The sequence below is a fragment of the Scytonema sp. HK-05 genome, from assembly GCF_963872035.1.
Taxonomy (GTDB): domain Bacteria; phylum Cyanobacteriota; class Cyanobacteriia; order Cyanobacteriales; family Nostocaceae; genus Kalymmatonema.
Genome location: NZ_CAWMYC010000142.1, coordinates 1 through 56,036, shown reverse-complemented (window position 1 = coordinate 56,036; position 56,036 = coordinate 1). Strand labels below are relative to the sequence as shown.

Genomic DNA, 56,036 nt, shown 5'->3' with positions numbered 1-56,036 from the left:
AAGTGGTCTTAGCAATCCCCACCGCGAGGGCTTGCCAGCCTGGGGTAGTTGAATAAATAGACAGTAGCCAATACGGTTGGTGATAACATAGTTTGCACTGTCTTCTGACCTATGTGGAGAATGTAGAGACGTAGCATGCTACGTCTCTACAAGCATGGAATTGTCACAAATAACCCTTAACTTAACGGTATTGAGACAGTACGCACCGTATCGTTATAGTAATGGTTAACGTCCCGAGCCAGGAACTGTTGTGCCAGAAGTACCGGAACCGGAAGTGCCAGAAGTGCCAGAAGTACCAGAAGTACCGGAAGTGCCAGAAGTGCCAGAAGTACCAGAAGTACCGGAAGTGCCAGAAGTGCCAGAAGTACCAGAAGTACCGGAAGTGCCAGAAGTGCCAGAAGTGCCAGAACCAGAATGTCCAGAGCCAGAATGTCCACCGCTTGAACCGGTAGTTCCCGAGCCTTTTGCCATGTTCTGTGCCATTTGTAGGTGATCGGCGACGATTGGAGCAAACTGAGTTGCAAACGCTCTCAGATCAGGATCTTGTCCCTGTTTGAGGTAATTTTGGTAATTAGCCAGAGTTTTGGCATGAGCTTGAGCCTGCCCTTGCATATATGCTCGGTCAAACTCTGTACCTTTTAGGTTGCTCAGTTTCGTCAATAAAGCTCTGTTTTCCTTGCCGATGTCTTTTGGTGGTGTAAAACCCTTTTGCTGGGCTATGGGCGTCAGTTGTTGGCTCGAAGTTGTATGTTCTTGAATCATGCGCTCTGCAAAGCTTCTCACTTCTTCGTTTTGAGACCGTTTAAGTGCCAGTTGACTTGTTTGGATCTCTGTCTGGTCACTTTGCGCTGCCTTGGTGATAAATTGTTTATCCACAGCAGTGAGCGAACGATTAGAACTCGTGCCGCCAGGAGAAGACGTAGCACCACCAGAAGGCGTGGTACCACCAGAAGGACTCGTTGTCCCTGGCGTATTCTGGGAAAGGATGGACTGACTAGAACTATTGGAAGAACTAGAGTTGATGTTGGCTTGTACGATTCCTGGGAAAACGATTAAGCTACTTACGCCAGCCACTCCTACCAAGCTGCTAATAAATTTTTTCATCAACTGTGTGTGTGTGTGATTGTCCATATTCATTAATACCTGTGTGTTTAAATCTTTGAAAAATGGTGATGATTTCTACTCCTGAGCACTCCTGGAGGAGATTCAGAGCAAGGTATGTTCCAAAAATCAGTTTTATAGGAACTTTGACGATGCTTTGCTTCTAACGGTATTCCTCGCACAAAAACAGGTATAGAGAGCATTCAGGTCAAGCCTCCTTGCCGTTGAGTCGTTAAGGCAGGCTTGAGCTTAATTTGCTTCTTATGAAAAGGTAACTACTGTAGCTTTTTCAAACTTCTACCTCAGGAATATCCTCCGCTTCCATCTGTAGAGGTACTTTATGGCTATTGCAAAGTGCGGTGATCAGCAATCAAGGTAAATGCTAGCTAAACCAAATTCACAACGCTTGTAACTATCTCCTAGCTCTTTTCGTTTCTTTGCTAACAGACAAGAATTAAAAGCATAAATAATTACTTTCACTTACCGAAGTTATTTTTTTATGAAAGAATATAAAAAATATTAAAATTAATAGTTAAAAATTATAAATATGGTAATATTATAGTTAAGCAAAATTATTGCTGCAAAAAGCAATAATAGATTTGTGTAAGACATACAGGTCTTAATCCTGCCATACCAGAAAATTTGGGATAAAGCAAGATATCTCAACAGCAAGAATGAGTGAAAAGAGCGTAAGTCTTTTCCCAAAAACAAGCCGGATTTCTGTATGTAAGAGTGTATGTAAGAAATAGATTAGACCTCTTACAAAAGTCAATTTTTTTGTATATGAAACCACAGAGAAACCTTGCCCTCGAGCGAAGCGAAGGGACAGATATACACAGATGAATTATCTGCGTCGTGCATCTCTTGTACGTCTGCGGTTCCAAATAGCCCATGACCGGATTTTTGCAAGAAATCTATTCAAGATTGCCTGAAATAAAGGTCTATTTTCCGTAACCGCTTCTTGAAACGGCGAATGCAATTCTGCTCTTTATGGTACTGATTTAAAAGTAGCTATAGAGGCTTGTGATTGCGTAGACGAAATTGAGGCTGAAGTAGTTTTCATCATGCACAAAAACCAGAGAAAACAGCAATAAAGGGTACTCATATAGGTTAACAGGCTAACCAGAAAAGCGAAGCTACAAGATAAAAACCTGATTTCCATAAGAAAACGGGTTTATAAAAGCAAATTTATGGAATCCTTATGAAGGAACATTTAAGTGAGACAACAACCCAATGGCTTATCGCAAAAGCGTACAATATTCAAAATTTAAATTGCCGGGGTGAGAATGGCGATACAGCATTGATGAAAGCCACAAGAGAAGGCGTCTACTCAGTCGTTCAAGAACTGATTGACGTAGGTGTTGATATTAATGCTAGAAACAATGACGGTAATAATGCTTTGTGGTTTGCTTGTTTTGGCAACCACTACGATTTAATTGATTTGTTGATAAGGGCAAACATTAATATTGATAACCAAAATGATAACGGCGCAACTGTTTTAATGTACGCAGCATCAGCTGGGAAACTAGAAGTTGTCAAGCTGCTATTAAAGCATCATCCTAACCTAGAGTTGAAGAACTTAGACGATTTTACAGCTATAGATTTTGCCAGCACCATAGAAGTTTTAAGAATACTTAAAGATGCAACCAAGCCAAAAAGTAGGTAAAACTTACCACGACTCTACAAAGCATTCTTACCTATCAGTGATGCTCGATCCTAATTATGTGGATGCATCTACCCAACCATCACCGTTTAAATTCTATCCAAAGTTTTATAGGAGATTGAAATTAAATGTCAAGAATCCTATTCATTCATTTCTTTGGCTAACCAGTGCTATTACTTTTGAAAAATATTATCAAGATGAACCATATAAGCTGCGAGTCAATCCATCCGCTGGCGCTCTCTATCCTACTGAAGTTTATGTACAAATTCGAGGGATAGAGGGGATAGTAGATGGTATCTATCATCTAGAAGTTGCAAATAATTGTCTAACACTCATTTATGAATTGATTGATGATGGATTAGAGAGTTACATATTAGCTAATAATCGTATCATCGGATTCATTTTTTTAATCAGTTGCGTTTATTATAGGTCTAGTTGGAAATATAAAGAAAGGAGTGTGAGGTATTGCTGTTTAGATAGCGGGCACCATCTAGGCGCTATTGCAGCCTCAACTTATCTACACAATAGAAATCTACAATTATTGTTTGATTTTGATAAACTCGCTCTCAATGCTGATTTAGGCTTTGAGAATAAAGAGTTTATTACTGCTTGTGCCATCTCTGGTGAGTTCCAAGAAAAGAAAGTCAGACGTTTAAGGCTGAAAGTACCTTTCGTTTGCGGAACTGATTATTTTGAAGCTAATCAATTTATTGAAGATGGCTATCAAGCAACTGCTACTTCTGGGAGTTCCCAAAAACAACTAGAGTATCCGCAGTTTGACTTTGACAAGGAAAGATTTTACCAAACTGTTTGGAACAGACGCTCAATCAGGCGTTTTCAGAAAAAGTCTATCTCTGCGAAAGATTTCTGGAATATCTTACAGGAAGTACAAAAACCGATACCAACAGAAAATTTCGAGGACATAGAAATTTACTCTGTTATTCACCGAGTTGAGGGAATATTGCCTGGCTTATATCAAGGAAAGCGTCTGGTTAAAGCAGGAAATTTCAATGACAAGGTGGGTTACTTGTGTGTGAATCAAGCCCTTGCTAGAGATAGTGCTGTAACTTTATTTTTTGTTTCTAACTACAGCAATTATCAAACGGCGATGCAAGTTGCTGGTTTTTTGGGACAGAGAGTGTATTTATTCAGCAACTATTGGGATATTCAGTGTAGCGGTATTGGTGCTTTCTATGATGACGAAACTCAGGAATTTTTAGAAACAAAGAAAGACGTACTCTATGCAATGGTCATTGGAAAATAGTTAGAGTAATCGAGAGACAAGGAGATGAAGAGCAAACATTTTTTTCACGAAGAGGATTCACGCCCTGTTCAAGCTACATCAGCAGATATTATCCTGCGGCAGCAACTCGAGTATTCTATTAGTAGATACTTTTACGAAGGGTGCGATCGCACTATCCAAGATTTATTGTCTAATTGTCGGTGGTACGTAACCACGCACGCCAGTACTTTAACCTTGGTTATTGAATGTCCAGACCAAGTGACAAACTGGCGTATGTTACAGAAACTTGTGACGATGGCTGCATTGCTACATACACTTGTCAGCAGTGCAAAAATTCGTCTCTGTCCTCCCAAAGGTCAAGGAATGCCTTTTGAAATGAGAGTTGATGAGCTCTCAGTTTACCAAGATCTGGCTTAAGTTTGCAATACAGCCTGCGTTCTTAATTTGCGGGATCTACTCAACATATTCTTGGCGTACAATCAACTGCTTAAAACACACTTGTCTTTATTATTAATAACTACATTTGGTTGGATGCTGAGATTTTGACTGACTTCGCCTGAGTCAGGAACTTAGCTCATGCTAACTCAGTCAATAACTTTGACTTACTATGTTACGTATTTCTCCATTTGGTTAAAGGTAGTTCAAAATTGCAGTGAAGACTCATTTACATCAAACAAAGTAAGTTTGAACGCAAGAGCGAGTAAAAAAAGACGAGATAACAGTTTCATTTTTCGTGTCAAGTGTTTCTCCTTGGCTGCATCTACCTCTTTATTCGTCTTGCCTTTTTCTGGACGCGACAAATCGCTTCTGGTAGAATAATGGCTACTTTGTTAGTACTATCTGCAATATCATGACGCAACTTTGCACAAAATTTACTGAATACCAACCAAAAGATGTGAAAACATTAAAGCCATACCTTCTGTAGTTACAGATATTTTTAAGCAGATGAACAGAAAATTTGTCTTCACCTTGCTTTCTAGTCCAGTACTGTTTGCTTCTATGCTGTCTTTGGCAATGATGAGCCAACCAGCTAGAGCAAATCAAACAGTGAATCCAGCCACCAACAATCTCTCCTGCACAAGTTCCCCTCACAAACCAACTCCTCGTCTAACATGTTCGCGGGTTAACAACGCTTCTGGTTCCTCTGTTGTAGAATTTGCAGCACCACAACAAGGCAATCAAAATCTCATCGCCGAAGAACTGCAATTCACTGATGAAGAAAGCGAAGCAGCCATAGCCAAATATGGCTGTGATTGCGTAGCCTGCATCAATGGTATTCGTCAAATGCGAGGTCTTGCTCCTGTAGCAGGATAGTGAACAAGCGAGGAAAATTACTATAGAAAGAGCCAGAAATTATGTTTTCTGGCTCTTTGTTGTGTGCAAAAAAACAATCAAACGAGTTTTAAGTTCAGCAAAAACCTACAGCTTACCAAGGCTATGCAGCCCCAAGATAACGCCGACTCCTAAAATATGACCAAAATTGACAATTTATAGTAAAAGGCAACTAACTGTGATACTCCTGCTGATACGCTCTTAAGAGGTAAAGAAGCAATCATCGTGAAGATAATTTAAACTCAAGGTGATGTAGATTCATAGTTCCTACCTCTGTTATGTCCTCTACTATTGATTCCTTGCCACCAAATCTTGCTAAAATTGTCCAACGCTTCCAACGAGCCTCTGACCCAAAGCGACGTTACGAACAGCTCATTTGGTATGGTCAGCGGCTCAAGGAGTTTCCAGAAGCTGACAAAGTAGCAGAAAACAAAGTTTCTGGCTGCGCTTCCCAAGTTTATGTCACAGCGACTCTAGAAGACGGTAAAGTCATATTCCAGGGGGACTCGGATTCTCAATTAACCAAAGGATTAGTCGGGCTTTTGGTCGAAGGGTTAAATGGACTAACCTCTGATGAAATTGTGCAATTGACTCCAGATTTTATTCAAGAAACAGGTTTAAATGTCAGCCTGACGCCCTCGCGAGCTAATGGATTCTACAACATTTTTAAAACCATGCAAAAAAAAGCGTTGGAATCTCAGTTAATCGCTAATGGCTAACATATAGTTAATAGTCAATAGTCAATAGTCAATAGTAGAAAACTATGGATGATAGACTATGGACTCCGGACTATTGACTCACTAGAAAACTGAAATAGCCAAACCTCATAAGAAAATGTTTTGTCATGTCAACCAATTTATTATCTGCATCTCCCTATAGTGAGATTGGTGGAGTTGTTCAAGAATATTTTTGGAACTGGGAAAACCAGCAATTGCGCGTTGTCTATGAAAGTTTAGGAAAAGGTACGCAGCTTTTGCTACTCCCAGCTTTCAGTACCGTTTCTACGCGCTCAGAAATGGGCGAAATAGGCAAATTGCTTTCTCCCAATTTTGAAGTAGTCGCAGTAGATTGGCCTGGTTTTGGGCAATCTTCACGCCTTGCAGTAAATTACGGACCAGCTTTGTATCATGACTTTCTGGAAGGTTTCGTCGCATCTGTAATAAAGACGCCAGTAGCAGTGGTTGCGGCTGGTCATAGCGCAGCTTATGTTCTGCAACTCGCAAATAAAATACCTTCCGTATTTTCCCGTATAGTATTGGTAGCTCCGACTTGGCGCGGTCCGTTACGGGTTATGGGACTGAATCAGCAAATCACTGGGACAGTTAGAGAGTTGGTGCGATCGCCTTTTGTTGGTCAAATTCTTTACAAGCTCAACACCTTACCCTCTTTCCTCAATTTTATGTATCGTCGCCACGTCTACGTAGATGCGGCAAAACTCACACCCGACTTCATCCAGCATAAATGGCGCAATACACAACAGCCAGGGGGAAGATATGCTCCGGCGGCGTTTGTCACCGGTACCCTCGATGCTGTAGACAACCAAGCTGATTTTCTAGCGCTTGCTCGGGGTTTGTCTGTACCGTTGAAAGTTGTTATTGGAGAATCCTGCCCTGCGAAATCTCGTGCTGAAATGGATGCTTTGGCAACTTTACCGGGAGTACAAACAGCAGTTCTTCCTGGTTCGTTGGGAATGCATGAGGAATACCCACAGGCTGTGGTTGAAGCGGTTCGAGATTTTTTGTTGTCTAGCGAATCATCTTTGTCGTAATGTACTAGCAGCAATTATGATATACACACCTAGAACGTGACGAACAAATTTAGTATTAATCAATACTCTCCAGCCCGGTTTGACATTACCCAAGACATCATTGGTTCTTTACTGCTGAGACTCATTAAACAGTGGTTGGAGAGCGAGCAAACCGGGCGGGCCACCAAGTGAAAAAGCACGCGCTCAATTATTGCGGATGATGGGTGGAGATGCTATTCGTGGAGGAGTTGAGCGTTATTTTGGTATTAAATTGGCATTTCAAAATTGTCACAACGTTGCTGCATTTCATCTAAATGGATTAAATTCGACTGCTTACCAAAACTTTATCTCTATCGAAAGTCAAATTCTTAACCAAACACCGGAATTAGTAGACTTTCTGTAAAACTACCCGAACAATAAAGCCGCGACACCTCCCTTTCATCTTCCCACTAAAAAGTTTTTCCTTGTCTGTCCCTATAACGGGGAGTTGGCGGGGATAGGGAAAAAGGGGGGTTTCTTGGTGAAAATTTTTCTATAATTGCCTAAAGATCCACAATATCGCTGGCGAAAACAACCCGTATAAGCAATATCCGCCATCATTATTGTGTTTATGCTCATAGAAGTTTTTATGTCAAAAAAATTACGATTAACCCTACCATTACGTACTGCTCTCGTCGCTCTTACTATTGGCTTGTTCGGGTGTCAGAATCTGGGTAGTGTAGCCAACACTTCTTCTACTGCGACTGTTTCTGAACTCAACAGTAATCTTCCTAAAGTCGTGGTAACGACAAGCGTATTATGCGACTTAACCAAACAGATTGCACAGGAGACAATTAATCTCACCTGCTTAATTCCCCCTGATACAAATCCCTACCTTTATCAACCAAAACCAGAAGATCGGCAAGCCATTGAGCAAGCTAAATTGATTCTTTTCACTGGGTACAATTTAGAACCTAGTTTGCTCAAGTTAATGAAAGGGAGCAAAAACAGTGTCCCTAAAATCGCAGTTGGTCAACGTGCTGTTCCTCAACCACTAGAGTTTAGAGCAGATGGCAACACAGTACCAGATCCTTACATTTGGCACAATGCTAACAATGGTATCAGGATGGTAGAGATCATTAGCAGTAACCTGGGTAAAGCAATACCAGAAAATGCATCGCTTTACACCAGCAACGCGCAAAAAGTCAAAAATGAACTCACCAAATTGGATGCTTGGATTAAGTCAAGAATTGGTAGCGTTCCCGCCAAACAACGCGAATTAGTCACAACCCTCGATGCAATGGGTTATTATGCCAAAGCTTACGGTCTTTCATATGCAGCTGCTTCGGAAGGTGTTAGTGAACAGTCTAAACCTACTGCGACCCGAGTAAAAGCACTGACAAGATACATCAAACAATCTGGGGTTCCAACACTTTTTTTAGAAACAACAAATAACCCTGATTTCATGAAATCTGTCGCCAAAGACACAAAAGTAAAACTGTCAGAAAGGAAGCTATTTGCTGATAACTTAGGTGCCCCAGGAAGCGAAGCGGACACATATCAAAAAATGATGGTTGCTAATACACGCACAATTGTAGAAGGGTTGGGGGGGACATATCTGATATTTGAGCCAATACTCTCGAAGTAGTCAATACCAATACTAATAACTATTGGAAAATTCGGTAATCGGTAATGGTTGATGGGATATCCCACCATTACCATGTGAATATTACGTAATAATACAAATAGTATCAGTAGTATTAGGTTAACAACATGACTTGCGAGTTGTGTGAAAGAGAAGTGGAACCATTAACTGTTCACCATCTGATTCCTAGGCAGAAAAAGGGTCATCATGGACCGAAAATAAATATCTGTTCTGCCTGCCATAAGCAGATTCACACCCTGTACGATAATACACGCTGATTCACAGGAATTGAACTCGCGGTCGAAGCTAAAAAATGAGCCGCAAATGCACAAATTCCTCTCTTGGGTGAGCAAGCAAGACCCCAATAAACGGGTGAAAGTGCATCGTAGAAGAGCTTAAAGCGGTGGTGCTGGAAGAGGTTTCGCCGGAGCTGACATTGGATCTACCCCACCTTGCCCCACTTCAAACTGACTCATCATATCGTGGTCTTCGTGAACTATGTTGTGGCAATGGAACATATACCTACCCGTATGAGGTCTAAACTTTCCAATCACCCGTACTCTCTCGTTTTCACCAACGTAGAAAACATCCTTCAAGCCACGCTCATAAGGAAAAGGTGGTTGACCATTACGGTCAAGTATTCGACCATCAATGAGGTGAAGGTGCATTGGATGAAACGAGATATTTGCGGTGTCGTTAAATGTCCATATTTCCACGTCTTCGAGTTGAGGATTTGCATCCACTCGATTTCGGTCCCATCCATTGTTGTTAATCACCCACAATTGATCAGCACTTCTCTGCTCGATGGTGAAGTCGCGAGTTCGTACAGCTGAAGATTCTGGTATAAATTCAATATTGCGTAGTGTGCTGGGAACAAAGCTGTCATCGCTCTCGGCGCGCACCACGTCAAAGCGCATAATTTTATCTGTGTGGGTGAAATTATCGTTATTAGGGAGTCCCAGATTTTGCAGTACTATCTGAGTTCCTATAGGATATTTAGAAAAATCGATAATCAACTCATAACGCTCTCCCGTTGCAATACGCATATCTTTAGTATTTACTGGTGCAGACATCAATCCACCATCAGTACCAATTACAATCAAGTCTTCACCAGTACTAAGAGCGAGTCTGTAAGAACGGGAAATGGATGCGTTTAACACCCGGAAGCGGTATTTGCGGTTAGCCACTTCCATGCGGGGCCAAGGCACACCATTGACTGTAATGACATCGCCCATTAGGCGCACATGAGCTTGGTCATCAAAAATGAGTGAATTATCAGACGCGAATTGCTTATCGTGAATGATCAAAGGGACATCATAATCTCCTTTAGGAAGTGGCAAATTAAGTTCATCGTCATCTTGAACTATGTACATTCCAGCCAAGCCCATATAAATATTTTGCGAAGTTCTACCATGAGCATGGTCGTGGTACCACAAAGTAGCGGCGTTAGTGTTGGGATAGACATAATCCTTGTAGTACCCCGTAGAAACAAAATCCCTAGCGTAGCCATCGTACTGGGGTTGCGATGGCATTCCATGTACGTGGACTGAGGTGTTTACACTAAGAGTCTTGGGAAACCACATAGATAGTCGATTGCTACGTTGTTTGATAGCAATATTATTGATAAACCGCACAACTGATTGTCGATTTTTACGCTGTTTAATTGTCGGTCCGGGAAATATACCGTTATAGCCCCAAATCTCCGTCGTTTGCCCTGGTAGAATTCCTACTTGAGCTGTCTGCATGGTGATTTGGTAGTAATCAGTTGTTGCATCGCTGCGTACAGGACTTAACACTGGTGGTGTGCGGAACCCAAGTGTAAATGGCTGAACTGGATCATTGGCTCTTTGAGCGTATCCGCGATACTGAAGTCCTACAGGAAGTACAATAGAACCTCCTGCAAGCGCTGCCATCTTTAGCGCTTGGCGTCTGCTGATTTTTTTCATGATCAAGTTTGTTGGTTAAGAACCTGTATAAATTTGACTAGTTCAAAACTATTCAGGAATTTATGTAAATATTTCAGAATAAATATAGCAAAATATAAATTTTTGTTTTCAGGTAAAACTACTAACTTGGCAAAGATTTTACAAATAACAAGTTTTGATAAAATTTCAATTTTTATCCCTGTTTTAATTTTTGCTTGTGTTTATTGGAAAAGTAGTGGGAAAAAGTATGCTGTGGTTTCAAAGCTATTTATACAACTCTTTTCTACAAATAACGCTTATTTTTTATAGGATGAAAAACGCTACTGATTGAAAAATATCTAAGAAATATAAATAATATTTTGTCAAATGTTGATTGATAATAAATAATCCTACAGCGAAGTAAATAAGTTTAATTTATTTTGATTATTAGTTGTTTAAAAAATAAAAAATCACCTTTTTTGCAACCAATGAAGCATCACCCCGCCCTTACGGGCAACCCTCTCCGAACTTCGGAGAGAGGTTTTGAACGCAACGCGCGTATTACTCGCCTCCGTAATGGCCGTCAGTCACTTTGCCCCGGAAAACAATGTACTGGTAAAGGTTGTAGAACAGCATAACGGGGATGAGGAAGCCAATGAAGATAATCATGATCACCAGCGAACTGGGATCAGCAGATGCTTCATAAATGGTGATCTGCGTGGGAATGATATAGGGGAAAACAATTAACCCTAGTCCCAGGAATGTGAGAACGAAAAGAAGAATTGTCCAGACAAAGGGCGCTCTTTCTTCTTTACGATTTAGGCTTTGGAGAAGTTGCCAAATCAGCAGAACTCCCAGTATGGGAATGACAGCAAAGATATAAACGAGGGGTGGCTGAAACAAGCGAGCCCTGACGCTTTCATAAAATATTGGTGTTGTAATTGTGATGAAAATGGCACCAATGAGCGTTGTCAAAGCCGCAATTTTGGCAGTTCTATAGTGAGTTGTTTGCAGCTCGCCTGTCGTTTTCCAAACAAGATAAGTTGAGCCAATGAGGACATATGCTTGAATTAAAGTTAGAGCCACCAGCACTGTTTGCCAGCTCAGCCAGTCCCAAGATGTCCCAATAAAGTGACCTGTCTCATCAACTGGAATCCCTTTTAACACAGCACCAAGGGCGAAACCTTGACCGAGTGCGGCGACAAAACTCCCAGCACCAAAGGCGAAATTCCAAAAGAATTTTCGGTTGGCTAGCTCTCGGAACTCAAACGCTACAGCACGAAATATGAACCCAAACACCATCGTGAGAATTGGGATGTACAGCGCGTTGAGAATTGTGCCATAAGCTAAGGGAAATGCTCCAAAAAGACCCCCAGCCATGAGAACCAGCCAGGTTTCATTGGCATCCCAAATGTTGCTCAAGCTGGTCATTAAGATGCTGCGGCGTTCTTCATCTTGTGAAGTTAGAGATAAGATGCCCACTCCTAAGTCAAATCCATCAAGCATCACATAGAGGAACAAGAACAGAGCTAAAATGACGAACCATACCTGCGGCAGAAAATACTCTAGCGTCTCCATACAACCTCTTTGGGTGATGTGCCTTTATTTGCACCTAGCACTAGTACTTCATGTCATTAATTTTGCCGGGTTGTAGAGACGTTGCATGCAACGTCTCTACAAAATTTCTGTAATTTACAAATGCATCACAATTAATCACACAGACTACTACGCTAGGATGCTTGCCAAAATGACTGACTCTTGACTTTTGTTTATTGTTGTGCTTCGAGAGGACGCTCGTCTGGAACAAACTCTCCTGGAGTCGTATCTATTGCAGGTCTATCCGGTTCCACTCCTGGTACCGGGAGTTCTAGATTGGGACCCCTACGAATAATGCGGCTGCCAAAGTACAAAACCCCAACAAACAAAATGCTGTAGACGACAGCAAAGCTAGTGAGTGAGACTAAAACATTACTTGCAGGTAGATTAGATGCCCCGTCAACGGTGCGAATTTGTCCGTAGAGAATCCACGGTTGTCGTCCAACACAACGCACAATCCAGCCTGAGTCTACGGCGATGTATCCTAGAGGAGCTGCAAAAACCCAACCACGCATCAGCCAACGCTGCTGACCAATATTTTCCGCTGAAAGTTTACCGCGCAACCACTGCAAAACGCTCAACAGCATCAATCCCGCGAAGAAAAATCCAATCGCAATCATGGTGCGGAAAGCGTAGTAAATTAAACCAATCATGTGAGGACGGTCTTCTGGTTTCCACTCACTCAATCCGCGTACTGGGTAGGTGAGATTTTTCTTGAATTCCAGAATGTATCCTAGGGCATTGGGAACGGTAATTTCCCAGTCATTTTTCTGTGCTTTGTCGTTGGGTATAGCCAGTAAGCTCCAATCTGCAGGCTGTCCTGCGGGTGTTGTCTCCCATTGCGCCTCCATTGCGGCTAGTTTTGAAGGCTGATACTGATAGACTTGTTCTCCACTTAAATGTCCGATATAAATCTGCAATGGAGCAACGGCGATCGCCGCAGCTAAAGCAATCTTCAAAGACTTAGAAAAGAAGGCTTCGTGGCGACGATTGAGAATGTACCAGGCGCTAATCCCACCAATCACAAACAACGAAGTCTCCAATGTGGCAAAGAACATATGGAGAACACTGTTCTTCATGAAGGGGTTGGCGATCGCCGCAAAGTAATCATGGACAACAAACTTGCCATTAACGAGTTCCCCACCTGCTGGGGTTTGCATCCAAGAATTGGCTGTTAAAATCCACAGCGTTGATAAGTTTGCGCCAACTGCAACAAGGATGCTGGAGAGATAGTGAATTATGGGATTGACACGCTCCCAACCAAATAGCATAATGCCAAGGAAAGCGGCTTCTAGCATAAATGCCCAAGAAGCTTCAAACCCAATGACACTACCAAAAAAGTTGCCAACTGCTTCTGAAAAGCGTGACCAATTGGTGCCAAATTGAAACTCCATTGGGATGCCCGTTGCGACACCAATCCCAAAGTTCAGGACGTAGAACTTAGACCAAAAGCGGGCATGAAGGTAGTAATCAGGGTTACGAGTCTTGAGCCACACTCCTTCAACAATAACCAGGTAAATTCCCATACCTGTGGTGAGGACGGGCCAGAGCATATGGAATAATGCAGTTAGAGCAAACTGCATACGTGATAACACAACAGAATCCGACAAAAATTCCACAGCTATCCCCCTATAATTAGGCAAAATCTACGGATAGATTCCCTTGTATAGTATTGCAACAATCCTTGACAGTGCGTTTTTTGAGAAAGTTTTAAGGTTTGACAAGACGTAGTTGACTTGTGCATCAGCGTGATATTTTCTTAAGGCTGGCGATTACCTTACTTGTCGAGATTTACGGCGGTTGGTGGTACATCGTCACACAGATGGCGATCGCTCTTACTGACATTCGGTTTTTAATTTTGACTATCACACCCTACTAGGCTTGCGGTGCGTTACTGGGCTAGGATAAAAAACAACATTGATTGGGAAAATTGGATGGAAAACCGGATACTTTCTGAAGATTTCCGAGTATATGTAGGTGAGGGAGGTGTCATCAATCATCCCGTACCGGGCTACCAAGAGCGCATTTTGCCAACGGTCAATCGCTATCGAGGCAATGATGGAGGTTATATTGCAATTTACTCCCACAATGCTAGTCAGGGCGTTTACAGCGTTGAAGAAGGCATTTATGTCATTGGACAAATTCGTTTACAAGGAAAATACATTGGCAGAATTTTTCACCCTGCGGGCTATGAGGAACAAGATATCAGTGCTGTAGAGGAGTTTAAGCGACTGGCAGACGAAAATTTCTCCGTTTGTCAGGGAGACTGTTGGGCAGGAGGTGATACAGGAGGATGGTTTGGTATTCCCCTAGAGTAATTGCTGTTGAAAAAAGCTCCTTTTACGAGGAACCTTATACCTTAATTCATATTTTGGCAAGATAACCACAAGAAGCACTAAATCCACTTCTGGGAATCGTATTTCAGATTGGGGAAATTTTCTGGAGAGAGAACTTGGCGAGCGTCCTCACTCACATTGGGATTATTCGTCAAGTAGCCTGAAATCCATTCGCATCCATAATCAATTAGTTGATCTAGCCCTAACTCTAGCTTCAAATTCCATAAAATGGCTATCTTGTCATTGCTTGCTGAGGCAAGAGTCTGACCGTCAGGACTAAAATCTAGTGCATTAACCTGGTCATTATGTCCGTGTAAAGTTTTTTTCAAAGTGCCGTCTAGATTCCAGAGTTTGACTGTCTTATCATAACTAGCTGTGGCAATCATATCACCATTTGGGCTAAAACGAACAGCAGTTACTTGGTCTGTATGTGCAAAAATCTTGGTCGGAGTAACAGTTGTGCTGTTCGTATTGTTCAAAATGTTATCTATTTGCCATAGCTTGACGGTTTTATCAGCACTCCCTGTTGCTAAGAAGTTACCATCTGGGCTGAAACAAACTACAAGAACTAAATTATCATGCTGCTTAAAGTTTCTTAGCAATTTGAAGTTGTCTTCTTCCTTTCTCCAGAGTTCAACACTTCCATCTCCTTTACCCAAAGCAAACATCTGACCATCTGGGCTAAAACAAACAGACAATACTTGATAATCATACTCTGCAATAATTCTGCACAATTTACTTTCAGAATCACAAAGTTCTAGATATCCTTTCCGGTCTTGGCTGCCGCTCCCAAGTAAAATGGTTTGGTTGTCAGAACTAAAACTCACTCCAAAAACTGTTGGCAGATAACTTTCGCCTGTATGGTTGCCTAAATTATGCGCGTGAAAATCTTGCTTATCTTTATCATCATCTAATTTCCAAACTTTAACTTCTCTATCTCCAGCAGCCGTTACAAACATTCTGCCATTGGGGCTAAAATCTAATGCGGTAATAGTTCCATTATGTCCTTTTCCCCAATTTCTTAATAACCTCCCGTCTTGACTCCAAAGTATTAATTGCCCCTGCCCACTTGTCGTGGCAATCATCGGTTGCTTAGGGTTAAACCTTACGGCATAAACTGAGCCAGTATGATGGTCGTCTAAGCCTTTGAGCTTACTGCCATTTGGTCTCCAAAGCCTGACACTTCCATCGTTACTGGCTGAAGCAAGTATCTGACCATCAGAATTGAAACAAACTGCACCCACTTTATCCCTATGCCCATTAAGGGTTGTCAATAAGGTGGCATCGTTTGTCTTCCAAATTTTGACTGTTGTATCCGTACTCACTGAAGCTAGTGTTTCTCCATCAGGGCTGAAACTGACCCCCCAAATCGCATCTCTATGGGCTTCTTCTATAGCTGTACGCCACTTACCGTTTTGATCCCAGAATCTAATTTTTCCATCATTACTTCCTGTAGCAAACATATCGCCATTTGGACTAAAATCTATGGCATTCAGTGAATTTCCCGCTGTTTGTGTCTGTTGTATTGTCGTTCCGTCTGTTTCCCAAAGGTATAACTCCCCAAACGAACCTCCAGAGGCAATAAGCTGTCCGTTGGGGCTAAAAGCGAATGTGTTTAAGGTATCACGTTCGTCGTTTTGGAGAATTACCTCTTTACCTTCTAGGTTCATAAGTCTGATAGCGTTTGCTTTTGGTTCTTGTTGAAGTTGCGATGTTCTATATATGAAGTGAGCAATCATATGACCATCAGAACTCGATTTTACTGGGGAAAAACCTGGTGGTATTCTCTGTACCAAAGCACCATCTGACTGCCAAAATCTAATTATCCTTTGGCTATCCCGCATCAGAATGAGTTGTTGGTCGGTAGTAAATTCTAATTTTAAAAGTCGTCCCTGGTTATCCAGCAAAAAAATCGCTCTATTGGAAGTAAAACTCAATTCTGCAACCATGTTTAATGGTATATCCTTGTCCTCCAAACGATTAAATTCTTTGACTTTGGAAAGGATTTGCCGCAAGACTACCTCAGTGCGAAGACGGATGTCTTCTTGTATCCACTGCGATTCGGAATTTCTAAGCTGTTGGAATATTCTGGCTGCTTTCAAAATATGTATCAATGCTCCAAGTTGATCGTCTTGAAAACGGGCTTCAGATAAAGCAGCTAACGCACTGACTTGACCTTGCAGCGCCTCGTCTCGTTGTTTTTCGTTTTCCTCAAGTCTCTTGCGCCTCCCCTCGATGCTCTTGTTGATAAACTCTGTTTCTACCTTGTTTAACCAGTTTCGACCAGACTTAATAACTAGCTTTAACCGAGAAAGGCGACCTTCTTCTTCTGTCCAAAGAAATCCTTTATCTTCTTTCCAATCATTGGCAGTAGATGTTAAACGTCTTTGCAGGTACAAGATTTCTTGGTCTTGACTTTTCCACAGAAGTAACTTGTCCCACCGCAGCACCAAAGCATCATGGGCTGGCTCCACATAAGCCTCACGTTGGGAATTAGAATCTTCAACGATTAAACGGGCTTCAGAAAACCGTTCGATGACTGTATCCACTCGCTCGTTTTCTTTTTGATCTGGATACTTCAGTTCAGATCTTGGTACTTGCCGCCGCGTTAACCCATTGCCCTGCAATGAAATCATTCGTAACATTATATTACGCACCGTGTGACGATAAGCATCATCTTGAACCAACTCTTCATACAATTGGTTAGCACGCTTGGTCAGAGAACCTACTACTCCTCCCCCAAGGCTTTCATAGTCCTCCCAAGTGATTTCTCGTTTTACGGGTTCACCGTTGCGTACACTCTCCAGATACCGCAGGGCGAAGTTTTTATACATACTCTGTAAGGCAACTGAAAGTAGTGGCAATGCTCCTGGCATTCCTGCCACTTCATGGCTTAGTTGTTTCACTAAAGTACGTTCACCATTATCCTTCTTCTCCTCAAAGAAAACTACTCTTGTTGAAGCAGGTTTCTCAATCGCTTCCTCTAGCTCTTCTCGCTCCATCATAGGCACAGTAAATCGTGCATCAACCCAATAGTTAGAAGTTTCCGTTTGGAATTGAGAGTTATCCCTAAAAGCATATTCAAATTGACTACGCAGTGTCGTTTCAAAATCTGATCTTAAAGTCAGAACGACATCAATTTTGTCTGCATTTTCTGTTATTAATTTAATCAGTTCTTTCCAAAATTTATTTTTTTGTTCCTTGTCTTTGCACTGAGTTTCAACTTCCTCGAACTGATCGATTACCAGTAAGCGTTTTTCCCCCTGGGGAATACTGTCGATTTGAATATCTTTCCGAGCCTGCTCCAAGCTGTCTCCAGGCGATAGCCCCGGACGAAACTCCACCCAGCCCTTGTGGATATTCTGAGAGTTTTCTAGCTTCGGGAACATTTTGGGAATCAACCCTGCTTTGACCAGACTTGATTTACCCGAACCGGATGCTCCCAAAACAATAGTAAGCGGAAATTTGTTTTGTTTTACGTCTTGTTTTACATAGTCAAACAACTGGTTTATTAAACGCTTTCGTCCAAAGAATATCTTACTGTCATTTGTAGAGTAGGATAGCAAACCGAGATAGGGATTATCTTTTTCATCAATCTCTGGATCTTTAGGGAGATCACTTTTGATTTCTTCCAGCTTCTTTCCGCCAAGAAGAAACACAAACTCAGCCGTTTGCTCGTGCTTTAAAGGAAAAGGAAATATACAAGGAGTTTGCAGCTTGTTAGATTCAATGGATTTGCTTTCAATTTCTTCCCGCAAATAATCAATTAATCGAATTGTGTGAATAAATCCTCTTTTGGGTTGAGTCAAATCTGCTTCACCATCAATTATTGCCTTTCTTAAGGCGATAACGAATGGAGAATTTTCACCAGATCCACGATGATCGATTTCTAATTGCTCGGATTCTCGGTTTAGAACTTCATTGGTTACTTGGTTCTCGCTAGAGGAGGTTAGGATTTGCCAAGCGTTTTTCGTAATGTATCTATCTAGAATAGAGGGAGTAACTAAATCATCACCTATTTGCCGTGTTATTCCCCGGTAAAGCGACCATTCAATGGCACCTGCAAAACAACAGTCAAGAATAATTAAACCGTGTCGGCATTGAATCTCATGCAGCGATCCAATCAATTCATCCATCTTCATGTATGTATTTCTATCTCCCTTGACTGCATCCTGAAAAAGGAGATATCCTTGGGGCTTGTCATCTAACTTCATTTGTGATGGACTGCTCGTACTATTACGATCATCTTTAGTAACTTGAGAAAAAGTAACTTGAGAAAATGGAAGCGCGATGCCATGACCTGCAAAGTAGAGAATGATGCGATCTTCCTTTCCTACAGTTTCCGTCAAATAACTTAGTAACTCGCAAAAACCCTTTTTAGTAGGGGGGTAGGTATTGCCACCAAGTCTGCTTACTTCCGGTTCCACTTCATTACTAAAATTACCTTTAGGAGCAAGCGAAAAGTAGTACTTGACTTTCTCTGTAGGTTTCAGATTTTCAATTATTCCGGCAATTTTAACAGCATCATTGACTGCTTTGCCAAGGGAACGCACTCCATTGTTGTAATTGTTAATTCCGATCGCAACAACATGGGTAGTGTCAAACCATTGAGTTGTTTGAATCTGAGGTTGCGAATTTAGTGAAACCATTACTTTTTACTCCTGAGTTTTGTTTGTACTGTTATTGCTTCGATTAACCAATTTTCTGGTTTAAAGTTACGTGAGTTCGACGGATTTTAGCGGCGCACCACCTGCGCCGCCAGTTGAACTGCTCCTAAGAAAACACAGTTTTCTTTCGCCCTTCCCGTAGGTGCGCCTTCGTTGGAGACTCACGTTAAAGTTCAGTCGAATGCCTGGCGTACTGCCTGAGTAAGGGCATTCAATCCGTCTTGATCCTTAAAGTAGACAAGATGGTTACAGGCGACTGGATCGATAAAATTGACGGCAGGATTGCGACCCTCAAAAACTTTCCGAGTGAAGATACTCTCAACCGTAACGGCAATATCATTGCTCTGCCCTTTGAACGGAAATTCAAGCCCTTTCCATACCTTATTCTCCAGTGCTTTCAGTAAGTTTTCAGCTTTTTTATTTAACTCCTGATTTAACTGTGTATTCCCCGCAATGATGGTATAAGGACACTGAGGATCTTGAGAGCGCCTGAGTTCGGGCAGAAGCTGAGAATCCTGAATATTCATCTGTTTCAATGTATTACTCATTTTATCAGTGGCTTTATTTGTCAGTAGGGACACGATTGGTCCGGCTACAAATGATTTTGGAATGAAGTTTAAGCCCGCCGACAACAGCAAAGTTGCTAGTTGATACACCGATGACCATTCAGATCCCCCATTGGGAGTACCCAACATAATCAAGTGGTTAACGACTTTGTTACCACCCTGCTGCTCAATAAAGCTGCGTGACACTAGACCACCCATCGAATGAGCAATGATGTGTAGGGTCTTATTGTGTCCATCTCCTAGCCCAACCTCTTTCAATTGCTGTTTGAGTATATTCGCTGTGTTTTGAATCTCTGTGTTCAAGTTCTCATAGTCAAATGCCAGTACCAAATCATATTTTCCTTTTTCCTTGCTTCCATCTGAATTCAATAATCCGGTAGTCTGCATACTCGGAATCATGCTTTCAGTGTCGCCCAAGATCCCATGAATAAAGACAACAATATGCTCGGCAACTGCTACAGCTTTCTTAACGGATTCTAAATCTCCTTTTGGAGTGAAAAAGACTGTACCGTCTGGATTAAATATTGCTTTCCTTAACCAAGCAGTTTGCTTTCTTTGCAACACAACTTTTAGGAAATAGAGGGATATGGCTTCGGAAATCTTGCGTTCGCCACCCTGTGTAACCTCTTTACCGTGCGCGATCAGGCGTTCAACTTTAATTTCAGTCTTGCCATCCTCTTTCGGCATTGCGTATCCTACTGGAAGCCAGAAATCGCCATCGTGGGCAATCGCTAAAATACCTTCGTTAGGTTTAAGAAAGCGATCGCTCGAAATCACAATTGGGGATTCTGGAGTGACTTTATCAATTGCTAAGTCACTTCCCGATAGCTCTAATACACTCAATTGCTGATCGGGGATTTGGCTAATGCCGCGATCGCCTCTTCGACGATCTATTAGATCGAACGCTTCAGCATCCTTCAGCAGAGGCAACTCAATAACTGTGCCATCAAGACTTCGTTCACTAGATACAGTCGATATTGGCTTAAGGCTAGCATTTGCTGAAAACCCATCAGGCACCCGAATAGAGATACCTTCGGAAAGTTTAGTCTGAGTATTTGCACTGATATCTACTGAGGGTTTAGAACGAATGAAGGTGAATCCAAACTGCTTGGTCACCCAGTCTCCAACAGGAGGTTCTTCATCTTCCCCAATATTTCGCTCACCACTAGAAGCAATTGGTAAAGACGGGAGTTTGAACTGTTCAATTGGAAATGAATGCGTACTTGCAATCAGTTTAAGCGTTTCTCCATACTCTGTTAGCTCCTTATACTTCTTGGGAATGCCAATTGGGGTATCTTCTCGTAGTTTATTTTGCCCCGAAGGTTTATACTTAGCTGTGTAAGTAACACCATCCTCAATCTCAAGCCATTGAACTTTGTTCTCACCGTCATATAGAATTTCAGGATCGGCAATTGAGTAATCACTAGAAATATCTAAGAGGGTGAAGAAGAGACGATATCCCGATTGATTTCTAATTTTTAAGTGAATTCTAGGCTTCTCTGATTGCTGATACAGAACTAGGTGTGGCTCTTTGCTGGTGACTCCTTGATAGGTTACTTCGATCTCAATCCCATCTTTTTTAATAGACGAATTGGGATTTTCTAGATCCCGAGTTGTAATCCACTTGGCAATATGCTCTACCCGGTTCGCTGCTAAACTTATCGAGAAATCATTGTCTTCTGCTGTAAATGGTTCTATCAAGAGCCGATTATCAATGCCATCTCTAATTTCAAACTGCTGATTACAGACATAAAGACGGTATTGGTGGGCTTCCTTGGGATCGTCTATCACACCTACAGCAAAGGAACGCCATTCTTCTAGCTTTTGTTTGACTTTTTCTAATAATTCTCGATTTGCGCCTTTCTCACCTTCAAAATCAAAATAAAATAGAACTTTCGGTACAGGTCGCTTGATCACAATAGCAGGAAACTGCTTACTACTATCTGATTTACCACTATCTGATGATAAGGTTTCAGTCCCAGAAACCAACTCGACAACACTTTCATTAGCGCGAACTGTTTTAATTTTGATATGAGCGATCGCTTTCACAGAGCCAGCTTTTATAGGCTTTGGTTCGCTTGCATTTTCTTCTTCTGCTGAAATCTGAAAATCTTCGTACTTACTGCCTTCTGTATAAACCGCAAGTTCCATGTCCTCCTGGATGCCTTGAAAGGCTCCTGCGTTGATAACCCACTCCTCTTGCTGTTCTCGATCACCACTCCTTGTTGCTTGAACATAGGGACGATGTTTGAGTGTAAAGGATGGATCGCGGGGTTTTATGATTGCCGGGTCACCTAAAAATGCTAAAGATTCTATTTTTAGGTTCTCTGAGCGAGTTCTGTTTGGATTTGCCGAATCTATCCCTTTAACAAACTCAAGTTGAGGGTTTTGGTAAAGCCGAACGCCTGTAACACGAGTTCGCACTTCTTGAATTAAGTTTTTATAGGACAACGTTGCATTCGGACTCTCAAGTTCCTTGATAAGGGAGTAGGTGAATAGCCCACGCTTTTGGGAATTTTCTTGTGAAGTCTCTTTTGCGGTCTCAGTGTTGAGGCAAGCAGCAATAAAGGTATGGTCTCCTTGAGGGAAGGTTTCAGAACTGAGCTTATCTTTTGGAATTTGGTCAGCAAAACAAAAGTCACTATATTCTCTAGCAGAAGCTAGGTCATCGATCTGGCGAACGCCATCTTTATCATCTAAATCTCGAGTTCCAGAACTGGAATGGCAACAGTCAAAAGCAACAAGAACGTGATCCGGGCTATTTTCTCCCTTATTAGCGACTTGAGAGATGAGATAGCGCAGTTCTTTGTCAGCAAGATCAGGCACTTTTTTTCCATTAGTCTTCGATCGGCTGTCGTAGCACACTATCGTTTCATGAGCGTCATCTAGCTCCCAATCTTTAAATTCTTCTCCCGCCTTTTCCCTTGCACCATGACCACAGAAATAAAACAGAACCACATCTTTACGAACCGCTTGGCACAGATATTGACGCAAACCATCAATGATTGCCTGTCGGGTAGCATGTTCGTTCAATAATGTGCGTAGATGTAACTGGTATCTATCAGTATGTACCCGCCTTTCTAAGTACTCTTTGATTGCAGTTATATCATTTACACAGCCCTGCAATGGAGAAACACTTACGTATTTATCAATCCCAACTAGTAATGCGTAGATATTCCGTGTCATTGTAGATTTTTCTCCTTCAAATTAAGTGAGTGTATTCTCGATGAAGTTAGAAGACTCTAGCAGGTAGAGGACACCTACAGGTAAAGGTTTTTAGCTAGAACTAACGCGTTAACACAAATAAGGTTATATGTGTAGAAAGTATTAGTTTATTTACTTAACAGAAGCTAAGCATGAATGAGCTTTTCTTCTGTATTCTTAATAGGTGAAGCAGACGTCAACTTATGCAGTCTTGAGATTGAAGCTCACGCCGACTGCGTTAAGTCGGATTAGTTGAAAACTTAGATATGAATCCCGCCTTCATGGTTCTGGCTTCGCTTGCAGGGCAAACGCATCTAAATTAGTCTTGACAAAAACGTGGTTAATGCATAAACGAAAGAATTAGAATTTATTGTTTGAGTGATTTTCTGAAGGTCAAGGCGATCGCCTAAATAATTGTCAATCAGCAGACGTTAATGCGATTAATTTAGAGTTTATTGCAGGGCAAACGCACCTTAAACTGGCACAATTAAGGTGCGTTTGCCCTGTTCTAAACGGTGATTTAGATCGGGAGAATTGTTGATACCAACTAACAAAGCGTATAAGTTACGACTCATAGTTATTTTGTTCTCCTAAAGCTATCATGTCTCTATTAACAAGCTCAGATGACGGCGTTTTTTCACTTCGTCAACAGTCGTCTTGAACTGCCAACCAACTCAGGCATCAAAATCCTTAGTTTTTCTGCCTTCTTTTTAATAGTTGTCAGTTGGTAGGACTTATGCAGTGTATCAGCGGCTTAGATCTGATGATGGGTGACGCCCACCATACAGCAAAAACCCTACCCAAGGTAAACTCAGCGTTAACTTAGCTACGGATATTGCTGTGGAGTTTGCCTATGCTTATTCTCGATGCTCCTCAAGTTCAAGTCATTGTTGGAGAAAATGCGGTTCCTATTTCTCAATTGCCAAAGGTGTGGCAAGACATTGCTGTAGGAGAAGCTGGTGTTGGACTAGCAAATCCGCAGACTTATGTTGAGATGGCGCAGCTGTTTCAATACAAATTGGAACAGGGAGACGTTGATTTATTTAACGAACGCCCGGAACTAGCTCACCTCAAACCTGCGTTTCGTGAGTTGTTCGGATTGTTGGCACGGGAGACACTTGAGTTCTACGGACAAGATTTTAAGGTTGAGAGATACCCTGATTTTGAAGCAGTTCTGCGTGAATTGGAGTCAAAGGGAGCAGATTACTCTAACGAGGTGAAGGTCGCTCGCATTGGTCTAGAATTGTTTAATGAGTTTGATTATGAACTTCCCGCCAGCTTTTACCAAGTGCATCTTGCTCCCATTGACCGAGATAGCGTTTTTGAAGAACGAGCTTTACGGTTTGACCCGCGTGATATAGAACACAAGCGCTCTTGGGATGCAGTCCTGCATGCTGGAAAAGTGTTTGCTGTGCAGATGAAGATACAAAGCATTGCTTCCAAGTACGGTTTTACCTATCAGCACGGCTGCGGTTGCGAATCTCACTTATCTTCTATTGATCAGTCACTGGGAGTATTTGATTATGAGTTAAATACCGAAAAGCGTGGTCGATGGATTCGCAGTTTCATTTGGACAGCGTGGTACGAGTACGCTTTCTTCCCCATCGTACCGAATACTAGATATTTAGTTTGATATCTGCTTGATATTATACTAGCCAGAGACTTAAGTCTCTGGCTGATAGCTTCAGTCCACTGCAGTGGACTAATACGGAGTTGCGTTCATAGGTCAATACCGTTCAGTATCTTTCGGGTGTGCCATGCTCACCAAAACCCAGATATAACCCAGAAATAGTCGGCATGGCACACCCTACGTGTATTTCTTTGAGAGATTGCCTTGTTCTCAGTCTCTTCCTTTTGAATACCATTGGGAGGCTCTGCCTCTCTTACTGGCAGGGCTACCCTTATCGCGCAGTTTCCAACATCTTATCTTGGAACATGGGGGTGCTGAGGTAACGTTCGCCAAAGGAAGGCTGAATCATCACGATTAAACTACCTGCATTTTCTAGGCGTTTCGCTACCTGTATTGCAGCATACAAAGCAGCACCAGAGGATATACCAGATAATAAACCTTCTTCCCTGGCTAGCCGCCGCCCAAAGGCGATCGCCTGCTCATCGCTGACGGTGATCACTTCATCTATGAAATCGCTGCGCAGAACTTCTGGGACAAATCCGGCACCAATACCTTGAATTTTATGCGGTCCTGGTTGCCCTCCAGAAAGCACGGGGCTGTTACTTGGTTCCACAGCGATCGCCTGAAAACTGGGTTTGCGCGCTTTGAGGACTTCTGCAACTCCGGTAATCGTTCCACCAGTACCCACACCTGCAATAAGGATATCTATTTGCCCATCAGTATCAGCCCAAATCTCCTCTGCTGTGGTTTCTCTATGAATTTTGGGATTAGCTGGGTTACGGAATTGTTGCAACAAAAAAGCACCAGGAGTCTTAGCGACGATTTCTTCGGCTTTGCGAATCGCACCCCGCATTCCCTCAAGCCCAGGTGTCAATTCCAAAGCAGCACCATATGCTCGTAGCATAGCGCGCCGTTCCAAGCTCATGGTTTCGGGCATTGTCAAAATCAAATCGTAGCCCCGCGCCGCCGCCACCATCGCCAATCCAATTCCTGTATTCCCGGATGTAGGCTCAACTAAAATGCTTTTTCCAGGCTGAATCAGCCCCTCTTCTTCAGCCGCCTTCACCATACTTGCAGCAATGCGGTCTTTCACCGAAGCTGCTGGGTTCATTCCTTCCAACTTAACGACAATCTTCCCTACACATCCCTCAGCTTGAGGAATTTTGTTTAACTGAACTAAAGGAGTCCGTCCAACCAGTTCTGTAACGTCCCGAGCAATCTGCATGAATTATATCCTAAAAAGATGCCTTTTCATCAACGGAATTATTTATAGACATTAAACTATAGCAAGTGAGTACATAAACAGAGATTTTAAAAGTCAATCAAGTTAATTAAAGTTAATTTTAAACGATTTTGAGAAAATGATTAATATTCTGTTATTTTTGAACAAAGTCCTAATTTTTATGACCTTTTTAGTATTTTCTATTACTTAACTATATATTTTTATAGTAATACATTTTTTGAGTACAAGCTTTATCCTTAAAAAAATAGCAAAAAAACTTGCCAGTACGAAAGTTTAGATAGGTTTGATGTTGAGTACACAAACACCAGAACCCCTTTTGATAAATACTAGTCCCCCAGGGTCGAAAGTCTAGCACCTGTACCCAAAAAAATTTTATAACACTTATCTAGTAAGAATTGCAAGCTTTGAGTACAACCCTAATTAATTTAATAATCTTGATCCAATCGCAATAAATTCTTCTGTGGTGAGACATCTGATATAAAACCTATAGGATTTACGCAGAGATTCCCCTCTACCCCCCAAAATTCGCAGGTGAAAGCCGAGGAATGAGGGGGGACTTCTTAGCCCAACAGACAGTTAGCAGTTGACAGTTAACAGTTAACAGTTAGCAGTAAGATCTGAATGAAATTCAAACTTGTCCAATTTCTGACAGTTTGTTTAGTTACTGTATTGGTGCTTTCTCCAGAGCTAGTGGTATTTAGCATGGTTTGGGAGCGACATATGGAACTAGTACAAACAAAGAGTTTAGCTTGTGAACTTAATCAGAGTCATACAAGTGAAGTTGGATTAACTCGTACACAAGAAGAAAAATCAGAGCAAGATACGTCTAACGTCCATTCTGCTACTAATTTTGTCGAGCAATCCCTAACGAACACCAAACAGTACACAATTTTCAAGATATTACAATGGTTCTTTTTGTTATTGCCTATTTTTCTGGGAACAGTCGTTTTCTTATATGACAGATATCTGATTTATCGCGCTGCTGTTTTTCAGCAACAAGTAGAAATGTTAGAAAGACTTTGGCAAGGCATTGAACAATAAATTATTAACCATGACTCAACAACGAGAAGACTTGTATTTCAATCTCATTGACCAACTGCTTCGTTGCCCGAATGGTCAAGAACCAGAAGTTTTAGAAGCTCAACCAGAATTGCTTGATGCTGGTTTGATACAAACAATCATGCAAGTGGCAACTGGATTTGCACACCAAGGCAATCAGGATGGTGCCCAGTTTTTAATCCATGTTGCACGTGAGTTATCTAAGGAATTGGGATTCTATCCTGATGTTTCAAATAAGGAGTAAATAATGCTACTGACTTCAACTGACGCGGGACAAATAGCGTTAGAATTTTTGATGGCTGAGTGGAATGTTTTAGAAGAAAATAGAGAATGGTTTGTCATTGTTAACTCTCGCCTGATTGGTCAAAGTTGGTACATTGTGGAACTGGGTGTTCCAGGATTTCCTGATAGGTGGTATATCCAAGTTTACGATAACGGGGCGTGCGACCCAGACTATACATTTCTTTCACCCAGCCGTGCTTCTGACGGATATCTTGACCTTAACCAATTGCCAAGCCTGGTAGCGGAAGTGTTGGTATCAGAGCGTAATGTCCGATAAAAAATGACACTCCAAAAATCTAAATGTAATCGAAGTGTGCAAACTTGCACATTATTGATAACAGTCTTTTGGGAAAAATCAAGTAACAATATTACTTAGTTTTTGCTTTTAAATAGCTAAAAACGTAGGGTGGGCATTGCTCACCCTACAAGCTGTTAATGTGTGAATTCTCCTTTAAGGAATTTCAAGTATGATTGATTTATAAAAAATAGGAAAATATGTTTTTATTCATAAATATTAACCTTAATTTTATAATAAATTAGGGATAATTGTACTAGAAGCATAATAGAATTATGCTATATTTAATAGTGTGACAATCCCTACAAAAATATCTTTTGTCATGATTAGTGAAGACATCCTAGCAAAAGAATTCATGAGGGTCGTCAATCACTATTACCCAAAAGTAGGGGAATTACTAGACGGCTGTTATGTGAAAGTTATCTCCTCTTACTGGGGACGACCTCCTAAACGCTTGCAATACATAGGAATTTATTGCTCTGAGGAAATAATGCCTTATGTGCAAGCTCACAAAGAAGTTTTAAGAGAGATAGCAGAAAATATGGGGCTAGTTCAGGTAGTCTTCCTGAATGCAACACGACTGCTGCGCGATCCAATGTCAAAAATCAAGCATATATATCCACGCCTGTGGTTGGATTTGCACTTAGTCAGAACCTAAGAATAATAGTGAACGCAACTTCCTCGCTTATTAACCCTTAATCTCAAGGGGCTTGTATGAAAAATAGATCCTTTCTTCCTCCAGATGATTTGCCTTCAACTGAAGCAACGCAAGTTGATAAAATACTGCGATCGCAGCTGGAACATTCCACTGGTAGATGCTTTTTTGAAGCGTGCGACCAAATTACACGAGCATTGTTGTCTAGCTGTCAGTGGTATGTCACAACCGATGATGGCGCTTTAATGCTGGTTATCGACTGTCCTGACATCGTCACTTACTGGCATATAGTCAGCAATATTCCACCAATTGGCAATAGGTTGGAACGCTTTGCTAGTAGCGCCAAAATCCGCGTATATCCGCCATTTGGCAAGGGGACGCCGTTTGAAATCAGCGTCAATGAAATTTCGGCTTATCGAGATTGGCTTTGACACTCCCCTGGCTGAACAAATTTCGCTACGCTCATTTGCTCGAAAAGCCAGGGGATTCTTGGTTCGTTGACTCGCCGTTAGACAGCAGGCCCCGGCCAACCGCCCAAGAGGGCAAATCTCCCCAAGCGTAAGTTCCCGTATGCCCTACGGTACTGAGACCTAGTCTCAAGATATTGATGGCTGCGTTTACGTCTCTGTCTTCCACAAATCCGCAATGTGGACAAACGTGGGTTCTAGTAGACAAGGATTTTTTCACTTTCTTGCCGCAGTTAGAGCAATTCTGACTTGTGTTGTGGGGAGGAACGGCAACCGTTGCCTTCCCATACTTGTGACCAAAATACTCCAGCCACGAGCGAAAAGTTGACCAGCCAGCATCAGTGATTGACTTAGCCAGATGTCGGTTACGTACCAAGCCCTTAACATTCAAGTCTTCATAGGCTACCAAATCGTTAGATTGGATGACGGAGTATGCCAATCTCTTGCAATACTCTTTTCGTTGCCTACTTACTCTCAAATGCTTACGAGCATACCTATTTCTGGCTTTGTGGTAGTTGGTTGATTGTGGTTTTTTGGCGCTCGATCTTGCCTTATCGTACTTCTTAGACTTTTTGCGGTTAGCCCGATTTAACTGCTTCTCAGATTTTCGATAAAACTGGGGAGACTGTTCTACATTGCCAATATTATCAGCAATGAAGTACTTCAATCCCAGGTCAATACCCACTACCTGACCAGTAGGTTGCGTTTCAACCTTCAAATCAATATCAATCGCAAATTGAGCATAGTATCCGTCAGCACGACGCACCAACCGAACACGCTTAATCTGTTTGATTGCATAGTAGTTTAGGTCATACGTTCCTTTCAATTTCAGAGTCCCAATGCCTTTCTTGTCTGAGAAGGTTATGGCTTTGCGGGTAGTAGAGAGCTTCCATCCCGATGTTTTATATTCCACTGAACGACAGTGTTTTTTAAACTTCGGAAATCCTTTTTTACCCTTGACTTTCTTTTTGCAGTTATCGTAAAACCGAGCTATTGCACCCCACGCACGTTCAGCCGCAGATTGTCTAGCCATTGAATTAAGTTCATCGGCAAAAGGGAACTCAGCAGCAAGTACAGCACAATGCTTGTTTAAAACGTACTTGTCAACTTTTTTCTCCTTGTTATCCATCCAGTAACGTAAACATTTGTTCTGAATGAATTGACTAGTACGAATAGCATCATCAATTGCCCTGTATTGCTTGTCTTTCCCTTTAACTTTGAACTCGTAAATTATCATCGGCTCGACCTAACCAACTACATTTTTATGCTATCACGTAGAGTATAAGCATTGTGTGAAGATACTGAAAAGATAACATCACGGCGCTTGGTTAACCCTGCGTCATGGCTTTCATCCCCGGCGTATGATTGCACGGGGTTTTCAGCCTACCTTTTTATAAGCAATTCAACATTAAACAACTTATAGCCCTTGTACCGGAAAGGTCAATCTTCACGGAATCATCGCTACCTTAATGACCTTACGCTCCCTCATCTCACAAAACACCTGTTCTAAATCCTGCAATGGACGGTGTTCGCTGATCAGCAACTCAAAGGGAATCTTCCTACTTGTAAGCAGTGACAGCGCCGCCCGGACATATTCAGGAGTATTGTGAAACACTCCTTTAAGGGTAAGTTCGCTGTAGTGCAGTTGTTCTGTGTTAACAGTAATAGTCGTATCTCGGGGACATCCGCCAAATAGGTTAACGGTTGCACCAGGACGGGCGCAAGCAATCGCTGTTTCCCAAACACTCGGTACACCGGTTGCTTCTATCACAACATCTGCACCCCATCCTTGTGTCAGTTCTTTGACGAAACTAGGAATATCCGGCAATTGACGGTAATTAAAGGTTTTTGCCGCGCCTAATTTTTCCCCAATTTCTAGTCTTTGGTCATTCCCGCCAAACAGTAACACCTCAGCGTTGAGATCATGAGCCAATTTTGCGACAAACATCAGCCCGATCGCCCCATCTCCCAACACGACCACGCAATCACCTGCTTTGACGTTGGAACGGGCTACCCCATGCAGCACACAAGCTAGAGGTTCTGTCATTGCTGCCAATTCATACGGCAAGTCATCAGGAATTGGCAACATATTCTGTTGCACAATAGGCGCGGGAATCTTTAAATACTGGGCAAAAGTGCCGTTATTCCATGTCAAATTTGGACAAAGGGAGTATTCTTGCCGTTGACAAAAAAAACATTTCATGCATGGAGCAGAATTATTTGCCACCACCCGCTTACCCACCTGCCAAGCCGTAACACCTTCTCCTACGGCTACAATCTCTCCAGCAGCTTCATGACCAAACAAAGTTGGCGGTTTGAGCATCTTAGCATGACCGCCGCGACGCCAAACTTTCAAGTCAGTACCGCAAGTTGTCGCTGCTCCCACCTTGATAACGACTTCACCGATACCGGGGGTTGGGTCAGCGACTTGTTCTAAACTTAAATTTTCTTTGCCGTAAAGTAAGGCTGCTAACACAGCTTGTTACCAGTAATGAACTCCACCTGATTTTACCAGGTGGAGTTGGGAACTTTTTAGTCGTTCATCAGTCTTAAATTGTAGAAACTTAGGATTTGACTGCTGGTTGAGGAACAACTCCCGTGCTTCTTGCTTCTGCGTTGGGCATCCGGCTCACAGTTAACAATGGCACTTCTTGCCAGCAGGTTTTACAAAACCAGTAGAATTCACCATGACGGACATGACGCAACAGAGAACCACCGCAACAGGGACAACTGTTGGAGTTCAGACTCATATTTATGTCCTCCTTTTGAAAACTTGTTGATTATAGATGCACTAAAAAAGTTGTTGATTAAAATTGGATTCTAGCGGCATGAATGCGACCGTTTGAATTGATGCGGTCTTTGATGATTTTTCCATAAACCGCCTCGTACCCATCAACCATTTGGATAACGCTAAACTTGTTCTCTATATATTCTCGGCAAGTTTGACGATTGAGTTCCAAAGCGGCTGGAATCATTGCCGCCATTTCATCGAAACTTTGGCACACAAAACCTGAGACTCCGTGGGCAATCACCTCGGATACGGAACCTAAATTCATGGCAATGACTGGTGTACCAGTTGCCATTGATTCAATCATCACTAACCCAAAGGGTTCTTGCCAGGTTATTGGGAAGAGGGTGATAGCAGCATTGCCCAGCAGTTCAACTTTTTCGGCGTGGTTAATTTCACCTAGGTATTGAATTTGCTTACCATCAATGTGTGGGGCAATCTCTTGTTCAAAAAACTTAGAGTCTACTACATCAACTTTTCCTGCCATTTTGAGATGCCAACCAGTTTGCTTGGCAATGGCGATCGCGTGTTGCGGTCCCTTTTCCGGCGAAAAGCGTCCTAAGAATGCCAAATATGGGGCTTCTTGAGGTTGAGCGACAAAACGGTAATCTTCTGGATTAATCCCGTTGTAGACCGTGCCAACATAGTTGAGGTTTATCTCACGCTGGGCGTTACTAATGCTGACGTATGGTTGCTTTTGGTGGTAAGTGTATACGTTACGGTTGTCTGTTGTAAATCTGCCGTGCAGGGTATGCACTGTGGGTGTTGGCACAAAACTCGCCAAAGGTAACGCCGAAATTCCCAAATGGGAGTGGATAATATCGAATTCCTCTGCTAGCTGATAAACTTGGCTGAGTTCCAGCATTTCGTACACTGTATACTCTTTGACGTTTGCGTCTAAGCGCAATGCACGAGGATAAACTGCTTCTAATCTAGCCAATGTTTGCGAATCTCCAGACGCGAACAAAGTGACATCGTGACCTCGACGCACTAGTTCATCGGTCAAGCGACTCACGACTAGCTCTATTCCTCCGTATGTAGGAGGCGGAACTCGTTCCCATAAGGGGGCTACTTGAGCGATTTTCATAAGTTGTTTTGGTTCAGCAGGTGAAATAGTTCTGTCGCTAGGACTGACATTTGATGACGGTAGAGCATTTGTACCTAATCATCATGATTTTAAGTTAACCCGACTAGCTCAAGCGAGCGCAATTTCGGTTAACCGTACCCTGGCATAGCCACAGACTTATTTCACACCACATATTATAATGACTACGCAGAGAATATAGTTTTACATTACTCTTTAAGAAGATAGCAATTCATCTATCTTGGGGATCATAATAATTCAAACAATTTGTAACGAAAAATACCAAATTATCGCAATGGGATCAATTTTTGAGAGGCTTGCAGGAGGAGGAGAAAATAATTAATGACTACTGAAGAGTAACTCATATGAAAATTGCTACTTGGAATGTCAACTCGATTCGCACTCGTCTTGGACACGTTGTTGATTGGTTGAGTCAAAATCACGTTGATGTCCTGTGTATGCAAGAAACGAAAGTTGTAGATGAGAAATTTCCCTGTGCTGCCTTCGAGCAATTGGGCTACCATCTTTATTTATCAGGACAAAAAGCTTACAACGGTGTTGCCATAGCAAGCCGTGAACCACTAGAAGATGTCAGCCGTGGTTTTACGCCTATTTTGTTAGATGTGCAGCCAGATTGGGATGAGCAAAAACGGGTAATCACAGGTGTGATTCACGGTATCAGAATTGTCAATCTTTACGTACCGAATGGTTCAGCTGTGGGGAGCGAGAAATATGAATACAAGCTGGGTTGGTTAACAGTGCTGCAGGAGTATTTGCGATCGCTTCTTTTATCCTCACCTGCTATCTGTATGTGTGGAGACTTTAACATTGCTCTAGAAGATAATGATATTCATAATAGTGTGAGTACTGAAAATCACATTATGGCATCAGAAGCAGAGCGCCAAGCGTTACGAGATATTCTCTTATTAGGATTTGCTGATGCTTTTCGCAAATTTACCTCTGAAGGCGGACACTATAGTTGGTGGGACTATCGAGCCGTATCTTTTCGGCGTAACTTGGGTTGGCGTATTGACCATCACTATCTTACACCCAACTTATATGAGCGTGCTAAGAGCTGCACTATCGATGTAGCTCCCAGAAAGTTAGCTCAACCGAGCGATCATACGCCAGTGATTGTCGAATTCTAGAATTTAGTAGAGACGCGCCATGGCGCGTCTCTACATTGTAGAGTTAAAAAGCTTTGGACTATTGACTCATCCACGATCCAAAATCCAAAATCGATATGTTTCTAGTCACTGGAGCCACTGGGGGAATAGGTCGCAGAGTTGTGCGACTTTTACGGGAACAGGAAAAGCAGGTACGCGCGTTTGTCCGTCTCACCTCGCGCTACGGCGAGTTAGAACACCGAGGATCTAACATCTTTATTGGTGATTTGCGCCAAGAAAGGGATATTCAAAAAGCTTGTCAGGGCGTACAGTACATTATCAGCGCTCATGGTTCTGATGGTGATGCTCTATCTTTGGACTACCGCGCCAACATTGAACTGATAGATTCAGCAAAAGCGAATGGAGTACAACACTTTGTCTTCATTTCCGTGCTAGGAGCAGACCGGGGATACGAAGATGCTCCTGTATTCAAGGCAAAACGAGCGGTAGAGCGATACCTGCAAACTAGTGGCTTAAACTACACTATTTTACGCCCAGCTGGATTAGCATCGAACTTGCTGCCATTGGCAGAACGTTTTCGAGAAACGGGGTTGTACCTGCTGGTTGGCGATCCCAAAAACCGTACTTCTATTGTGAGTACAGATGATTTGGCAAGGATAGTGGTAGATTCTGTGACAGTAGCAGCCGCTCGCAACCAGATATTCCCAGTTGGAGGACCAGAGATTTTATCGCGAGAGGATATTCCCAAAATTTTTGGTCACATTTTTAACAAAGAGCCAGTGGTGATTAACCCGCCACTGTTTGCAGTAGATGCGCTGCGGGGTGCATTAGGTTTGTTTAATCCCGAAGCACAAAAAGCTTTGGGAACGTTTCGTACACTACTAGCGAATGAATTTTTCTGTACAAATCAGGAAATTGCCCAATTGGAGGCTATTTTCAATTTTCAGTTGGAAACATTAGAAAATTTTTTGCGACGTTACCTAGCAGTTTAAATGGGTAATGGCGACTGGGGACTGGGGACTGGGGACTGGGGAATACTCTTCCTCATCCCTAATCCCTAATCCCCAATCCCTAATCCCCAATCCCTAATCCCTAGTCCCTAATCTAAAATTTTATGAAATACTCCCTAACTGCAAATGCTGCTCAAGCACGTAAAACAAAACAGCGATTCGTAAAACCTGATGAACATTTATCCTATGAACTGGGTAAAGCGGTACAGGAATTGCCACCTTTGTATAGTAGATTGTTAGCGGGAACAGTGAGTGCGGTGGTATTGGGGACGATCGCCTGGGCAAATTTTTCGCTCATTGATGAAGTCGCGACAGCACCAGGAGAATTAATTGCTGCTACACAAGTACGACCAGTGACATCGATAGGTAACGGGACAATTGTTACAGTCAATGTCAAAGAAGGCGATCGCGTACTCAAAGGTCAACCTCTGGTTAAACGTGACCCAGACTTGCAACAAGTCGATGTTACTCGCTTAGCCACATCTGCTAAATTAATTCAGGAAGATTTACGGCGTTTGGATGCAGAACGCACGGGCGCTCAAGCTGGTGGCACACAACTTCAAGATGAACTGCTAAACTCTCGTTTACGAGACTATCAAGCGCGTCAAGCCGCAGCCCAAGCCGAATCAAATCGCCAACAAGCGCTGATTAACCAGGCGAAAGTACGCCTGACTCGCTTGCAAGAAAATTTAGTAAATGCAAGAACTAGCCTTGCCAACGCCAAAACGAACCAGCTCAACGCCCAAAATATTCGGACTAAAGTTGAAAACGGCTTAGCAATTGCTCAAAAAAGGGAACAAAGCCTAAAAACCCTCGTCACCCCCGGTGCGGTACCTCGACTCGATTACCTAGACGCCCAAGAAAGACTCAATCGTGTGACTGCGGAAATCACCAGGGCAAATGATGAGGTGACAAACTCCCAAAATAAGGTAACAGAAGCTCAAGACAAAGTCACATCCTTAGAAAAGGATATTGCTGCTCAGGCTCAAGAAATTCGCCAAGTCGAAGAAGCATATCAAGCGGCTCGCACTCAAGCACAACGTCTGGAATCAGAGCGTCAAAGTGAAATTATCACCCAGATTAACAAACGCAAAGAAGAACTGACCACCATTCAAGGTCAGCTTGAGCAAGCACGCAAACAGCAAGACAAGGAAACTATCAAAGCTCCAGTGTCAGGTACTATCTACAGAATCAAAGCAACAAAAGGACCAGTGCAAGCAGGTGAAGAGTTACTGTCCATTTTACCAGAAGGCGAAGAACTTCTCTTAGAGGTGAAAGTCCTTAACCGGGATATTGGTTTTATTCAGGAGGGAATGCAGGCAAAGGTGAAAATGGCGACCTTCCCCTTCCAAGAATTTGGGACTATTGAGGGCGAGGTGGTGCAAGTCAGTCCAAATGCTATTCTTGATAAAGAAATGGGCTTAGTTTTTCCCACCCGAATTAAGCTCAACAAACATTCAATATTGGTGCGCGGTCAAGAAGTTGGGTTTACTCCTGGAATGGCTGCTAATGGTGAGATTGTCACTCGCAAAAAGTCAATTTTGACATTCTTAATTGAGCCGATTACTCGTCGCTTTAGTGAGGCATTTTCTGTGAGGTAGGTTTGGGAGGCGCGATTGCGCTTTGTGCTGCGCCGGAGGTGATTGGGCAAGGAACAGCGCCGCGATCGCGATTCGGGACAGTGGCAAAGCCAATCGCACTTGTTTTGGTTGATTGCTTGGAGTCAGACCAGAAGGATACTATTGGCGATTATGATACGTTACAGCGCTAATCATAAGAATAAGCGCTGTAAACAGAGGCTAACCTGATAGATATTAATTAAATCCAGTAACTTTGAGTAATTTGATATTAGTTACAGGAAATTTACAAAAATTCCTTTTAAGGTTGTCATTAAAGTAAAGAAGTATTGTGTTGATAAACACAGTCTGGATTATCTTTAATCAATACCTTTTCTGCCTATAGGTAGTGAAAGATTAATCAAGAAAATGGAATTATCAAACAAAGAATAACATTAACATCAACATACCTGCCTCTCCTGCCCTTAAGCTAATTTAACAGTGCTTTTGGCAGGGGTTTTCTTTATAGAATCCATTGTAAATGTAGCTAAATTTACAAGTAAACTTAATATTCTATCTATCTAGCGATAGTAAAAACTCGTAAATTTTTCTTTGAAACTAAAAAATTAGGAATACATCAACCTTTCAATTGTCTCCTGCTATCTTTCCTATCTAGTTAGCAGGTTTTTTTATCTATAGAATCTGAACTATGCCGTAATAACGAATAAGGTCTTCTTGGTTATATACAAACTTAATATGAACCAATTGTTTTAGCAGAAGCTAGGGTAAATAGAATCAATTAACTATTTAAGACCTATTCAATAGGAGTACAAGGTGAATATCCCGAATTTTACAGAGTTTGTCTTAGGTAGCTTTGTAGCACTTTTTCCGATAGTAGATCCAATTGGAAATGTCCCTACGTTTCTCGTCTTAACATCGGCAAATTCTCCCAAAGAGCGTCATCAATTCGCAAGCAAAACTGCTCAGTATACAGTTTTAGTATTGTCACTATTTCTCTTAATTGGAGGGGGGATTTTACGCTTTTTTGGAATTTCTCTAGAGGTCGTCCGTATTGCTGGGGGAATTGTGGTGTTTCACACTGCTTGGCAAATGATGAGCGCACGACCAAGGCTAACACCAACGGAAAATCAAGCAGCCGCTGAAAAAAGCGCTCAGCACGAAGACATTTCTTTTATGCCGATGACCGTTCCCTTGTTGGCAGGACCGAGCGCTCTTGCTGTGACCTTGGGTTTATCGGCTCAAGCAGGACGCACTTTGTCTGTCCCAACCGTACTAAATTTTCTAGCAGTTTTGTTAGCGATTTTCCTATTAGGATTGCTCATTTATTTATGTTTACGAGCCTCTAATTGGTTTCTCATTTGGTTAGGAGAAACCGGTATCAAAGCATCTAGCCGAATTTTGGGATTTTTTATTATGGCAGTAGGTGTTCAGCTAATTCTCAATGGAATCGGTGATTGGCTGAGACACCTACAAATTATTACTAATTCGTAATTGAATTGGTAATTACGAATGACTCATTATGAATTAGGAATTGTCTATCGTTTCCTTAATGGCTGCAATGAAAGCGTCAATTTCAGAGTAAGTGTTGTAAAAGTACAGACTTGCTCGTGCAGTAGACTCAACGCCGAAGTACTCGTGTAAAGGCTGGGTAGCGTGTAAGCCTGCGTTGATAGCAATTCCAGCCTGATCCAGACGGGAGGATAAATCTTTGGCGGGGATACCCTCAACAGTAAACATGACTATAGCGACTTTACCCACAGCAGCATTTTCTGGTTGAGGACCGTAAATACGAATTGACTTAATTTGTTGCAGCTGTTTGACGAAATATTTAGTCAATTCTGCTTCATAAGCATAGATTTTATCCATGCCAATTTCGCTGAGGTAGTCAACGGCTGCACCAAAGGCGATGGCATCTCCAATTGACGGTGTTCCTGCTTCAAACTTATAGGGCAAATCCTTGTATGTGGCGCGATGGCGCAAAGCGCCCGCCTTCGGCGATCGCGGAAGACCTCAGCAACCATGTCACCTCCGGTTAAGAAAGGAGGCATTGACCGCAGTAACTCCAACTTACCATAAAGCAAGCCAATACCAGTAGGACCGCACATTTTGTAACCGGAACCAACAAGCCAATCACAGTCCATCTTTTGGACATCGATAGGCATATGGGGAAGACTTTGGCAGGTGTCGATTAAGACTTTAGACCCCTTTTGGCGAGCGATCGCAATAATTTCCTCTACGGGGTTAATACAACCCAAAGTGCTGGAAAGATGCAATATAGAAACCAATTTAGTTCGGTCTGAAATTAGAGTTTTGAACTGTTCCAAATTGAATTCTTCATTCTCGTTCAGTTCAACAAATTTCAGCACTGCACCTGTCTTTTGAGCAACCACCTGCCAGGGAACGATATTACTGTGGTGTTCCATTACCGAGATGATAATCTCATCCCCCGTTGTCAAGTTATTTATGCCCCAGTCATAAGCCACTAAATTAATCCCCTCAGTTGCATTGCGGGTGTAGATAATTTCTTGTGGCGAAGCAGCATTGATAAACTTCGCTAATTTTTCCCGCGCTGCTTCATACGCTTCTGTGGCTTCCTTACCAAGAACATGTGTGCTTTGATGCACGTTGGAATTATATTGCTCGTAGTAATCCCGTAGGGCATTTAGTACTACCGAGGGTTTGTGGGAACTTTCAGCGTTGTCGAAGTAAACCAAGGGTTTGCCGTTGACTTTTCGCTGCAAAATTGGGAAGTCAGCACGGACTTTCTCGGCAAGCGTTTTTTCCTGATTAACTATCATTGTTCAAACTAAGTGATGATGGTTTGCGGACTGAAGGTTAATAATGCCCTTCAATAGTTGCAACTATGTCGGTAACAAATAATCGTCCGTTAGTTTGAACAATAAGTCTTAGAAAAACAAACGCTTTCGTATTCACAAATACAATTTTTGGTTACATTTTTGTTGACTCCACACTGATAGAAGTATGTCACATCACGCTATGTTAAAGTTAACTAACTATTCCCAATACTCCTCCAGCATTTCCTTGCGTTTGTTCAGCATATTTTCAGAATCAGTACCACTATAGTCACTCATACTGTAGTTAACGTTGTTGTTCAGTGTGGTTTGGTAGCTTGAGAATTGCGACCAGAGAACAGGATTGTCAAACATCTCGTTATTCCCGATTTCAGGACTGGCGCTGAAGCTATACTGTTGCAGTGTATTGGCATAATCCAACTGGTTTTGTGGGGTGGAGAGAAGTTGCGTGCGGGGGTTCCCCCCGTTGAGCAAACTTCGGGGCATCTGGTCCCCCCACTGTATTTCAGAGGCAGGTGAGACAGCACAAGAGCCATCTTGATACTCTGTAATGCTGAAGCTAGAAGTTGCAATACGGCTCTGTGTTATGGAGTCCTTGAAACTTAAACCTGGGAGGCTAAAGCTTGGGGTTGTTGTACTGTGTACTGCTGTCTCTGGAACAATCTGACGCACTTGAGCATCAGTGAGATTGCGATTAGCACTGAGCATGAGAGCAACGACACCAGCAACATGGGGAGTCGCCATTGATGTGCCACTATAGGAAGCATACTGATTACCCGGAACTGTAGAGTAAACATCAACTCCTGGAGCTGTAACGTAAGTAAGTGAATTCACTCCTGCGCGGTTGGAGAAGTCAGCCATGTTGTTATTTTTATCAACTGCTCCAACTGCAATTCCTGATTTGTCTGCATATCGGGCTGGGTAGCCTGGTTGAAAGCCACTATCATTGCCAGCTGCCATAACGACAATAACTCCTTTATTGCTGGCATATTGAAGAGCTGTTTGCATCGAATCGTCCCCAGAACCACCACCTAGGCTGAGGTTAATCACATTCGCTCCATGATCTACAGCATAATAAATGCCTTTAGTAATGGAAGTGTAGGAGCCTGCACCTTCATCATTAAGAACTTTAACTGGCATAATTTTGGCATCATAGGCAATGCCAGTAACACCAAAGCCATTGTTCTCTCCAGCAATCGTGCCAGCAACATGGGTGCCATGACCTTTTCTATCTAAGACATCATTGTTGTTATCAACAAAGTTCCAGCCGTGAACGTCATCAACAAAACCATCGCCATCATCATCCTTGCCATTGCCAGCAATTTCCTTTGGATTTGTCCAGATATTATCCTTCAAGTCATCGTGGTTGAAGTCAACGCCAACATCCAGAACAGCGACAACCACACCCTGACCTGTGTATCCTTTTGCCCAGACTTCTGGAGCTTTCACAAGGTCGGCTCCCCAATTATTACCACCAAGATCAGGAACATCAGCAAAGGGACTTTGACCAACAGCTTTACCCACTGCGGCGGCTGCATTTATCAAGCCATAACCAGAGGAGAAATCGTAGCCATTATCATTGAATAATTGCTCTTCAGGATTTGGCTGCTTGTTATCGCTAGTTGAGTAAAAACTACTGTGACCGCCAAAGTTGACACTATAGTCATTATTGGGATGAAAGGAATCTACTGAGGAGGTAGACGTGATATTTAGCCCTTGATTAGAAAAAGAATTGTTAGTATTTATATCGCTGGGCATCAGTATTATCTCCTCAAATATATATCTCTTTTTTTGACAGCATGACCTGCAAAAGCCTTATGATTAATAGGGCTTTTGCCTGAAAGAGACTTTACCTAAGATAATAATTACTATTTAATAAAAATAAAAAATGCTAATTATTTTACAAATAATATAGTGGTTTGTATTTACATTGAATACAGTTCTTGTGAGGCAGACATTCTGTCCGCTCATAATTAGGGACGAGAGTCTCACCCGGCATCCGGCAAAAGCCATTTGTCCTTAGTCATTTGTTTACAAATAACAAATAACTAAGGACGACCAAAAGGAGTGTCTCACAACTTAACTATGACTGCTATAATATTAATTGATTGTAGAATCCCAATAACTAAAGCTTAAGTCAATGTCACTCCAACTTAATTCTAAAACACCAGGTTTTGAAGCGTTGGTGTCTACTCCCCAAGGATTAAAAAGAGTGAATTTTTGGGTGGAGGAATTGTAATCTATCAGCGCGTAAGCATGACCAGACACGATATTTGATGCTACTCCAGTTGGTTTTGTACCAAACCCAATCAATTGTCCAGAATTGAAGGCATCAACTAGAGAGCTAAAGTTAAGACCATTACCAAGAGAAGTATTTTTTCCTGTAATTTGTGCTAGTGCATCGCTGATATACCCACCTTTTCCAATACCAGTGTAGGTGTTGGTATTATCTTGATAAATCCAACCAGACTCGTTGAGTTGGGCGTAAGCTTTCTCGGCAAAAGCAACCCATAACTCATTAGAAGAGCTATTGTGGTCACTACCTTGATTGGCGTAAGGTAAATACCCTGATGAATTCGTTGGTAAATATCTGTCTACCGTTACATAGTCAGCAACTCCATTGTGCCAGAAGCGCAGGGTGAAAGTATTATCGCCGTTGTCAATGAACATACTCTCAATTGTGCTAGGAGAACGACCGGCTGTTTCAGCTAAACCTGCAAGGAAATAACAGTTATTTGTCTGTCCTTGTTTCACATCTTGGTAACTAATACCATTTTGGAACAGAGAACCATTCGCGTATTGATAAGTGTATGAAGTTTGTGGGCGATCGCCACCCAGAAACCACTTATTAATTAGGTTCTCCATCTGAATGTCACTGCTACCTGCATTCAAGTTGCCTAGTGTGTTGCCTTGATACTTCTGGTTAGCAGTGTCACCATTGACAACCTTGTTAGACAAAACTCGCACATACTCCGGCATTTGTAAGTAAGAGGCATTACTTACTAACGTGCGGAGGTCTGTAAATTCAGTGGCATTTACTGTACCACCGTTCTCTGCGTTACGCAGGATAGCTATCATGTCGTTGCGGTCTAATACACCATCAGTAAAGCGGTTCTTAGACTCTACGCGTAGAACACCATCTTGAACATTCAGGTCAAACCAGTCTTGAGTAGGAACAACGTTAGAGCCTTGAGTAAGAACAACGTTAAAGCTTGTTTGTACAGTATCTGTACTGGCACCAGATTTGTCATAAGCCTTTGCCGACAACTGATAGTTGCCACCAGCTAGACCAGTAAGAGCATAGTTAAAGCTACAATAACGATTATCGTTGCTATCGGCGGTGAATTGTACAGTATCAGAGATGCCTTGCGAGTTTCCGCCGTCTTTTTGCAACCAAAAATCCACTCGTGCTATATCGTTTGCACCATCGCCATCAAATGCCCTGGTATTGATTAGGTTGACTGTTTCCCCTGCTTGGTAGCTGCTTTTATCAGTGCTAAATTGTAATGATTGCGGTGCTTCGTTTTTAGAAATTTTAAGATTATAGGAAGTTCTCCCACCACTCACACGGTAGACCTGGATAGAATAAGTGCCTGCATCCAAAGTCTTGTCGATAGATTCAGCAGTATCACGATAATTATGGGAACCCGCTATCACTGAACGATTGCTGTCTAGCAATTGCAGATCTGCATCTGCTGACAGACCATCAAGAGCAAAGTTCAAACTACTACGACCACTTAGAGTAAAGCTGTAGTCATCGATGCGATTGTTATGACCTAGCGATCCATTAAAAACTTGACTTTTAGAAGTAGTATTTGTATTAGCTGATGGGCTTAGATTAATACTGTTATAGTCAATTGGCATAATTATTTATGTCTGCTTTTCTTGACGCTATTTGGCAGGCACACCATTTAAAACCCTTGCCAAACAAAGGTTTTAGATGAAGATATCAAAATTAAATGGTTGAATGTCTGTTGTTCTATACTCCTACTTCTGAGCCCAAAGCAGCCAGGTTGAAAACACGTAACTTTTATTACTAGTAAAGATAGGTAATCTGGTAATACTACTTTCTTTGTATGAATAAGTGAATGTACTAGATTTTTAAGAAAAAAGACTTTAAAGCGGCAACGAAAAGCATAAGCCTTTTTTCTCTGTTGGAGGTATGTTCAGGATGATAAACTACGCACTTTTACAAGAAATCTAAGCAAGAGAATTTATTCGTAGGGATTTAGCTTTATTCTTTATTCTTCAGGCAGGTAACACTTTCAAAATGTGCAATCCTAACAGGTTAGAGAAAAGCAGCAGTTTATTTATAGTCCAATACCGTTCAGTTAAGGATTTTTTGTGAGCGCGTTCTTATACCAATTCTCCATGAAGATGCACTTAATATTTATTAAACAACCGCCAAGACGCCAAGCACGCCAAGAGTGAAAGAGCTAGTATTAAGTGCAAGTTTACAGAGAATTGGTATTAGACAATTCCTCCCAGTCCCCAGTCCCCTTCACTTAGAGTGGTATTAAACTAGTGAAGAATAAACAGTCCGAAAGGCATATCGTGAGGGATAAAAAAGTGCCACTAACGCCTTGCACGCTCTTGGTAGGGTTTCCGGACGCAGGCGACTGGCGCTGTGGTGTTTCGCGATCGCTCCGGGCGCGGGCACTCCGTGCCCGGAGCCATGAAACGGATAACTGTTAAACAAAAATATAATATAAGGTAGATCTATTATAATGTCGTCGTTATTTTAACCGAATACTATTATTTTCCAAAAGGGGATGGACAAAGAAATGACCCTAGTTGTTGCAGCACTATATAAATTTGTTAAATTGCCAGATTTTGCCGAGAAACAACACTCTCTGCTGTCTTTCTGCGAATCGCATGGCGTTAAGGGGACAATTCTATTAGCACCAGAAGGTATTAACGGTACAATAGCGGCTTCACGTCAAGCGGTTGACTCTGTTCTCTCTTTTTTGCGCTCCGATCCCCGCTTAGCAGACTTGGAACACAAAGAGTCTTATGCTGACTACTCACCGTTTGAGCGGATGAAAGTGCGCTTGAAAAAAGAAATTGTGACTATCGGAAGGACTGGAGTTGACCCCAACGAACAGGTGGGTACCTATGTTAGCCCGAAGGATTGGAATGAGCTGATTTGCGATCCTGAAGTGACGGTGATTGACACCCGCAATGATTATGAGGTGAGGATCGGAAGCTTTAAAGGAGCGCAAAATCCTCATACGGAATCATTCCGTGAATTTCCCGAGTATGTTCACAAACACCTTGACCCCAACAAACACAAAAAGGTTGCCCTGTTTTGTACTGGGGGAATTCGTTGCGAAAAAGCCTCTTCTTTCATGCTGTCCCAAGGGTTTGAAGAGGTTTATCACCTCAAAGGTGGGATTCTCAAATATTTAGAGGAAGTTCCTGAGTCTGAGAGTTTGTGGGATGGCGAATGTTTTGTGTTTGACCAACGCATCGCTGTCAGTCACGGTTTAGAAACGGGTAGTTATGATATGTGCGCAAGTTGCGGGCGTCCCATCTCTGAAGCTGATAAATCATCTGCCAAGTATCAGGAAGGAGTTTGTTGTCCCTATTGTTTTGATACCCTATCGGAGGAGAAAAAGACACGTCAGCAGGAGAAAAAACGACAGTTGGAGTTGGCTAGGAAGCGGAATGGACAAGATTTCTCGGTGACTTCGACACAATGAAGGGTGGGGTATACGAACAAAGGCTGCGGAGGCAGCCTCTTGGAGGTTCGCCTAGGGACGCTTTAGCGCTAAGGTCAAGCCATCCGCAATTGGTACCAAACTCATGGTGATTCGTGGATCTTGATGCAGTTTCTGATTAAAAGCGCGGATGCTATTGGTTATCTTGTCTTGCTCTTGGGGATCTGCAACTCGTCCTGACTGTAGGACATTATCAATCGCAATCAACCCACCTGGACGTAGAAGTTGTAGAGAACGCTCGTAGTAGTTATCGTAGTTGTTTTTATCAGCATCGATGAAGGCAAAATCAAAGGTGCCTGCTTCTCCTTGTGCTATGAGTTTATCTAGAGTGTCGAGTGCTGGGGCAATGTGTAGCTCGATTTTATCTGCCACTCCGGCTTGCTGCCAGTAGCGGCGGGCGATCGCCGTATACTCTTCACTGAGATCACAGGCAACAACCTTACCCTCTGGTGGTAACGCCAATGCCACCACTAGGGAACTATAACCTGTGAATACACCTATATCTAGAGTTTTCTTTGCACCCATCAACTGCACCAGCAGTGACATAAATTGCCCCTGTTCTGGAGTAATCTGCATTCTGCTCCTCGGATGCTGTGCTGTTTCTTGTCTCAATTGCGCTAAAATCTCAGGTTCTCGTAATGAAACCGATTGCAAGTATTCATAAATACTTTTTTCAAGTCCTGACGTTTTATATGCCATGTTTTGCTGCTAATGGCTAATTGTATTTTTATCATTATAAAATATGTGAAGGTACTGCAAACATTGCGTGACGGCAGGCTAAACCCTGCAACGGAAACGCTTTCATCCCCGGTCGCCCATCACGTTTGGACGGTACTACGTACCTGTTCCTCTGCGGCTTTCAGCCAGCCATCCTTATAAGTCTTAAATCAGACATGATATTACATCTAACTGTCCTTGTGATTTCTGCTCCCGCTGCACGAGCGTCTTTATAAAAGTACTTTCTTATTTACAAAAATAAATAGGCATCTCTATTAAGTACAAAAAGCCCAAATTATCAACGATAATATCAAAAATTCATGACTTATTGAAGTGCATAACTCATAGTCTCTTTCTTGAGTTCTATTTTATAAGTTCTCTAAAATTAGTAAACTAACATACAATCTAAAATTATACTTTACTGTAGCGTCAGGCAGGGGGAATCATGAGCCGTCCTATAATTCTTGGTATTGTTGGTGACAGCGCAGCTGGGAAAACAACACTGACTAAGGGGATTGCTCAGGTTCTTGGTCCGGAGAATGTTACGGTTATTTGTACGGATGATTACCATAAGTACGACCGAAAGCAGCGTGCTGAGATTGGTATCACTGCTCTTCATCCTGACTGCAACTATTTAGATATTATGCAGCACCACCTGTCGCAACTGAGGACAGGGCAGCCAATCCTCAAACCTGTTTACAGCCACAAAACTGGTACTTTTGAGCCACCACTTTATATCAAGCCAAGTAAATTTGTCATAGTTGAGGGATTGCTGGGTTATTCCACCCGTGGCGCGCGTGACTCCTACGATGTGAAAGTTTACCTTGCTCCCCCTGAATCTTTACGCGCTCAATGGAAAGTTAAGCGGGATACGCAAAAGCGAGGGTATACAGAAGAACAAGTACTTGAGGAACTCAGAAAACGCGAACCAGATTCTGAACAATTTATCCGTCCACAACGACAATGGTCAGATATAGTCGTGAGTTTTTACCCTCCCAATGACGATTTGGACCAAACCAATGGACACCTAAATGTGCGTCTAGTGTTACGTCCTACGATTCCTCATCCAGATTTTAGCCAGATTCTCAACTACGGCGATGGCAGTTTTGAGTCAGCAATCCGCTTAGAATTAGACCGGGATATGGGCAAACCAGTCGATGTTCTGGAAGTTGATGGTCATGCCACTTTGGAAGAGGTTAATAAGTTAGAGCATATTATTTGTGCTGATATGCCCTACCTGAAGAATATATGCGATCGCGAAAGCAACCCAGAGTTGGGCAAAATTGCTGGTACAACTGGGGAAACACTTCAAAGTTACCCCCTCGCTCTCACCCAGCTATTGATTACGTACCATATGCTCAAGGCAACACAAACTTATCAGTATGAAGTCAGGGAAAGTACGGTAAAATAGCTCAAAATTAAATATTTGGTCAAATATCTAGAGGTTTTCAGAATTACAGGGGATAACTTAGGAATAAGTGCATATATCACCATTTATCTCCTGTATTTGTCTATGACTTATTGCCTCAGAATTGCCGACATACCTGTGACTGAACGTCCGCGTGAGCGGTTGTTAACGTATGGTCCTAAAATTTTAGCCACAGCCGAGTTAATAGCAATTCTGCTAGGCACCGGTCAAGGACACGGAAAACTTTCTGCGGTGGGTCTGGGACAATATATTTTACAGGAACTGAGCAAACACCAGCGAGACCCGTTGGCAGTTCTGCGAGATGTCAGCGCCGCCGAGTTGATGCAAATTCCTGGTATTGGTCCAGCAAAAGCAACGACTATCTTGGCGGCGATTGAATTAGGGAAACGAGCATTTCAATCCCGTCCAGGAGAACGCACGTTAATTGATAGTCCAGCGGCGGCGGCGGCAGCTCTTAGTCAAGATTTAATGTGGCAAAATCAAGAACGTTTTGCGGTGTTATTGTTAGATTCAAAAAATCGCCTGCTGGGAACGCAAGTGATTACCATTGGCACAGCAACGGAAACTTTAGCCCCTCCCCGCGAAATTTTTCGAGAAGTCATTCGTCAAGGAGCAACGAAGGTTATAGTGGCACATAACCATCCGTCTGGACATGTAGAACCTAGTCAAGAAGATATCGAATTGACGCGACAGTTGTTACTTGGAGCGCAGTATTTGGGCATTCCTCTTTTAGACCATCTAATTTTAGGCGATGGCAATCATCAGAGCATACGGGAGATAACAACATTGTGGGAGGATTGTCCGCAGGGAGATTAAGCCTCTTGCTAAGAGGATGTTTTAGAAGTGGTTAGTTATCAAAAACTTTTCGATCCCCCTAAATCCCCCGTCATAAGGGGGACTTTGAGATTATTTTCCCCCCTTAAAAAGGGGGGCTAGGGGGGATCTCAATACAACTCGGTACTTTACAAACATCCTTTAAAGTCAATTAGATGAAAATGAAACCACAGATGAACGTACTGAGATCAAGCCTCGAGTTGCAACAGTGACATTGCGTCGCCGTCCAAACCCTCGTTACCAGGTTCAACCTGGTAACGAGATATTAGAGCCTCTGGCTCTTGTTGAGAATGGTGAGTCCAGCCCTGCAGGCGGGTTTCCCGCCGTAGGGGACTGGCGAACCCGAAGGGTGCAAGATCTCAGCGTAGATAAATCATCTGTGTAGCCTACGGCACGGCTTACGCCTACATCTGTGGTTTTAAATATCCTTATCTAAAAAATCAACTAGTTTACTGAGTAATAATATACGTGATTTACTTTTTAGTAGTTAATTATTATTCCACCAATCTCATTACTAAATTAATGAGTTCTCTGCCTGCTGATAAAAATATTGACTACAAAACAATTATTGTCAACAACTCTCCTGATGATGATTCTATTTATGCTCTAAAAAATCAAGATATTCTCATTTTAAACGCTCTCGATAATTTAGGATTTGGTGGTGGTTGCAACTTAGGAATAAATTGGATTTATACCCAAGAACCTCAAGCAATTGTTTGGATTATTAATCCAGATGCTTATTTAGAAAAAAATATTTTGGCTCAAGTCGAGTTGTTTTTTGAGGCACATCGAGAAATTTCTATTCTCGGCACAATAGTTCATACTCCTACGGGCGAAGTTTGGTTTGCAGGCGGTCGCTTTATTCCGGCAACAGGAGCAATTCTCACTCAAGATTTATTGAGCAATACAGATGCAGATTATGTTGCTTGCGATTGGATTACAGGTTGTAGCTTTATCATTAATCTTCGTAAGTTTGATAAATGTCCTCAGTTTGACCCTGCTTACTTTCTTTACTATGAAGATTTTGACTTTTGCCGACGCTATGCTAATCAAGGACATCTGATTGCAGTTACTAAGCAGTTTGGTGTCCTACATCAGCCCTCCTCAATTACTAATAGATATGTTTTTAGAAAAATCAAAAATAGTACTTATGGTTATTTATTATCTTTAGATAGATATACAAATAAAGTGGTTTTTCTATTAAGGTTAGTTCGTTTGATTCTTTATGCTTTAATTTTGATGGTTGTAAAACCTCAAGTAGCATTTGGCAAATTTGCTGGCGTGTTCATGTATTGCAGGCGATCGCCCAAGGGGCACGCTTAGGAGCCAATCGCTCTCTTAAACCTATCTCTGGTGATGTTAGGCTAAGATTATATCGTAAAATCAAAAACTCACTGGCTCGTGCTATGGTTGTACAGATTCCGCCCTCTCTTCACTCGATTGAGGAGTATTTTGCACTTGAGGAAACCGCCGACTACCGCAGCGAATACCGTGATGGAGAAATTGTTCCTATGACAGGGGGTTCGATTAACCATAATCAAATCGTTGTTAATTTAATAATTGCTCTTACCCTTGCACTCAGGGAGCAAGATTACCACGTTTACGCTAACGATTTGCGTCTGTGGATTCCTCGCTTTCGCCAATACACTTATCCAGATGTTTTGATTATCAAAGGTGAACCAGTATTTGAGTCAGGACGTACTGATACTGTTCTGAATCCCAATATTATCTTTGAAGTTCTCTCTAAATCTACCAGTAGCCGCGATAGGGGTGATAAATTTACATACTATCGCTCTATTCCTCAATTTCAAGAATACGTTTTGATTGACCAATATCAAATCCATATTGAGCAGTTTAGTAAAACTCCAGAAGGTAACTGGCTATTTAGCGAATCTGACGCTGAAGATGGAGTTTTGACTCTAGTTTCAGCTAATTGCCAAATCCCGCACCGTCAAATTTATGAGCGGGTTAAGTTTGATAGAAATGAGTAAAATATTATTTAATTTATCCATTCTTTTTTCCCAACCCACAGGCATAAGCAACTATGCAAAAAATCTTTTTCCTTATTTAAAAACTCTTAAACCCACCTTATTAACGGCACAAAACTACCCTGATTTTAACTGTTATCCAATTCCTAATAATCTTACGCCTGCTCAGGGAACAAAAGGACATTTTGACCGTCTTGTCTGGACACAATTTCAACTGCCAAAAATCTATAAAAATCTGAAATCTCAACTTATATTTTCTCCTGTTCCGGAAGCCCCACTTTCTGCCAATTGCCGTTATATTGTGATGGTTCACGATTTGATACCATTGCGCTTTCCCAAACTCTTGTCACCACTGACGCATTTCTCGCGCTACTACGTTCCCCAAGTTCTTGCGCAAGCGCAACACATTATTTGCAACTCCCATGCTACGGCAAAGGACATTATCGACTTTTATCAGATTCGGGCAAGCAAAATCACTCCTATTCCTCTTGCATACGACGCCAATCATTTTCGTCCGCTTTATTTAGAAAATGGCGGGCAAGATGCCCACCCCACAACAGTTTCTCCATACTTTCTCTACATTGGACGACAGGATTCCTACAAAAACCTACATCGACTCATTACGGCTTTTGCAGCATTATCTAATAATTTATCTAATAATAAAGACTACGAATTGTGGTTAGCAGGACCACAAGATAAACGCTTCACTCCTAACTTACAAACGCAAGTTGAAGAACTAGGTATAACCGATAAAGTTAAATTCCTTAACTATGTTCCTTACAGTGAATTGCCGAAAATAATTTGTGGTGCTATAGCCCTCGTCTTTCCCAGTCTTTGGGAGGGTTTTGGTTTCCCAGTTCTCGAAGCAATGGCTTGCGGTACTCCTGTGATTACTTCTAACCTCTCATCTTTACCAGAAGTTGCTGGCGACGCTGCTGTTCTTATCAATCCTTACAGCGTTGAGGAAATCACTGAAGCGATGCGAACAATTGCAACTGATTCCGCATTGCGTCAGCAGCTTTCGACTCAAAGCATAAGCAGGGCAAGTCAGTTCAGTTGGGAAAAAACAGGGCTTGCTACTGTTGAAGTTTTATCACGCTACCTTTAAATAACATTAATAACAAATTATTAGCTAGTTAATAACAGTTAAATACAGCACTTTGCATCTAAATGGAGTACACCCCTCCCCAACCCTCCCCAAGGCATCGGGGAGGGTGCGCGACAGCGCGGGTGGGGTATCTCTGTACTTCAGTAACTTGCAATCTGCTGTAAATGTTTTTTTAAAGAGAAAATGCAACTAACAGTTGAACAACACTTAAGTAACACTTGAATAACTGATTAAAAAATGGCATTATAGTAAGTTGACAAATTTAACAAAACAGCTAGCTAATAAGCCTATTGTATAATTTAGGTCAGAGAATCATCTCTAACCGTCATTTTGATGTGCTTTTGCAACAACAGCATTGAAATGACACACAATACAGTGCGCTTCCCTAATCTATGATTCTGCTTAAAGTTCAGGATAGCTATATTTTTCTATAACAAGAGAAAACCAGGGAGAATTAGCGATATGAAGCAATCAAAGAGTAGGAGAAAACGGGGAATTATGCTGACTCCTGCAGGGCTGAAGCGGCTAGAAGCAGCAATTCTGGCTGTGGAGAAGGCGCACAACAACGGCGATCGCTTTACTTTAGACGAACTAGGCTTACGCATGAATGTTTCTAGCAAAACACTCAGCCGATTGTGGTCCTTGGATAGAGGCGTAGACCAGAAAACTGTGAGAGTGTGCTTTAGCGCTTTTAACCTGGAATTATGTAGCGAAGACTATACAATTTTAGATGAACCGAATCACACTGAAACCTCTGGCGAGCTTTTGGTGAGTTTAGAAACAGAAGAGGTAAGTTCGTCTGAGTCTTTATCAGTAGATTCATTTATTAACGAACAGCGTGACAAACTTAAACATTTTTGGTCATACCCAGATGGTCCCGTACCTCTGGATTCCCCCTTCTACGTCGAACGTCCCCCAATTGAGGAACTGGTTTATCGGGAAGTCACTCAACCAGGCTGTGTAATTCGCATTCGAGCACCTAGACAGATGGGTAAGAGTTCTCTGGTGTTGCGGCTTTGTGCTTTTGCACAAAAGCAAGGGTATCGCACAGTGAATCTGAATTGCTACCAGATAGATTCCGATGGTCTAACTGACTTAAATCAGCTTTTGCGTAATCTTTGCTGGCGAATTGCAACAGAATTAGACATTGCTCCCAACCTGAATGACATATGGGATGAGGAAGTTGGTTGTAAGTTAAATTGTAGCTTTTACTTGCAGTATTTGCTCAAGCAGATTCAAAGCCCAGTAGTTCTGGTGTTGAATGAAGTTGACTGCTTTTTTGAACATCCTCACATTGCTACTGAGTTCTTTGCTTTGTTGCGTTCTTGGTGCGAGGAAGCACGACAAAATGCCAATTGGAGCAAGTTGAGGTTAGTAGTAGTTTACTCTACAGAAGAGTATGCCACCCTAGATATCAACCGCTCCCCGTTTAATATTGGACTACCTATCCGTCTCGTGGAATTTACCCAGCAACAGGTAGAAGATTTAGCCCAGCGGCACGCGCTAGACTGGAGTAGTGGTAAGGAATCTGCCCAACTGATGTCGCTTGTAGGCGGTCATCCAGCACTCATTCGGATTGCGCTTTATTATCTTTGCTCTCAGGTCATCACTCTACAAGAGCTGATACAAGAGGCACTTACCAACGGTGGCATCTACCGCTATCATTTATGGCGACACTGGGCGAAACTGCAAGAAAAACCCAGTCTGGCAAAGATCTATACTGATGTTGTGACAGCAAAGCAAGGTATTTCTCTTGACCCGATTGAGGCATATAAACTCGAGAGTTTGGGATTGATTTGCTTTAAGGGCGATCGCATTATACCGCGTTGCGAACTCTACCGCACTTATTTTGCAAAACAACTAGCGACAATCATTTAAGAAATCATTTAATGATACGGGTTTGAACCCCTATCATTGAATGATTTTATGTTCAAAAATTACCTTATTTGCAACGACTCGCCTACTTTCAAGAAGTCGAGAGCCAGCACCTGAAGTATCTTTTGGCTTTCCGCTTCTTGGTGGTTCAAACGCTCTGTATTCTTGGATAAAAGTAGTGTTTCTCGTTTCTAGCTTTCTTAGATCTAAAGCTAATCCTACAGCTAATCCTACAGCAAGCAGGCATAGAGCAGTTTTCAATCACAAATTAGCTATTTTGGAGTGTAAATAACAGGTTGACAGCACTAATTAAAGTTACGCAATTCGTCAACTTTAATGACTGAAACGGTAACATCTCCCGCGTTATCGTTAATCTCAGTATCGAAGAAGAAAGCACACAGTTTCGACGGTTCTGACACAGCTATAGTCAGGGTATCGTCATAGCCATTTAGAGTTGACCAACCGGCTGTTACTTGCTTATTCGTTTTTAAGTTCTTGAATTTGCCCCCATAAATCCAGAGTAAAACTAAGGCTTCGTTTTCTGCGTCTTCAGAATCTTTGACATAATCGAATGCACCTTCTTTGATGCGGACAACATAGATTCCCTGTGTTAGCTCTGCTGTTACTCCTTTGTTTTGGATAGCCTCCATTTGCTCTTTTGTAAGCTGATAGCAATTTTTAGCACTGTTAACGACTAAATCGGTAATAGAGGTTTGAGTTGTCATGATTTTTTCCTCCTTGGATTCAGAAAATTGTATTGATATTGCTATCTGGAAAATAGTGTTAGTTCATTTGGCAATAGAACCACAATTATTCGTAACTTAGGGTGCCATCAATGTTGACAATGTGAGAATCTAGCTCAATCTCTGATGGATAATATGTGTCTCCTGCTGCTGTTTTGCACTCAGCAACAAGTACAAGTTGTCTGGTACTCAGCAACTGCGCTGGAGCAATATTCTTGCAGCTTTTAGAAAAATTTTTATCACTCCAGGATAATTTTCCATCCAAGTTACCAATGTATTTATCTAAGTCAATGGAGGTTTGCTGAGAATCGCCATTACTTTTTGCGCAACTTGTTGATAGGATTGAGCCATTGATTTCTATCTTATCTTTGTCGCAGCTTAGGCTAAATTCACCTGTTGCCATCGCTTGATCAACAACAAAGTTAAGTGACACAACGAAAGTAAACAAAAAGACCATAGCAACTTTGAGTAGTAGCCATTTCTTCATTTTCTATTAACCCCTTCTATTTGTAATGTAGCCAATTGTCTCGACAAAATCCTTATGTGAGCTTTGTCAATAATTAAGGATCATATATGAGTACGGCTTTTCCACTTTCTGTGAACGCCTAGACCATTCAACACAATACTTTACCCCAAGACATTAAGTCTAAACCAGAATACTATTGCAGCAACGTGTAAATCGTTGGCTTTAAGTGTCTAGCTTGACAAATCCTTTGGCGGAAATTGCTTTCACTTCATGCCACCATGATCTTACTTTTCTCATCAAAATGCAAGGACAGATAAGACAGTTAAGCAGAAATTTAAGAAACTGATTGCAATAAATAAAGGACAGTTAAGACAGTTAAGACAGTTAAGACAGTTAAGCGAAAAAATAGACAGATACAGATTTATTTAGTTCAAGAAGTGATAGAATGCATACGTCAGATCAAGATGGAGAGTTTTGCTGACTTTTATAAGGCTGAAGTGGTTGCCAAAGGCGATCGCCCTTAGGTAAGATGAGCCCCAACAAACTTCTGGCTAAAATTCCGGTGGATGCCAGTTTTGAGCAACCCAAATCTTTCGGGCTTCAACAATATAATCGTTGTTAAATTCATCAGGGCTGTCACCAGCCCTGCTGAGTTTAATCAAGCAGAATGAAAGAAAGAATTTTGAGCAAAAACCTCTATTTTATAGGGATTTTCGCGAATTTTTCTTCACAATGCCGAAGAGCTAGCCCTACTTGTTGCTGGCATCCCTATGCAGCGTTTAACCGCGCTTCAAGTGCGCTCACCTTATCTGACAAATCCTTGATCGCGTTGACAAGGGTGAAAGTCAGTTCTGAAATATCTGTCATTAAAAGAGAAGACGACTCGTTATGCCTTTGTGTTTCTAAAACCATGCTGGGGCAAACTTGTTGCAACTCCTGAGCAACAAAGCCTACATACTCCCTACCTGCGTCACTGCCTTTTGCATCAAACTCCGGCTTATAACGGAATTTCACTGGAGACAATTGTTTAATAAGTTCTAATCCGCGCTGGTAAGGCGTAACATTTGTTTTTGTTCTTGCATCTGAAAGCGCAGCAAAAGTTCCACCGCCTGTTTTAGAAGCGTTGCCATCAATACTTAAGGTTTGGTCGGGGTTGGCAGTATTGATTCCTACTCTCTTGTGAGCTGAAAAAATATTGATCGCTTCCCAAGAATTGTCATTATTACCTGGTACATAAACCGTAATAACATCACCACTGAGTGTGTTAGGACGGCTATAGCCCCAACGAATAAATTTAGATTTTTGGGAACCATTAGTTAAGTCCCAACTTGGACCATCAAAATCAATTCCAGCAGTGGCGTCAAAAGCAGCAAGCCCGGAAACTTGTAATTTTGCTTCGGGTTTCTGTGTCCCAATGCCGACGTTACCATTGGTAACTGTTAGTCTTTCCGCACCGAATTGAAACAAACCAATGCTATCATCAGAATCGTTTTCAATTCCAATCAATAACTTGGTTTTTTCGCTTGTATTTGCTGAGGTCGTGCCTTCAACATAGTAGCGAATATAAGCTTTATCGCCTGAACCGCCACCGGGATCTTTTGGAAACAAAATACCTGCTTGATCATTATTTCCAACCTCTGGCGTAATCGCTCCACCAGTAACTTGCAATTTTGCTTGTGGTGTCGTTGTCCCGATACCAACATTGCCGTCAGCAGTAACTGTTAGTAAATCACCAGTCACGTGTGTCCAAAGACGAAGTGCGCCGTTTGGGTTGTACCATGCAAACGTATCACCCTTAACAGCTGGGTTTGGGAAAGCAGTGAGGTTACGTCTGTAAAGGTAAAGACCAGATCCACTTCCTGAAAGTGTAATTTGACCTGCGCTTTGAGTAAAATCAAGCAACCCGGCTGAAATGCCTTCAGTCACATGAAGTTCGCCATTAGTTGTTTGCTGAGCCATAGTTTTTTGTTCCTTTGTTTAAGAAAGTAGGAAGTATGCAAAACTTGCATCTTTCGATATATTTTCACAATTTTAATAAAAAGGCAAGGACAGATAAGACAGTTAAGAAGACAGTTAAAAACTAATTTATAAGACAGTTAAGACAGTTAAGACAGTTAAGACAGTTAAGACAGTTAAGACAGTT

General features: G+C 42.0%; 48 protein-coding genes and 2 pseudogenes. 31 read left to right on the top strand and 19 right to left on the bottom strand.

Annotated features, from left to right (window positions below; genetic code table 11):
* Positions 1 to 225: 225 nt before the first annotated feature.
* Positions 226 to 1,131 carry a DUF4142 domain-containing protein gene (locus AACT52_RS32470; RefSeq protein ID WP_233154133.1) on the bottom strand — a complete coding sequence of 302 codons (906 nt, stop codon included), beginning with the start codon at positions 1,129 to 1,131 and terminating at the stop codon, positions 226 to 228.
* 1,171 nt (positions 1,132 to 2,302) lie between these two features.
* On the opposite strand from AACT52_RS32470, the gene AACT52_RS32465 reads away from it, so the two are divergent.
* The 9 genes and pseudogenes from AACT52_RS32465 to AACT52_RS32425 all read left to right on the top strand — a co-directional run bounded on the left by AACT52_RS32465 (position 2,303) and on the right by AACT52_RS32425 (position 8,988).
* A complete protein-coding gene (locus AACT52_RS32465; RefSeq protein WP_073634736.1) occupies positions 2,303 to 2,767 on the top strand; it encodes an ankyrin repeat domain-containing protein in 465 nt (154 codons plus the stop codon).
* Positions 2,742 to 4,028 carry a nitroreductase family protein gene (locus AACT52_RS32460; protein ID WP_073634735.1) on the top strand — a complete coding sequence of 429 codons (1,287 nt, stop codon included), beginning with the start codon at positions 2,742 to 2,744 and terminating at the stop codon, positions 4,026 to 4,028. Before AACT52_RS32465 ends, AACT52_RS32460 begins: the two co-directional genes overlap by 26 nt.
* Positions 4,029 to 4,052: 24 nt before the next feature.
* A complete protein-coding gene (locus tag AACT52_RS32455) occupies positions 4,053 to 4,424 on the top strand; it encodes a hypothetical protein (RefSeq protein WP_073634734.1) in 372 nt (123 codons plus the stop codon).
* A gap of 528 nt (positions 4,425 to 4,952) precedes the next feature.
* On the top strand, positions 4,953 to 5,321 hold the full coding sequence (locus AACT52_RS32450; protein ID WP_073634733.1) for a hypothetical protein: 369 nt from the start codon (positions 4,953 to 4,955) through the stop codon (positions 5,319 to 5,321).
* Positions 5,322 to 5,617: 296 nt separating this feature from the next.
* Positions 5,618 to 6,058 carry a SufE family protein gene (locus AACT52_RS32445; RefSeq protein WP_073634732.1) on the top strand — a complete coding sequence of 147 codons (441 nt, stop codon included), beginning with the start codon at positions 5,618 to 5,620 and terminating at the stop codon, positions 6,056 to 6,058.
* A gap of 125 nt (positions 6,059 to 6,183) precedes the next feature.
* Positions 6,184 to 7,107, top strand: coding sequence for an alpha/beta fold hydrolase (locus AACT52_RS32440; protein ID WP_073634731.1), 924 nt, complete (start codon positions 6,184 to 6,186; stop codon positions 7,105 to 7,107).
* Between the two features lie 166 nt (positions 7,108 to 7,273).
* Positions 7,274 to 7,489, top strand: a pseudogene (locus tag AACT52_RS32435) (SCO5389 family protein); the annotation flags it as partial.
* A 225-nt stretch (positions 7,490 to 7,714) separates the two neighbouring features.
* A complete protein-coding gene (locus AACT52_RS32430) occupies positions 7,715 to 8,713 on the top strand; it encodes a metal ABC transporter solute-binding protein, Zn/Mn family (RefSeq protein WP_073634737.1) in 999 nt (332 codons plus the stop codon).
* Between the two features lie 125 nt (positions 8,714 to 8,838).
* Positions 8,839 to 8,988 (top strand): HNH endonuclease, encoded by a 150-nt coding sequence (locus AACT52_RS32425; protein ID WP_233154131.1) that lies wholly within the window; start codon positions 8,839 to 8,841, stop codon positions 8,986 to 8,988.
* Positions 8,989 to 9,105: 117 nt separating this feature from the next.
* Here the strand turns inward: AACT52_RS32425 and AACT52_RS32420 are convergent, their stop codons facing one another.
* The 3 genes from AACT52_RS32420 to AACT52_RS32410 form a co-directional block, all read right to left on the bottom strand.
* A complete protein-coding gene (locus AACT52_RS32420; protein ID WP_073634730.1) occupies positions 9,106 to 10,656 on the bottom strand; it encodes a multicopper oxidase family protein in 1,551 nt (516 codons plus the stop codon).
* A gap of 519 nt (positions 10,657 to 11,175) precedes the next feature.
* The gene (cydB, locus tag AACT52_RS32415) at positions 11,176 to 12,192 is read right to left on the bottom strand and encodes a cytochrome d ubiquinol oxidase subunit II (protein ID WP_073634728.1); all 1,017 of its coding nucleotides are present in this window, start codon (positions 12,190 to 12,192) and stop codon (positions 11,176 to 11,178) included.
* Positions 12,193 to 12,383: 191 nt separating this feature from the next.
* On the bottom strand, positions 12,384 to 13,829 hold the full coding sequence (locus AACT52_RS32410) for a cytochrome ubiquinol oxidase subunit I (protein WP_073634727.1): 1,446 nt from the start codon (positions 13,827 to 13,829) through the stop codon (positions 12,384 to 12,386).
* A 119-nt stretch (positions 13,830 to 13,948) separates the two neighbouring features.
* Here AACT52_RS32410 and AACT52_RS32405 point away from each other — a divergent pair, with 119 nt between their 5' ends.
* Both AACT52_RS32405 and AACT52_RS32400 read left to right on the top strand, forming a co-directional pair.
* Positions 13,949 to 14,089 (top strand): hypothetical protein, encoded by a 141-nt coding sequence (locus tag AACT52_RS32405; protein WP_158054860.1) that lies wholly within the window; start codon positions 13,949 to 13,951, stop codon positions 14,087 to 14,089.
* 55 nt (positions 14,090 to 14,144) lie between these two features.
* On the top strand, positions 14,145 to 14,528 hold the full coding sequence (locus AACT52_RS32400) for a hypothetical protein (RefSeq protein ID WP_073634726.1): 384 nt from the start codon (positions 14,145 to 14,147) through the stop codon (positions 14,526 to 14,528).
* Positions 14,529 to 14,605: 77 nt separating this feature from the next.
* Here AACT52_RS32400 and AACT52_RS32395 read toward each other — a convergent pair whose 3' ends face one another.
* On the bottom strand, positions 14,606 to 19,195 hold the full coding sequence (locus tag AACT52_RS32395; RefSeq protein WP_073634725.1) for an nSTAND1 domain-containing NTPase: 4,590 nt from the start codon (positions 19,193 to 19,195) through the stop codon (positions 14,606 to 14,608).
* Between the two features lie 191 nt (positions 19,196 to 19,386).
* Entirely contained in the window at positions 19,387 to 22,965 is a 3,579-nt protein-coding gene (locus AACT52_RS32390) for a caspase family protein (RefSeq protein WP_073634724.1), read from the bottom strand.
* An 871-nt stretch (positions 22,966 to 23,836) separates the two neighbouring features.
* On the opposite strand from AACT52_RS32390, the gene AACT52_RS32385 reads away from it, so the two are divergent.
* Positions 23,837 to 24,616 (top strand): hypothetical protein, encoded by a 780-nt coding sequence (locus AACT52_RS32385; RefSeq protein ID WP_073634723.1) that lies wholly within the window; start codon positions 23,837 to 23,839, stop codon positions 24,614 to 24,616.
* Positions 24,617 to 24,884: 268 nt separating this feature from the next.
* Here the strand turns inward: AACT52_RS32385 and cysK are convergent, their stop codons facing one another.
* Positions 24,885 to 25,838, bottom strand: coding sequence for a cysteine synthase A (cysK, locus tag AACT52_RS32380; protein WP_073634722.1), 954 nt, complete (start codon positions 25,836 to 25,838; stop codon positions 24,885 to 24,887).
* Positions 25,839 to 26,477: 639 nt separating this feature from the next.
* On the opposite strand from cysK, the gene AACT52_RS32375 reads away from it, so the two are divergent.
* From AACT52_RS32375 to AACT52_RS32355, 5 genes are all read left to right on the top strand, one after another.
* On the top strand, positions 26,478 to 26,897 hold the full coding sequence (locus tag AACT52_RS32375) for a hypothetical protein (RefSeq protein WP_073634721.1): 420 nt from the start codon (positions 26,478 to 26,480) through the stop codon (positions 26,895 to 26,897).
* A gap of 10 nt (positions 26,898 to 26,907) precedes the next feature.
* Entirely contained in the window at positions 26,908 to 27,159 is a 252-nt protein-coding gene (locus AACT52_RS32370) for a hypothetical protein (protein ID WP_073634720.1), read from the top strand.
* A gap of 3 nt (positions 27,160 to 27,162) precedes the next feature.
* The gene (locus AACT52_RS32365; protein WP_041037272.1) at positions 27,163 to 27,474 is read left to right on the top strand and encodes a hypothetical protein; all 312 of its coding nucleotides are present in this window, start codon (positions 27,163 to 27,165) and stop codon (positions 27,472 to 27,474) included.
* Between the two features lie 340 nt (positions 27,475 to 27,814).
* On the top strand, positions 27,815 to 28,150 hold the full coding sequence (locus tag AACT52_RS32360) for a hypothetical protein (protein ID WP_041037274.1): 336 nt from the start codon (positions 27,815 to 27,817) through the stop codon (positions 28,148 to 28,150).
* 56 nt (positions 28,151 to 28,206) lie between these two features.
* A complete protein-coding gene (locus tag AACT52_RS32355; RefSeq protein WP_041037276.1) occupies positions 28,207 to 28,578 on the top strand; it encodes a hypothetical protein in 372 nt (123 codons plus the stop codon).
* A gap of 31 nt (positions 28,579 to 28,609) precedes the next feature.
* On the opposite strand, the gene AACT52_RS32350 is transcribed toward AACT52_RS32355, so the two are convergent.
* The 4 genes from AACT52_RS32350 to AACT52_RS32335 form a co-directional block, all read right to left on the bottom strand.
* Positions 28,610 to 29,851, bottom strand: a complete 1,242-nt coding sequence (locus AACT52_RS32350) for an RNA-guided endonuclease InsQ/TnpB family protein (protein WP_073634719.1) — start codon at positions 29,849 to 29,851, stop codon at positions 28,610 to 28,612.
* Between the two features lie 210 nt (positions 29,852 to 30,061).
* The gene (locus tag AACT52_RS32345; protein ID WP_073634718.1) at positions 30,062 to 31,090 is read right to left on the bottom strand and encodes a zinc-dependent alcohol dehydrogenase; all 1,029 of its coding nucleotides are present in this window, start codon (positions 31,088 to 31,090) and stop codon (positions 30,062 to 30,064) included.
* A gap of 88 nt (positions 31,091 to 31,178) precedes the next feature.
* A complete protein-coding gene (locus tag AACT52_RS32340) occupies positions 31,179 to 31,364 on the bottom strand; it encodes a hypothetical protein (protein WP_073634717.1) in 186 nt (61 codons plus the stop codon).
* A 57-nt stretch (positions 31,365 to 31,421) separates the two neighbouring features.
* Positions 31,422 to 32,489 carry a glycosyltransferase family 4 protein gene (locus AACT52_RS32335; RefSeq protein WP_073634716.1) on the bottom strand — a complete coding sequence of 356 codons (1,068 nt, stop codon included), beginning with the start codon at positions 32,487 to 32,489 and terminating at the stop codon, positions 31,422 to 31,424.
* Between the two features lie 362 nt (positions 32,490 to 32,851).
* On the opposite strand from AACT52_RS32335, the gene xth reads away from it, so the two are divergent.
* The 5 genes from xth to AACT52_RS32310 all read left to right on the top strand — a co-directional run bounded on the left by xth (position 32,852) and on the right by AACT52_RS32310 (position 37,691).
* Entirely contained in the window at positions 32,852 to 33,634 is a 783-nt protein-coding gene (gene xth, locus AACT52_RS32330; protein ID WP_073634715.1) for an exodeoxyribonuclease III, read from the top strand.
* A 95-nt stretch (positions 33,635 to 33,729) separates the two neighbouring features.
* Entirely contained in the window at positions 33,730 to 34,605 is an 876-nt protein-coding gene (locus AACT52_RS32325; protein ID WP_073634714.1) for an SDR family oxidoreductase, read from the top strand.
* Positions 34,606 to 34,727: 122 nt separating this feature from the next.
* Entirely contained in the window at positions 34,728 to 36,224 is a 1,497-nt protein-coding gene (locus AACT52_RS32320) for an HlyD family efflux transporter periplasmic adaptor subunit (protein ID WP_073634713.1), read from the top strand.
* Positions 36,225 to 36,226: 2 nt separating this feature from the next.
* Positions 36,227 to 36,394: a hypothetical protein gene (locus AACT52_RS32315; protein ID WP_158054858.1), complete on the top strand. Its 168-nt coding sequence runs from the start codon at positions 36,227 to 36,229 to the stop codon at positions 36,392 to 36,394.
* A gap of 619 nt (positions 36,395 to 37,013) precedes the next feature.
* A complete protein-coding gene (locus AACT52_RS32310) occupies positions 37,014 to 37,691 on the top strand; it encodes a MarC family protein (RefSeq protein WP_073634712.1) in 678 nt (225 codons plus the stop codon).
* A 33-nt stretch (positions 37,692 to 37,724) separates the two neighbouring features.
* Here the strand turns inward: AACT52_RS32310 and AACT52_RS32305 are convergent.
* From AACT52_RS32305 to AACT52_RS32295, 3 genes and pseudogenes are all read right to left on the bottom strand, one after another.
* Positions 37,725 to 38,998, bottom strand: a pseudogene (locus AACT52_RS32305) (SufS family cysteine desulfurase).
* A gap of 216 nt (positions 38,999 to 39,214) precedes the next feature.
* Positions 39,215 to 40,771: a S8 family serine peptidase gene (locus AACT52_RS32300; protein ID WP_073634711.1), complete on the bottom strand. Its 1,557-nt coding sequence runs from the start codon at positions 40,769 to 40,771 to the stop codon at positions 39,215 to 39,217.
* A gap of 342 nt (positions 40,772 to 41,113) precedes the next feature.
* Entirely contained in the window at positions 41,114 to 42,877 is a 1,764-nt protein-coding gene (locus tag AACT52_RS32295; protein ID WP_073634710.1) for a C2 family cysteine protease, read from the bottom strand.
* Between the two features lie 705 nt (positions 42,878 to 43,582).
* Here AACT52_RS32295 and AACT52_RS32290 point away from each other — a divergent pair.
* Entirely contained in the window at positions 43,583 to 43,708 is a 126-nt protein-coding gene (locus tag AACT52_RS32290; protein ID WP_272937127.1) for a hypothetical protein, read from the top strand.
* A gap of 89 nt (positions 43,709 to 43,797) precedes the next feature.
* On the top strand, positions 43,798 to 44,715 hold the full coding sequence (gene trhO / locus AACT52_RS32285; RefSeq protein ID WP_073634709.1) for an oxygen-dependent tRNA uridine(34) hydroxylase TrhO: 918 nt from the start codon (positions 43,798 to 43,800) through the stop codon (positions 44,713 to 44,715).
* Between the two features lie 51 nt (positions 44,716 to 44,766).
* Here the strand turns inward: trhO and AACT52_RS32280 are convergent, their stop codons facing one another.
* Positions 44,767 to 45,432 carry a class I SAM-dependent methyltransferase gene (locus tag AACT52_RS32280; RefSeq protein ID WP_073634708.1) on the bottom strand — a complete coding sequence of 222 codons (666 nt, stop codon included), beginning with the start codon at positions 45,430 to 45,432 and terminating at the stop codon, positions 44,767 to 44,769.
* 463 nt (positions 45,433 to 45,895) lie between these two features.
* On the opposite strand from AACT52_RS32280, the gene AACT52_RS32275 reads away from it, so the two are divergent.
* The 7 genes from AACT52_RS32275 to AACT52_RS32245 all read left to right on the top strand — a co-directional run bounded on the left by AACT52_RS32275 (position 45,896) and on the right by AACT52_RS32245 (position 52,687).
* Positions 45,896 to 46,861: a phosphoribulokinase gene (locus tag AACT52_RS32275; RefSeq protein ID WP_073634707.1), complete on the top strand. Its 966-nt coding sequence runs from the start codon at positions 45,896 to 45,898 to the stop codon at positions 46,859 to 46,861.
* Between the two features lie 102 nt (positions 46,862 to 46,963).
* Positions 46,964 to 47,695 carry a RadC family protein gene (gene radC, locus AACT52_RS32270; protein ID WP_073634706.1) on the top strand — a complete coding sequence of 244 codons (732 nt, stop codon included), beginning with the start codon at positions 46,964 to 46,966 and terminating at the stop codon, positions 47,693 to 47,695.
* Positions 47,696 to 47,921: 226 nt separating this feature from the next.
* On the top strand, positions 47,922 to 48,098 hold the full coding sequence (locus AACT52_RS32265) for a hypothetical protein (RefSeq protein WP_158054856.1): 177 nt from the start codon (positions 47,922 to 47,924) through the stop codon (positions 48,096 to 48,098).
* Between the two features lie 83 nt (positions 48,099 to 48,181).
* Entirely contained in the window at positions 48,182 to 49,036 is an 855-nt protein-coding gene (locus tag AACT52_RS32260; RefSeq protein ID WP_073634705.1) for a glycosyltransferase, read from the top strand.
* An 83-nt stretch (positions 49,037 to 49,119) separates the two neighbouring features.
* Positions 49,120 to 49,704 carry a Uma2 family endonuclease gene (locus tag AACT52_RS32255; RefSeq protein ID WP_073634704.1) on the top strand — a complete coding sequence of 195 codons (585 nt, stop codon included), beginning with the start codon at positions 49,120 to 49,122 and terminating at the stop codon, positions 49,702 to 49,704.
* Positions 49,697 to 50,809, top strand: coding sequence for a glycosyltransferase family 4 protein (locus AACT52_RS32250; RefSeq protein WP_073634703.1), 1,113 nt, complete (start codon positions 49,697 to 49,699; stop codon positions 50,807 to 50,809). The genes AACT52_RS32255 and AACT52_RS32250 overlap by 8 nt, the downstream gene beginning before the upstream one ends.
* A 462-nt stretch (positions 50,810 to 51,271) precedes the next feature.
* Positions 51,272 to 52,687, top strand: coding sequence for an AAA-like domain-containing protein (locus tag AACT52_RS32245; RefSeq protein ID WP_073634702.1), 1,416 nt, complete (start codon positions 51,272 to 51,274; stop codon positions 52,685 to 52,687).
* 33 nt (positions 52,688 to 52,720) lie between these two features.
* On the opposite strand, the gene AACT52_RS32240 is transcribed toward AACT52_RS32245, so the two are convergent.
* The 4 genes from AACT52_RS32240 to AACT52_RS32225 form a co-directional block, all read right to left on the bottom strand.
* Positions 52,721 to 52,945, bottom strand: a complete 225-nt coding sequence (locus AACT52_RS32240; protein WP_073634701.1) for a hypothetical protein — start codon at positions 52,943 to 52,945, stop codon at positions 52,721 to 52,723.
* 44 nt (positions 52,946 to 52,989) lie between these two features.
* Positions 52,990 to 53,409 (bottom strand): hypothetical protein, encoded by a 420-nt coding sequence (locus AACT52_RS32235; RefSeq protein WP_073634700.1) that lies wholly within the window; start codon positions 53,407 to 53,409, stop codon positions 52,990 to 52,992.
* Between the two features lie 85 nt (positions 53,410 to 53,494).
* The gene (locus AACT52_RS32230; protein WP_073634699.1) at positions 53,495 to 53,914 is read right to left on the bottom strand and encodes a CVNH domain-containing protein; all 420 of its coding nucleotides are present in this window, start codon (positions 53,912 to 53,914) and stop codon (positions 53,495 to 53,497) included.
* Between the two features lie 747 nt (positions 53,915 to 54,661).
* Positions 54,662 to 55,852, bottom strand: a complete 1,191-nt coding sequence (locus tag AACT52_RS32225; protein ID WP_073634698.1) for a tail fiber domain-containing protein — start codon at positions 55,850 to 55,852, stop codon at positions 54,662 to 54,664.
* Between the last annotated feature and the right edge of the window lie 184 nt (positions 55,853 to 56,036).

Excerpts from the sequence above, each read along its gene's own strand:
- AACT52_RS32470 (WP_233154133.1), bottom strand. The coding sequence starts at position 1,131 with ATGGACAATCACACACACACACAGTTGATGAAAAAATTTATTAGCAGC.
- AACT52_RS32465 (WP_073634736.1), top strand. The coding sequence starts at position 2,303 with ATGAAGGAACATTTAAGTGAGACAACAACCCAATGGCTTATCGCAAAA.
- AACT52_RS32460 (WP_073634735.1), top strand. The coding sequence starts at position 2,742 with ATGCAACCAAGCCAAAAAGTAGGTAAAACTTACCACGACTCTACAAAG.
- AACT52_RS32455 (WP_073634734.1), top strand. The coding sequence starts at position 4,053 with ATGAAGAGCAAACATTTTTTTCACGAAGAGGATTCACGCCCTGTTCAA.
- AACT52_RS32450 (WP_073634733.1), top strand. The coding sequence starts at position 4,953 with ATGAACAGAAAATTTGTCTTCACCTTGCTTTCTAGTCCAGTACTGTTT.
- AACT52_RS32445 (WP_073634732.1), top strand. The coding sequence starts at position 5,618 with ATGTCCTCTACTATTGATTCCTTGCCACCAAATCTTGCTAAAATTGTC.
- AACT52_RS32440 (WP_073634731.1), top strand. The coding sequence starts at position 6,184 with ATGTCAACCAATTTATTATCTGCATCTCCCTATAGTGAGATTGGTGGA.
- AACT52_RS32430 (WP_073634737.1), top strand. The coding sequence starts at position 7,715 with ATGTCAAAAAAATTACGATTAACCCTACCATTACGTACTGCTCTCGTC.
- AACT52_RS32425 (WP_233154131.1), top strand. The coding sequence starts at position 8,839 with ATGACTTGCGAGTTGTGTGAAAGAGAAGTGGAACCATTAACTGTTCAC.
- AACT52_RS32420 (WP_073634730.1), bottom strand. The coding sequence starts at position 10,656 with ATGAAAAAAATCAGCAGACGCCAAGCGCTAAAGATGGCAGCGCTTGCA.
- cydB (WP_073634728.1), bottom strand. The coding sequence starts at position 12,192 with ATGGAGACGCTAGAGTATTTTCTGCCGCAGGTATGGTTCGTCATTTTA.
- AACT52_RS32400 (WP_073634726.1), top strand. The coding sequence starts at position 14,145 with ATGGAAAACCGGATACTTTCTGAAGATTTCCGAGTATATGTAGGTGAG.
- AACT52_RS32395 (WP_073634725.1), bottom strand. The coding sequence starts at position 19,195 with ATGGTTTCACTAAATTCGCAACCTCAGATTCAAACAACTCAATGGTTT.
- AACT52_RS32390 (WP_073634724.1), bottom strand. The coding sequence starts at position 22,965 with ATGACACGGAATATCTACGCATTACTAGTTGGGATTGATAAATACGTA.
- AACT52_RS32385 (WP_073634723.1), top strand. The coding sequence starts at position 23,837 with ATGCTTATTCTCGATGCTCCTCAAGTTCAAGTCATTGTTGGAGAAAAT.
- cysK (WP_073634722.1), bottom strand. The coding sequence starts at position 25,838 with ATGCAGATTGCTCGGGACGTTACAGAACTGGTTGGACGGACTCCTTTA.
- AACT52_RS32375 (WP_073634721.1), top strand. The coding sequence starts at position 26,478 with ATGAAATTCAAACTTGTCCAATTTCTGACAGTTTGTTTAGTTACTGTA.
- AACT52_RS32370 (WP_073634720.1), top strand. The coding sequence starts at position 26,908 with ATGACTCAACAACGAGAAGACTTGTATTTCAATCTCATTGACCAACTG.
- AACT52_RS32365 (WP_041037272.1), top strand. The coding sequence starts at position 27,163 with ATGCTACTGACTTCAACTGACGCGGGACAAATAGCGTTAGAATTTTTG.
- AACT52_RS32360 (WP_041037274.1), top strand. The coding sequence starts at position 27,815 with ATGATTAGTGAAGACATCCTAGCAAAAGAATTCATGAGGGTCGTCAAT.
- AACT52_RS32355 (WP_041037276.1), top strand. The coding sequence starts at position 28,207 with ATGAAAAATAGATCCTTTCTTCCTCCAGATGATTTGCCTTCAACTGAA.
- AACT52_RS32350 (WP_073634719.1), bottom strand. The coding sequence starts at position 29,851 with ATGATAATTTACGAGTTCAAAGTTAAAGGGAAAGACAAGCAATACAGG.
- AACT52_RS32340 (WP_073634717.1), bottom strand. The coding sequence starts at position 31,364 with ATGAGTCTGAACTCCAACAGTTGTCCCTGTTGCGGTGGTTCTCTGTTG.
- AACT52_RS32335 (WP_073634716.1), bottom strand. The coding sequence starts at position 32,489 with ATGAAAATCGCTCAAGTAGCCCCCTTATGGGAACGAGTTCCGCCTCCT.
- xth (WP_073634715.1), top strand. The coding sequence starts at position 32,852 with ATGAAAATTGCTACTTGGAATGTCAACTCGATTCGCACTCGTCTTGGA.
- AACT52_RS32325 (WP_073634714.1), top strand. The coding sequence starts at position 33,730 with ATGTTTCTAGTCACTGGAGCCACTGGGGGAATAGGTCGCAGAGTTGTG.
- AACT52_RS32320 (WP_073634713.1), top strand. The coding sequence starts at position 34,728 with ATGAAATACTCCCTAACTGCAAATGCTGCTCAAGCACGTAAAACAAAA.
- AACT52_RS32300 (WP_073634711.1), bottom strand. The coding sequence starts at position 40,771 with ATGCCCAGCGATATAAATACTAACAATTCTTTTTCTAATCAAGGGCTA.
- AACT52_RS32295 (WP_073634710.1), bottom strand. The coding sequence starts at position 42,877 with ATGCCAATTGACTATAACAGTATTAATCTAAGCCCATCAGCTAATACA.
- trhO (WP_073634709.1), top strand. The coding sequence starts at position 43,798 with ATGACCCTAGTTGTTGCAGCACTATATAAATTTGTTAAATTGCCAGAT.
- AACT52_RS32280 (WP_073634708.1), bottom strand. The coding sequence starts at position 45,432 with ATGGCATATAAAACGTCAGGACTTGAAAAAAGTATTTATGAATACTTG.
- AACT52_RS32275 (WP_073634707.1), top strand. The coding sequence starts at position 45,896 with ATGAGCCGTCCTATAATTCTTGGTATTGTTGGTGACAGCGCAGCTGGG.
- radC (WP_073634706.1), top strand. The coding sequence starts at position 46,964 with ATGACTTATTGCCTCAGAATTGCCGACATACCTGTGACTGAACGTCCG.
- AACT52_RS32255 (WP_073634704.1), top strand. The coding sequence starts at position 49,120 with ATGGTTGTACAGATTCCGCCCTCTCTTCACTCGATTGAGGAGTATTTT.
- AACT52_RS32250 (WP_073634703.1), top strand. The coding sequence starts at position 49,697 with ATGAGTAAAATATTATTTAATTTATCCATTCTTTTTTCCCAACCCACA.
- AACT52_RS32245 (WP_073634702.1), top strand. The coding sequence starts at position 51,272 with ATGAAGCAATCAAAGAGTAGGAGAAAACGGGGAATTATGCTGACTCCT.
- AACT52_RS32235 (WP_073634700.1), bottom strand. The coding sequence starts at position 53,409 with ATGACAACTCAAACCTCTATTACCGATTTAGTCGTTAACAGTGCTAAA.
- AACT52_RS32230 (WP_073634699.1), bottom strand. The coding sequence starts at position 53,914 with ATGAAGAAATGGCTACTACTCAAAGTTGCTATGGTCTTTTTGTTTACT.
- AACT52_RS32225 (WP_073634698.1), bottom strand. The coding sequence starts at position 55,852 with ATGGCTCAGCAAACAACTAATGGCGAACTTCATGTGACTGAAGGCATT.